Here is a 51210-nt window from a genome sequence, read left to right as displayed (position 1 = left end):
GGCGGCGCGGTCGTCGGCGGCAGCACGGCTGGCGACACCAGCCCCGGTTGCCCTCCGGGCTATGTCGTCCGCGGCGGCGCCCCCGCCTTCGTCTTCGCGGCTGACAACGGGCCCTATTATTACGCGGCGCCCGAATGGTATCGGCCGTGGTTCTTTTACGAGGGTCGCTGGACGTATCGGCCCTATCCGTACCACACCTTTTACTACCGCAATTACGGTTACGGTCGGGGATACGGGCGCGGTCCCGGCTATCGCGGCGGTCGCTACCGGCATTATTGATCTGGTAGGACACGGGGACGTCAGGTCAGCGACGTCCCCGTGATCGTCAGGAACAGCCAGTAGAGCAGCCCGGACAGCAGCATCGCGACGGGCAGCGTCAAGACCCAGGCCGACACGATCCGCGCGATCGTCCCCCCTTGCAGCCCCTGCCCGTTCGCGACCGCCGATCCGGCGATGCCGGACGACAGGATATGCGTCGTCGACACCGGCAGCCCGCCCCATTCCGCCGCGAGGATCGTAGCTGCGGCGGTCAATTCGGCCGAAGCGCCCATCGCATAGGTCAAATGCTTCTTGCCTATGCCTTCGCCCACCGTGACGACGATCCGCTTCCACCCGACCATCGTGCCGAGCCCGAGCGCGATCGCGACCACGATTTTGACCCATAACGGAATGTACCGCGTTCCCTTCTCCAGCTTGCCCGCAAAATCCTTCATCGGTCCGGCCTGTGCGGCCGGAACCTTGCCCTCGTCCTTCGTCGCCATGCGGAGCGCGTCGAGTTCGAGATACATGTCGTTGCGCATGTTCGGCGTCGCCGCCGCCGGCACCGCCGCGATCGACCCGAAGGACGAAACGCGCTTCGACAAATCCTGCGCCACCGACGCCATCGCGCCATATGCCGCCGGCGTTCGCGTGTCGCGCTTCTGCAGCGCATCGCGAAGGACCGTGCGCGCGTCGCCGATCGGCGTGATCGTCCGCGTACCGGCCTGTTGCACCAGCGCGCCATGCGCCGCGTTGGCGCTCTGGACGAAGGCCGGCGTGGCGCTGTCCGCCATCGTGCGATTGAGCGCATAGGCGGTGGGCGCGACGCCGATCAGGATCAGCATGATGAGCCCCATGCCCTTTTGACCGTCATTGCCGCCATGCGCGAAACTGACCGCGGTGCAGGTGAAGATCAGCAGCGCGCGAATGCCCCTGGGCGGCGGCGCGTCGCCTTCGGGTTCCTCGTAGAGCTTCGGGTTGCGGATCAGCGCCTTCATCACGAAGAACAGGAGCAGCGCGCCGAAGAACCCCATCAGCGGGCTGAACAACAGTGCGGACAACACCTTGGTCGCCTGGCTCCAATCGACCCCGGAGGTGCCGCCGCGGCCGCTCGACAGCAACTGGTTGGCGAGGCCGACGCCCAGGATCGACCCGATCAGCGCGTGGCTCGAACTGTTCGGGATGCCGACATACCAGGTCATCAGGTTCCACAGCAGCGCCGCGATCAGCAGTGCGAAGATCATCGCATAGCCAGCGGTCGACCCCACGTTCAGGATCAGCTCGACCGGCAGCAGCGTGACGATCGAATACGCGACCGCGCCCGACGAGACGATGACCCCCGTAAAATTCCAGAAGCCCGACCAGAGGACGGCGACGGGCGGGGTCAGCGAATTGGTATAGATGACGGTGGCAACCGCGTTGGCGGTATCGTGGAAGCCGTTGACGAATTCGAACGCCAGCGCGATCAGCAGCGCAAGCGCAAGGAACGCGAACGCGCCGAGCGCGAGCGGCTCGCCCGCATGCCGCGTCTCCGAGAAGATTTGCCACGCCGCGAAGGCGATACCGCCGGCAAGCACGACCAGGAAGCCGGTCTTCGCACCGGGATGCACGGGGTGATCGAATCGGTCCGTTCCGCGGGCGGCGGACGTTACGGGAATGCTGGCCATCGGATGATCCTCGCCATGAGTCGCGAGCGCTGGAAGCGCCGATCATCCGACAATCGACGGCTATTGTGACGGTGGCATGACTGAGGTGTCGGGCGGCATTTCGGCAGATGATCGGGCATGACGGTCGAACGAAATGATCGCTGCGAGGTCGCCTGACGGCATCGACCGTTCGAGCGCAATAGCCGCACTCGCTGCGAGCAGGTCAAGCTGAAGCCGATCCGAAATGACCTGCCTCAACTCGCCGCGGGGGCGTCAGAACTTGATACGCCCCGTACCGCCGAAGGTACGCGGCGCGCCCAGGAACGCATCGAGCACGCCCGTCGCGTTGCTCGGCACGTTCTGGAAGCCGGAGTCGAACGCCACTTGCTCGTACTTGGTGTTGAACGCGTTCTCGACCCACGCCTCGATGCTCCAGCGATCGTTCGACGGACCGAAGCCGATACGCGCGTTAGTGAGCGTGTACGCCTTCTGGATCTTGCCGGGATCGAGATCCGAACCGGTGTTGTAGTCCGAGCTGTACTTGGCACCGACGTTGAACCGGGCCTTGTAGCTCTCGCCCAGCGGCTGGGTGTAGGTGCCCGACAGCGACGCCGACCAGAGCGGCGCCAGCGACAGACGCGAATTCGCCTGACCCTGGAACTCGGTCTTGGCGACCAGGTCCGCAAGCTGCGCGGTGGTCAGGTCGTAGCGCGTATCGGCATAGGTCACGCCGCCCTGGAAGCTGAGCCGTGGTGCCGCGAACCATACGAAGTCGACGTCGACGCCCTTGCTGATCACATGCGGCACCGAGTCCACCACGAACACCAGCCCGTTGAAGGTGTTGAGCTGGAAACCGGTATAGCGCTCATAGAAGCCGGTGACGTTGAACAGCACCTTGCGGTCGAACAGGGTCGCCTTCTCGCCGATCTCGAACGCGTTGTTCGTTTCCTTGCCGAATTCGGTGTTGGTGATCGGCGTGTTGACCGCCGCGCTGCCGGGGGCGCAGCCGGCGGTGCCGACCGCGCAGGTCACGCGGTCGAGGTTGAACCCGCCCGCCTTGTAGCCACGCGCATAGGACGCATAGACCAGCAGGTTGCGATCGAACTTGTAGGCGAGCTTCGCCGTTCCCGACAGATTATGCTCGGTCTCCGCCTGATGATCGAAGAAATTGTTATAGCCCGGGCTGAGGAAAGGCAGGCAGAGCGTTTCGTTGACTGCCGCCAGCTGCGCCGCCGCCGCCGGCTGAACCGCGTTCAGGATGCCGAACGCCGCATTCGCCGCTCCGCAACCCGCGCCGCCACCGATGTTGCTGCTATAGCTGTTCAGCGACTTCTGGTCGATCGTGTAGCGAAGGCCGATGTTGAAATCGAGCTTGCTGGTCAGATGCACCGTGTCGTTGGTAAACAGCGCATAGGTGTCGTCGTCCTGGCGATAGCGATCGACCGATCCGCTGTTCGCCGCATAGTTGACGCCGCGCGCACCGTTGCTGCTGACGAATGGGAAGGTGAGGCCCGTCTGCAGGAAGGTCGGATCGGCACGCTGCTCGACCAGCGGCGACAGCGCCAGGCTGAGATACGGGGTGAATGCGTTGCCCGTCAGGACGCTCGAATTCTGGTGAAGATTCTCGTAGGAATAGAAGCCGCCGACGAGGTAGTCGATGCTCTTGCTGGTGCCGGCGTAGCGCAGTTCCTGGCTCATCGTGCGGAACAGCGACGAGTTGCTGTTGTCATCCGGCAGGTACAGCAGATCGAGCGTCGAGAAATCGGCGTCGAAGCCGCCGGTCTGCTTCCAGCTGCGGACCGCGGTGACCGAGGTCAGCGTGCCGGGTCCGATCTCGCCATCGATCTGCAGCGAGACGCCGCCGTCGCGCGTCTTCTGCGCATCCGGACGGTTGGCATAGGCATTGCGCGCATAGGGGTTGGTCGGATCGCCGTCATTGCCGCCCAGCGCCGCGACGACGCCGTTGGCGAGGTTCGGGATCGGTGCCTGGCTCGGCCGGATGATGACCGCGATGCAGCAATGCTCGTTGCGGCTCGAATAATCGGCGATCAGGCGCGCGGTAAAGGTGTCGTTCGGCTTGAACAGCAACTGGCCGCGGATGGTGTAGAAATCGCGGTCGGTGTCCCGCGTCGCGGTGTTGGGACCGGCACCGTCGTTGACGCGGAAATAGCCGTCGCGCTGGCGATCGGCGAAGTACAGGCTGGCGGCGAGCTTGTCGCTGACCGGCCCGGTCACCTCGGCGGCACCGCCGATCGCGCCGTAATTGCCCGCGGTGAATTCGGCGTCCGCATGATATTCGAACTGCGGCAGCGCGGTGATGATGTTGATGACGCCCGCGGTCGCCGACTTGCCGAACAGCGTGCCCTGCGGACCCTTCAGCACTTCGATCCGCTCGACATCGCCCAGATCGCCGAAGCCGACGCCGTTGCGCGAGCGGTAGACGCCGTCGATCACGATGCCGACCGAGCTCTCGAGGCCGGGATTGTCGCCGACCGTACCGATGCCGCGGATGCGCGCCGTGGTGGAGCCTTCGCTGCTGGTCGAGGTCACGAGCAGGCCGGGGGCGAGAAGCGCCAGGTCCTTGATGTCCTTGACGCCATTGTCCTGCAGCAACTGGTGGCTGACGGTCGTGACCACGATCGGCACGTCCTGCAGGCTCTGGCTGCGCTTCTGCGCGGTGACGATGATATCGTCGACGCTGGCGGGCGCGGATTGAGTCGCACCGGTCTGCGCGGCGGTGCTCGCGACGGGCTGCGCGGCCTGGGGCACCGCGGCGTTGTCGCTCGGCTGCGGCGTCTGGCTGGCGGCGGATTGGGCGAGCGCCGGCTGGGCGACCAGACCAGCGGCGAGCGCCGCTACGGACACGACGATACGCAAATGGCCACCAATCATAATATATCCTCTCCACAGTCTTAAACGCTGCGGCGGGTTGCTTAGGAGGCAATTTCATTCCGCTCAATGACGATCTAACGACGGCGTGGTTTTATTCGAAGATCGGGTATGGAATTTCGGTGGACTGTTGCCCGAAAGTCGCTCTTTGAGAAAGCGTAGCGGCTTCATGATCCGGCGACCCGGTATATATCCGGTTCAGCTTCGCGGCATTAGCCGGCTCCTGCACCGGATCGACACGGTGCGCTGCATCACTTCCGCACGGGACACGCCCCTTGACAGCGCGGCACGGCGCTGCGTGAAAGCGGTTCCGAGCGGATCACGGGACCATCATGACGCAAAGCGATTTCGGCCCGAACGAGGGATCGACCGGTCTAACCGACCCATATCCAGGCGACGGCTACACGATGCACCGCCGCGGCCGCGTGCTCAGCTGGATATTCGGCATATTGGGCCTGTTGGCGCTGATCGCCGGAGCGGTCGCTCTGTCGCACCATAGCAACAGCGCATCGGGCACCGGGCAAGGCGGCGGCGGGGGGCGCCGTGGCGCAGGCGGCGGCGGACGTGGCGGCGGCGGTGGCCCCGGCAGCGGTGGCCCCGGCGGCCCTGGTGGGGGCGCGAACCAGCCGACGACTGTCGGCACCGCGACCGCGACCGCGGCGGACCTGCCGATCCAGATCGAGGCGCTGGGCACCGTCACGCCCGCGGCCACCGTCACCGTCCGACCGCAGGTATCGGGCACGATCACGCAGCTGCTGTACCGCGAGGGGCAGCTGGTCCACCGCGGCCAGGTGCTGGCGGTGATCGACCCGCGCCCCTACCGCGCCGCACTGCTGCAGGCGCAGGGCGCACTGATGCGCGACCGCGCGCAGCTGGCCAATGCCCGCGTGCTGCTGAACCGGTACAACATGCTGCTGAACGAGGATTCGGTGGCGCGGCAGGACCGCGACACGCAGGCGGCATTGGTCGGTCAGCTGCAGGGCACGATCGCGATCGACCAGGGCGCTGCCGACCAGGCGAAGATCAACCTGGGCTATACGCGCATCGTCGCCCCCGTCGCGGGGCGGATCGGTCTGAAGGTCGTCGATATCGGCAACTATATCGCCGCGGGCGACACCAACGGCATCGCGGTCGTGACCACGCTGCAGCCGATCGACGTGGAATTCGCGGTCCCGCAGCAGCAGGTGGCGGAAGTGCAGCAGCGAGTCGTCGCTGGTGCCGAGATCCCAGCGCTCGCGCTCGACAGCGCACGCGTCAAGACGCTCGACACCGGGCATTTCACGACGCTCAACAATCAGGTCGACACCACGACCGGGACCGTGAAGGGCAAGGCGCGTTACGCCAACGGCCAGTTCCAGCTCTACCCGAGCGAGTTCGTCAACGTGCGGCTTACCATCGACACCATCAAGGACGCGGTGACGGTGCCCCCCGCCGCGGTCCGGTCCGGTCCGGACGGCGGTTTCGTGTGGGTGCTGAAGCCCGACCGCACGGTCACCGAACGCAAGGTGACGACGGGCGTCAATACCGGCGACAAGGTGCAGGTCGTTAAGGGGCTGGCGCTGAACGAGACGATCGTCACCGACGGTGGGGACCGCCTCACGGAGGGGGCGAAGGTCACGCTGCCCGGGGACAAGCCGGCGGCAGGTGCGGGCGGGCATAGCGGCCGCCACAAGCGCGGCTGATCGACATGGGCCCGTCCCGCCTGTTCATCCTCCGCCCGGTCGCGACCGCATTATTCATGGTCGCGATCGTGCTGGCGGGGTTCGTCGGCTTCCGGCTGCTGTCGCTCTCCGCGCTGCCGCAGGTCGATTACCCGACGATCCAGGTGACGACGCTCTACCCCGGCGGCAGCCCGGAGGTGATGAGCCAGACCGTCACCGCGCCGCTGGAACGTCAGTTCGGGCAGATGCCGGGGCTCGCACGGATGGAATCGACCAGCGCGTCGGGTGCCTCGGTCATCACGCTGCAATTCACGCTGGCCGAAGGGCTCGACGTCGCCGAGCAGGAAGTGCAGGCCGCGATCAACGCAGCGCAGGCGCTGCTCCCCGCGGACCTGCCGGCACCGCCGATCTACGCTAAGGTCAACCCGGCCGACGCCCCCATCCTGACGCTGGCGATCACGTCCGAGACAATGCCGCTGACTCAGGTCCAGTCGATCGTCGATACGCGGCTGGCGCAGAAGATCAGCCAGATCACCGGCGTCGGGCTGGTCGGGCTCGCGGGCGGACAGAAGCCCGCGATGCGGATCCGCGCGGACACGCAGAAGCTCGCGTCCTACGGCCTCAGCCTCGCGCAGATCCGCACCGCGATCACGGGCGCGAACGCCAATTCGGCGAAGGGCAGTTTCGACGGCACCAACCGCGCGTACCAGATCAACGCCAACGACCAGCTGGAAACGGTCGACGATTACGACAACCTCATCGTCACCTACGCCAACAACGCTCCCGTCCGCCTGAAGGACGTGGCGCAAGTGATCGAGGGCGCGGAGAATGCGCGGCTCGGTGCGCTCGCGAACGACACCCCGGCGATCATCCTGAACGTCCAGCGCCAGCCGGGTGCGAACGTCATCGCGACGACCGACATGATCAAGGCGCAGCTGCCGGCGCTGCTGAAGAGCCTGCCCGCCGGACTGCACGCATCGGTGCTGGCGGATCGCACCACGGGCATCCGCACATCGGTGAACGATGTCGAGTTCGATCTGCTGCTCGCGATCGTCCTCGTCGTGCTGGTGATCTTCTTCTTCCTCCACTCCGCCCGTGCGACGCTGATCGCGGGGCTGGCGGTGCCGATCTCGCTGACCGGCACGTTCGGGGTCATGTACCTGCTGAACTACAGCCTCGACAACCTCAGCCTCATGGCGCTGACGATCGCGACCGGGTTCGTGGTCGACGACGCGATCGTGATGATCGAGAACATCCAGCGCCATATCGAGGACGGGATGGATCCGTTCCCGGCGGCGCTGAAGGGCGCGGGCGAGATCGGCTTCACGATCATCTCGCTGACCGTCAGCCTCATCGCGGTGCTGATCCCGCTGCTGTTCATGGGCGACATCGTCGGGCGGCTGTTCCGCGAATTCGCGGTGACGCTGGCGGTGACGATCCTCATCTCCGCGGTCGTGTCGCTGACGCTGACGCCGATGCTGGCCGCACGCTGGCTGAAACGGCCCGAGGACGAACGTCACAGCCGCATCGCCGAACGATCCGCCGCGGCCTTCGCACGCGTCGAGCATCATTACGAGCGCGGGCTCGACTTCGTGCTGTCGCGCCGGTTCGCGACGTTGCTGGTCGCGATCGGCACGCTGGTGCTGACGGTGCTGCTGTATCTCGTCATCCCCAAGGGGCTGTTCCCGACGCAGGACACCGGCCAGTTGCAGGCGCGGATCACCGCCGGGAACAGCGTGTCCTACACCCAGATGGCGACGCTGCAGGCGAAGGCCGCGCAGACCATTCTGCAGGACCGCGACGTGGCATCGCTCGCGTCCTTTGTCGGGGTCGACGGATCGAACAATGCCTCGCTCAACAGCGGCACGATGCTGATCAACCTTAAGACGAGCCATGGGAGCCAGGCGGACCTGATGGTGCGGCTGAAGACTGCGGTCGACGGGATCGCCGGGCTGACCTTGTACCTGCAACCCGTCCAGGACCTGACGATCGACGCCGCGACGGGGCCGACCCAGTACCGGCTGTCCGTGCAAGGGTCGAACACCGCGGACGTCGTCGCCGAATCGAAACGGATCGCCGTCGCACTGCAAGGCAGTCGGAAGCTCGCCAACGTCTCGACCGATGCGGGCGCGACCGGATCGTCCGCGCTGGTCAACATCAACCGCGACACCGCCGCGCGGCTGAACATCACCGCGTCCAGCGTCGACGACACGCTCTATTCGGCGTTCGGGCAGCGCATCGTCTCGACGATCTTCACCGAGACCACGCAGTACCGGGTGATCCTGGAGGCGGCCTCCGGAGTGGTGATCGATCCGCAGTCGCTCGGGCTGCTCCACGTCCAGGCGCAGGGCGGCGCGACGCCGCTGAACGCGATCGCGACGATCACCGAAGGTCAGTCGCCGCTCGCCATCACGCATGTCGGGCAATTCCCCGCGGCAACGGTGAATTTCGACGCCGCTCCCGGCGTGTCGCTCGGCACCGCGACCAACGCGATCAGCAAGGCGGTCGGGCATTTGCAGCTGAAGCGCGGGGTGACGATCACGTTCCTGGGTGCGGCAAGCGCCTTCGCCAGTTCGCTCAACAACCAGCTGTGGCTGATCCTGGCGGCGTTGGTCTGCGTCTACATCGTGCTCGGCGTGCTGTACGAAAGCTTCATCCACCCGGTCACGATCCTGTCGACCCTGCCGTCCGCCGCGGTCGGCGCGTTGTTCGCGCTGTGGATCACGGGGCATGACCTCGACATCATCGGGATCATCGGCATCGTCCTGCTGATCGGCATCGTGAAGAAGAACGCGATCATGATGATCGATTTCGCGATCGCCGCGGAACGCGACGAGGGGCTGCCGCCCGTTCAGGCGATCCGCCGGGCCGCGGTCCTTCGCTTCCGGCCGATTCTGATGACGACGCTGGCCGCGCTGTTCGCCGCGGTGCCGCTGATGCTCGGTTTCGGCGAGGGCGCGGAGCTTCGCCGGCCGCTCGGCATCGCGATCTTCGGCGGGCTGATGGTCAGCCAGCTGCTGACGATTTTCACCACCCCGATCGTCTATCTGTATTTCGACCGCGCGCAGCAGCGGCTCGCGAAACATGGCTGGGGTGCCAAGGCCCCGCCCGGCATCGGTCCCGAGGCCGAAGCGTGAACCTGTCGGCACCCTTCATCCGGCGGCCGATCGCGACGATCCTGCTGACGATCGGGATCGCGCTGGCCGGGATCGCCGGGTTCCTGTCGCTGCCGGTGGCGCCGCTGCCGCAGGTGGAGTTTCCCGTCATCAGCGTATCGGGGACACTGGCGGGGGCCAGCCCGGAGGTGATGGCGCAAAGCGTCGCGACGCCGCTCGAACGGCGACTGGCGACGATTTCTGGCGTCAACGAGATGACGTCGTCCAGCTCGCTCGGCTCGACCCGGATCACGCTGCAGTTCGATCTGTCGAAGAATATCGACGGCGCGGCGCGTGAGGTGCAGGCGGCGATCAACGCCGCGCGGGTCGATCTGCCGGCGACGCTGAAGCAGAACCCGACCTATCGCAAGGTCAACCCGGCGAACCAGCCGGTGGTGACGCTGGCGCTGACATCCGACACCAAGACCGCGGGGCAGGTCTACGACGCGGTGTCGAACATCATCCAGCAGCGGATGCTCCAGATCCCGGGCGTCGGCGATGTCGAGCTTGGCGGCGGATCGCTTCCGGCGGTCAGGGTCGACGTCGATCCCTATCGGCTCAGCAGCTACGGCATCGCGATGGAGGACGTCCGCGCCGCGATCCAAGCGGCGAACGCGAACCGGCCCAAGGGATTAGTGCAAGGGCCGAACGGCCATGCGTGGCAGATCTACACCAACGCGCCGGGGCAGGTGGCGGCGGATTACCGGTCGCTCGTCATCGCATGGCGCAGCGGCGCGTCGGTGCGGTTGCAGGATATCGCCACCGTGAGCGACGGCGTCGCCGACACGCGCACGCTCGGCCTCTACAACGGCAAGCGCGCGATCGTCGTCAACATCACGCAGCAACCGGGCGCGAACCTGATCCAGATGGTCGACGCGATCAAGGCGGAGCTGCCCGGCATCCGCGCGCAGATCCCCGCCGACATCCAGCTGCAGGTCGCGATGGACCGCACCAGTTCGATCCGCGCGTCGATCAAGGAGATCGAGATCACCGTCATCATCGCGCTGATCCTGGTGGTGCTGGTCGTCTACGCCTTCCTGCGCGACGTCCGCGCGACGATGATCCCTGCGGTCGCCACCATCGTGTCGCTGATGGGCACGTTCGGGGTCATGTATCTGCTCGGCTTCAGCCTCAACAACCTGTCGCTGATGGCGATCACGGTCGCGACCGGCTTCGTCGTCGACGATGCGATCGTCGTGCTGGAGAATACGACGCGGCATCTGGAGGCGGGGATGAACCGCTTCGAAGCCGCGTTGCAGGGCGCGTCCGAGGTCGGCTTCACCGTGCTGTCGATCTCGCTCAGCCTTGTCGCGGTCTTCATCCCCCTGCTGTTCATGGGCGGCATCGTCGGCCGCCTGTTCCGCGAATTTGCGGTGACGCTGTCGGTCGCTGTCATGATCAGCCTGGTGCTGTCGCTGACCACCACGCCGATGCTGTGCGCCTGGTTCCTGCGGCCCGACACCGTATCGCCGGAGCATCGCCGGGGCGGGCGAGTGTCGCAGGTGCTGGAACGCGGCTGGGTACGCGTCGAGCGGACCTATGCCAGGAGCCTCGACTGGGCGCTGGCGATGAAGCCGCTGGTCCTGCTGCTGCTCGTCGCCGTCATCGGCCTGACCGTCTATCTCTACATCGCGGTGCCCAAAGGGTTCTTCCCGACGCAGGAATCGCCGCTGCTGATGGCGGGCGTCCGTGCCGACGAGAGCGTGTCGTTCCAGTCGATGCAGGAGAAGCTGAAACAGGTCGTCGGGATCATCAAGAAGGACCATGCGGTCCAAAGCGTCGTCGGCTTCACCGGCGGCAGCCGCGCGGGCGGCGCCTTCATCATGATCGCGCTCAAACCCGTCGAACAGCGTCCGGGCAAGCCCAGCAGCGTCGTTGCGACCGATCTGCAACGACGGCTCCAGCCGGTCAAGGGCATCCGCCTGTTCCTGATGCCGGTACAGGACCTGCGCGTCGGCGCGCGGCAGGGCAATGCGACGTATCAATATACGCTGATGGCGGACAGTACCGCGGACCTGAAGACCTGGTCGCAAAAACTGACCAAGGCGCTGGAGGCGAGCCCCGTCCTGAAGAATGTCGACAGCGACCTGGCCGAGAACGGCGTCGAAAGCTTCGTCAATATCGACAAGGACACCGCGTCGCGGATCGGCATCACCGTCACCGCGGTCGACAACGCGCTGTACGACGCGTTCGGGCAACGCAACGTCGCGACCATCTACGAGGATATCAACCAGTATAGCGTCATCCTGGGCTGGGCCCCGTCGTCGCTCGGCGGCCCGCAATTCCTGCCCGGGGTCCGAATCCCGACCGCGTCGCCGGTCGCGGTGTCGACCGCCGCCTCGACGGGCACCGGCACGACGACCGCGACGGGGGCGACGACCAGCACCGGCGCGACCGTTGCGACGCTGAACGGCACTGCGACCGGCACGGATACCACCGCCACCACCGCCTCGGGTACGACGCAGGCCGCCGCGAGCCCCGCGACCGGATCGGCAAGCACCGCGGTCAGCCCCAACCCCGCGCTGCGCGACGCATCGACCGGATCGGCGCTGGCGACCGCGGTGCGGACGATGGTGCCGCTGAACGCGGTCGCGTCGTTCACGCAGGCCGCGACCGCCGCCAGCGTCAATCACCAGGGGACCGAGGTCGCCGCGACCGTCTCGTTCGATCTCGCGCCGGGCAAGGCCTTGTCGGACGCGAAGACGGTCATCGACCAGGCCGAAGCGCAGATCGCGATGCCGTCGACGGTGCACGGCGCGTTCGCGGGCACCGCGCTCCAGGCGCAGCAGAGCCAGGGATCGCAGCCGCTGCTGATCCTCGCCGCACTCGTCACGATCTACATCGTGCTGGGCATCCTGTACGAAAGCCTGATCCATCCGCTGACCGTGTTGTCCACGCTGCCGGCGGCCAGCGTCGGCGCGGTGCTGGGGCTCATGATCATGGGGATGGATTTCTCGATCATCGCGCTGATCGCGGTCTTCCTGCTGCTCGGCATCGTGAAGAAGAACGCGATCCTCATCATCGACTTCGCGATCCACGCGCAGCGCGACCGCGGCCTCACCGCCGTCCAGGCCGCGCGCGAAGCCTCGCTGCTCCGCTTCCGCCCGATCCTCATGACGACACTTGCCGCCGCGCTCGGCGCGCTGCCGCTCGCGATCGGGTTCGGCGAGGGTGCGGAGCTTCGCCAGCCGCTCGGCGTCGCGATCATCGGCGGGCTCATCGCGAGCCAGCTGCTGACCCTCATCACCACGCCCGTCGTCTATGTTTCGCTCGACAATCTCGCGCAGCGCCGCAAGCGCCGGCGCGATCGTCGCCGCGGCCGCATCCAGCGGCGTCCAACCGAGCTTCCCGCATGACCCTGAACCCCCATGTCCTTCGGCGTCTCGCCACCCTTGCATCGACGCTCGCGCTCGCGGGCTGTTCGCTCGCGCCCGCCTATCACCGGCCGAACGTCGGTGCCGCCGGGGCGACGCCGCCGAGCTGGAAGACCGCGCCCGGCTGGGCGATCGCGACCCCGCTCGACGATGCGCCGCGCGCCGACTGGTGGACCGCGTTCGCCGATCCCGCGCTGAACGATCTCGTCGGCCGTGCGGTGGCGCACAACCAGACGCTGGCACAGGCGGCGGCGACCTACCGCCAGGCCCGCGCCACCACGCGGGAGGCGCGCGCGAACCTGTTCCCGACGATCGGGGTGAACGGCGACGTCACCCATACCTATTCGGGCGGCAATACCGCGGTCGTGACCGGCGGCACGGTGTCGGGGGGAACGACGACCGGGACGGGAACGGGTACGGGTACGGGTACGGGTACGGGTACGGGTGGTACGGGTGGTACGGGAACGACCGGCACTGGCACGACCGGTACCGGTACGACCGGCACCGGCACGACGACGGGAACGATCACCAGCGGCGGCCGGGCGACGACCAACTACCGCGTCAACCTGACCGCCGCCTGGACCCCCGACTTCTTCGGCGCGCTGACCAATACCGCGCGCAATGCCCGGCTGACCGAACAGGCGCGGCTCGCCGATCTCGCCAACGCGCGGCTCGCACTCCAGGGCGAGCTCGCGACCGATTACCTGTCCCTGCGCGGCGTCGACGCGCAGATCGCCAGCCTGACCGCGACCGTCGAGGCGTATCAAAGGTCGCTGACCATCGCGACCAATCGCTACAATGCCGGCGTCGTCGCGCGCACCGACCAGTTCCAGGCGCAGTCGCAGCTCGCCTCCGCCCAGTCCGACCTGGTCGGCGAACAGCGTACCCGCGCGCAGTTCGAGGATGCGATCGCGGTGCTGGTCGGCGAGAACCCGGCGGGGTTCACGATTCCCTCGCTCGGCACGACCTGGTCCGCCGCCGTCCCCGCGGTGCCGCTCGTCGTGCCCGCCACGCTGACGCAGCGCCGCCCCGACATCGCATCGGCCGAGCGCGCGGTCGCCGCCGCCAACGCGCAGATCGGGGTACAGCGCGCGGCGTTCTTCCCGACGGTCGACCTGACCGGCGAGGCGGGGTTCAACAACGACTCGCTGTCCGGGCTGTTCTCGTCCGCGGCGTCGCTCTGGTCGCTCGGCGCGTCGGTCGCGGAGACGCTGCTCGACTTCGGTGCGCGCAAGGCCCGGGTCGCACAGGCGCGCGCCGCCTATGACGCCGCGGTCGCCAACTACCGGCAAGTCACGCTGACCGCGTTCCAGGAAGTGCAGGACGACCTGATCGCGGTCCAGGTGCTGGCGCGGCAGGAGCAGTTGCTTCGCACCGCCTCGGTCGCGGCGGACCAGTCCGAGGCGACGCTTCGCAACCAGTACCGCGCGGGACTGGTCGTCTTCACCGATGTCGTGACGTCGCAGGCGACCGCGCTCGCCGCGCGGCGTGCGCTGCTCCAGGCGGAACAGGATCGCCAGACCGCGGCGGTGGCGCTGGTCCAGGCGCTTGGCGGCGGCTGGTCGGAGGCGGACCTGACGAGCGGCGCGGAGGTCGCGCGCGCCGCGGCGGTCGCGCAGAGCAACCGCTAGCGGACGCGACCGCCGGGGAACGGGGTCGACCCGCAGGGGTTGAGAGGGTCCCTCCTCCGAGGCTTCCGCCGACATGCCGATACCCCTTGCGCTGATCCTCGCCGCCGCGTCCGTCGCGCCGGCCGCCCCCGTCTGGCCTGCGGGCGTAACGCTGCCCGCAGGCCGCGCGATCGACGAAGACTATCGCCGGCAGTTCGACCGGTGCGATCGGGAGCGTCGCTTCCGCGGCCGTCGCCCGAAATATGGTTGCAAGGGCGATCCGAACGCGGTCACCGCGCTTCGCAGGCTGCCGGGCGGCGCGGTGGCTTTCGTCTCCAAGCTGGCGGTCGATCTCGACGGATCGGCCTATGCGTGCAGCCCGAACCGCGGCCGCACCGATCAATGTCCGACCTCGCTGATGCTGCCCGACGGCAGAGGCGGGGAAGTGCCGGTGGATGCCGGGACGATCCCCTATGTCGTCATTCCGCAAGCCGGTCCGAAAGCCGTTCGCGGCGAGTTCGAACGGCTGACCGGAGTCGGTATCGGCGATTTCGGCGTCGTGATCGCGAATGGCCGAACGGTCCCGGTCATCGTCGCGGATACCGGTCCCTATGCCAAATTGGGCGAAGGATCGCTGGCGCTGCACCAGGCGCTCGGGCGGCGGCTGTGCACGGCGCGCGGCGGCGGCGGGCAATGTACCGCGGTGGTGTCGCCGATGGAGAGCATGACCGGCGGCGTGACGACGATCCTGTTTCCAGGCAGCGCACGGGGCGACCTGACGTCGGCGAATATTGCCGGCATCGTTCGCGTGGAGGGGATGCAGTTGCTGGCGGCGGCGCGAAAGGGAAGAGACTGACTATTTTCGTCATCCCGGGCCTCGTCCCGGCATGACGGATATGCTGGACAGGGTTCATCCCCCCGCCAGCACCGCCAAAGCCTCTCCAGCCCGTATCTCCTGCCCTTCCACCAGATCGGTGGACCCGACCGCCCCTGCAGGCAGAAACACCAAGATCGTCGAGCCATGCTCGAACCATCCCATTTCCGCCCCCTTCGCCAAGGCGACATCGCAGGCCACCCGCGCGCGCCTCAGGTCGCGCGCCATCGGCTCCGTATCCATGAACGCCAGCCGGATGCTCGCCACCAGGATCGCCGCGACCGGCACCAGCAGCACCGGCGTTCCCCCCGCCAGCCGCGCCTCGATCACGACACGTTCGTTGCGGCAGAACAGGCGTTCGACGCGTTTCAATGCGATCGGGTTCACGTTCCAGCAGTCCCCCGAGAGATAGCGCACCCCCTCGACCGTCATGCGCGCGGGCGCGTGGAAGCGGTGGTACATCGCCGCGGTCAGCCGGAGCGTGACGAACCAGCCATGCTCGAACGTCGCGGCCACCGCCCGATCGGGGATCAGATCCTGCAGCCGGTAGGGGAAGCCCTTCACCTGATAGAGCGCGTCGCCCTCGATCCGGCCATGCGCCCCGACGATCGCGTCGCACGGGCTCGCCAGCACCGACGGGTCGGGATCGAACGACCGCGCACCGGGGCGGAGCCTTCGCGTGAAGCCGTCCTTCAACGACCGGAACCGAAGGGTCGCAGCGTCCGACAGGTCGGGGCCGGCGAAGAACCGCCACGCCGCGAGCGCGGGCACGCGGACCAGCGGATGCTCCACGCGCGCGATCCGTCCCACCAGCTTCGTCGCGAACCGGCGCGGGATGCGATTGGTCAGCAGGAAGTTCAGATCCTCCTGCAGCAACAGCCGGACCAAGGATCGGCGAAGCGCGGACAGACGCGTTGTCATGCCGGCGTCACGATTATTGGGAAGGTGGGCGCATGAAACGCAGCAAGATCACCGGATTGCTCGGTGCCACCGCCGTGACCGCCCTCGCGCTGACGAAGGGGCGCAGTCGTCTCGCGCTGTCGCGCGCGAAACACCCGTCGCTCGGCGGGCACGTCCGGTTGGCGAAGCGGATCGCCGGGCAAATCCCGGCCTTCAGCCATGACGACGACCGGTTCTTCCGTGTGGACGGCGCGTCGGTGCACGTCGCCGCCCGCCGCGCCGAAGCGTTCGACCGGCTGGGCGCGCTCTACAAGACGCGGTTCGCGAAGACGCTCGCCTTGACCGCGGAGGCGCGCACCGGCCTGTCCGACCTGCAATTCACCGGTGCCTACCGCGTTCCCTTCCCGTTCAGCGCGCGCGTCCGCGCCACGCTCGGCACCGGCGCGTTCCTCGAACGGTCCGAGGGACCGGTCGTGGTCGATCTCGACGGCAACCGGCTGATCGACCTGACCGGCTCCTACGGCGTCAAGCTGTTCGGCTATGAATTCTACAAGCAGACGATCGCCGAGGGTGCGAAAGCCGTCGAGACGCTCGGGCCGGTGCTCGGCGCGTACCATCCGCTCGTCGCCGACAATGTCCGTCGCCTGACCGCATTGTCGGGCATGGACGAGGTGTCGTTCCACATGTCGGGCACCGAAGCCGTGATGCAGGCGGTGCGCCTCGCGCGCTATCACACCGGGCGGCGGCGGCTGGTGCGGTTCGCGGGGGCCTATCACGGCTGGTGGGGCGACGTGCAGCCCGGCATCGGCAACCCGGTCGCGGAGGACGACACGCTGACGCTGGCGGAGATGTCCGACGCCACGCTCGCGGTGCTGGCGACGCGCGACGACATCGCCTGCGTCCTCGTCAATCCGCTCCAGGCACTGCACCCCAATGGCAGCGCGCCGTCGGACAACCAGCTGGTCGACAGCGGGCGCAAGGCCGGAACCGACCTGCCCGCCTATCGCGAATGGCTGCACCGGCTGGCGGAGACCTGCCGTGCGAACGCCATCCCGCTGATCTTCGACGAGGTGTTCGTCGGCTTCCGCCTCGCCCCCGGCGGCGCGGCGGAATATTTCGGCGTCAGGCCCGACATGGTGACCTATGGCAAGACGCTGGGCGGCGGCTTGCCTGTGGGCGTGCTGGCCGGGCGCGCCGCGCTGATGAAGCGGTACCGCGACGATCGGCCGCTCGACATCTGTTTCGCCCGCGGGACGTTCAACGCGCACCCCTATGTCATGGGCGCGATGAACGCGTTCCTGCGCCGGATCGACCTGCCCGAATGGCGTGCGCGATACGACGGGCTGGACGAACGCTGGAACGCGCGCGCGGCGCAGTTCGACCGCGCATTGGCGGACGTCGGCGCGCCGGTCGCGGTCGCGCATCTCCAATCGATCTGGACGATCCTCTACACCCGCCCGTCCGCGTATAACTGGATGTTCCAATATTATCTCCGCAGCCAGGGGCTTGCGCTCAGCTGGGTGGGGACGGGGCGGCTGATCTTCAGCCTGGACATCGACGACGGCCTGTTCGCGGATATCGTCCGGCGGTTCGCTGCGGCCGCCGAGGCGATGCGCAGCGATGGTTGGTGGGACGGTGGTGAAGGACTGACCGACAAGGCGTTGCGGCGTGGGGTCCTGCGGCAGGCGTTGAGGGTGCGACTGGGCGGCGGATAGCGACAAACCTGCCCTCACCCTTCCGCCGCTTCGCGCCTCCCCCCTCTCCCGCTGGGAGAGGGAAAAGGCACCGAAGGCGGCGAAGGGTGAGCACAGGTTCTGTTTTGCTTCAGGCGGCGCGACCCGCCGGCCGCACGTTGCGCAGCAACCGCACCGGCGCGCCGCGATACAGCCGGAAATCGCTGAACGGTTCGGTGACGATCTTGACCGCCCACACCAGCCCCGTTTCCACGTCGCGCTGGACGAACAATTGCACCGACCGGAACGCGATCGCGCCGACGCCCAGCATCAGCCAGCCGATCCCGACATGGCGCAGATACCATTCGACGCCATCGGGTTTCTCGATGGTGCCGAACAGGGTCGGTTCGATCAGCAGCACGACCGGGACCGACATCCAGATGCTCATCAGCACCCATTTGCGGAACAGGTTATACCCGACCTTGATCTCTTCCTTATGCTCGTGGCTGACGCCGTTCTCCCGATCGAAGCCCTTGGGTTCGAAGAAGAAATGCCCCGCCTGCCGGCTGGTCATCGCGACCCCCCAGGCCAGCAGGCTCGCCACCGCCGGATCGACGAACAGGATCGCGTAGGCGACCAGGAAGGTGCAGGCACTGACGAAGTGCAGGCTCTGGTTCACCAGGCTGTGGTGGTAGAAGCGGTGATCGTCCCACCGCTGCTCGGCGAGTTGTGCGCGAAAGCCGGTCATGTGTTTCTTCAGGCCCTGTCGTTCGAGGTGGCGAGCTTGGCGAATCGGATGAGCGAGAAATGGCCGAACGGCGGCAGCGGCCGATGTTCGACCAGCCGGATATCCCCGCGCCCCGCCGCCCAGTCGGTATAGCGTTCGAACGGGAATTCGGTGCGGAAGCCGAGCCGGCTGGTGATCGGCATCAGCGCCTTCTCGATTTGTCCGCGCAAGCCCTTGCCCGCGCCCTCGCGCGTCGTGATGACGATCTCGCCGCCCGGCCGGCAGATGCGCGCGAACTCGTCGAGCGCGCGTTCGGGGTTCGGCACCGCGGTCACGACATATTGCGCGACCACGACGTCGAAGGCATTGGCCGCGTAGTTCAGCGCTTCGGCATCGCCGACCGCGATCTGCTCGACATGGGTAAGGCCGAGCCGTCGGACCCGCTTGCGCGCCTTGTCCAGCATCGGGTCGGACAGGTCGACCGCGACGATCCGGTTGCGCTGCGAATATTGCGGCAGCGATATGCCGGTGCCGACACCGACCTCGATGATCCGGCCCCCGATCCGCTCCGCCGCCTCGATCGCGGCGAAGCGTCCGCGGCGGAAGACCGCGCCGAACACCAGATCGTAGATCGGGGCCCAGCGGTCATAGGCGCGGGTGACGCCGATCGTGCTCATCTGCGTTGCCAAGGCGAGTGCCCTTTCGTCGTGCGGTCGCTATGCGATCGGCCGCAGTAGGGGCTATCGCAATTTTAAGTGACAATACGACGACAACGGCGAAAACCGCCGCTACGTTCGTGCAATCGACCAGGGATCGAAGGGGAATTCGACATGCGCCACGCGTTCACCATCTCGGCGGTCGCCGCTCTGTGCGTCGCCACCGCGGCCCCCACACAGCAGACGGCCACCGGGGGCGACATCCCCGCCAAGTTCGTGCCCCCCGTCCCCGCCGCCGATTACGTCAAGCGCGAGGTGATGATCCCGATGCGTGACGGGGTGAAGCTCTACACCGTCATCGTGATCCCCAAGGCCGCGACGAACGCGCCGATCGTCCTGACGCGCACGCCCTACAACGCGAAGGCGCGCGCGAACCGGACGGACAGCCCGAGCATGCTGTCCACATTGCCGCTGTCGGACGAGGATTTCGTGAAGGCGGGCTGGATCCGCGTCTATCAGGACGTCCGCGGCAAATACGGCTCCGAAGGCGATTATGTCGTCACCCGCCCCGTCATCGGCCCGCTGAACCCGACCAAGGTCGATCATACCACCGACGCCTACGACACGATCGACTGGCTGGTGAACAAGGCGAACCTGCCCCAATCGAACGGCCGCGTCGGGATGATCGGTTCGTCGTACGAGGGCTTCACCGTCGTCATGGCGCTGCTCCATCCGCATCCCGCGCTGAAGGTCGCAGCACCCGAAAGCCCGATGGTCGACGGCTGGATGGGCGACGACTGGTTCCATTACGGCGCGTTCCGGCTGACCAATATCGGCTGGCTCGGCGGGCAGACCGGGTACAAGGGCGCGGGCAAGGCCCCGCCCTCGGGCACCGACTATGACGACTACGACAATTTCCGCTCCATCTCGGCCGGCGACTGGGCGAAGAAGTCGGGCTACGACCAGCTGCCGTACTGGCAGCGGATGGTCGCACACCCCGCCTATGACGGCTTCTGGCAGGGTCAGGCGCTCGACAAGCTGATCGCGCAGAACCCGTCCGACATCCCGACGATCTGGGAACAGGGGCTGTGGGATCAGGAGGACATGTACGGATCGATCCATAGCTGGGAAGCGCTGAAGGCGGCGGGGAAGACGGGAAACAACCACCTCGTGATGGGCCCCTGGCGGCACAGCCAGATCAACCGCGTCGGCTATGAACTCGGTGCGTTCAAATGGAACGGCGACACCGCGGCGCAATATCGCGACGACATGGTGATGCCGCTGTTCGCGCAGTATCTGGCGGACGGTCCGGCGGTCAGTCTGCCGTCGGCGACGATCTACAACACCGGCGAGAATCATTGGGACCGGTTCGCCTCCTGGCCGTCCGCCTGCCAGTCCGGTTGCGCGGCACCGCTGACGCCGCTGTACCTCGCGCCCGGGGGCGGGCTCGGGTTCGACAAGGCCGCGGCGGGCAGCGACAGCTATGTCTCCGATCCCGCGAAACCCGTCCCGCATCTGCCGCGGCCGGTTAATTTCGGCGACGGCCGTTGGGGCGACTGGCTGGTCAGCGATCAGCGCGGGGTCGACGGGCGCACCGACGTGCTGACCTACGAAACGCCCGTCCTGACCAAGCCGGTGAAGGTCTCCGGCGTACCGATCGCGGACCTGTTCGCACGCACGACGGGCACCGACGGCGATTTCGTCGTGAAGGTCATCGACGTGCTGCCCGACGAGAACCCCGCCGATCCCAAGATGGGCGGGTACGAGCTCCCTATCAGTCTCGATATCTTCCGCGGCCGGTACCGCGACAGCTTCGCCCACCCGACCGCGATTCCCGCGGGCCGCGTCCAGGAATACAAGTTCCGCCTGCCCGCGGTGAACCACGTCTTCCAGCCCGGCCACCGGATCATGGTGCAGGTCCAGTCGAGCCTGTTCCCGCTGTACGACCGCAACCCGCAGACCTTCGTGCCGAACATCTTCCTGGCGAAGGCGGGCGATTACCGGAAAGCGACCGTGTCGGTGGATACCGGCGGCGCCAATCCGAGCCGGGTGTGGCTGCCCGTGGTGGCGATGCCGTAAGCTTCCCGTCATGCCGGGCTCGTCCCGGCATCCAGGACCGCGCGCTATGTCGTTTGTGGCTCTGGATCCCGGGACGCGCCCGGGATGACGGAAAAGCTAAATTCGGACCTCGGTCCCGATTTCGACCAGCTGGCTCGACGGGATGCAGAACGAGCTGCCCGTCGGCGCGGTGTTGCGCTGCATCGACACGAACAGCGCCTCGCGCCACGGGGCCATGCCGGCGATCCTGCGATCGACGATCACCGTCTCGCGTCCGATATAATAGCTGATCCGTTCCATCTCGTCCGCGCCGAACAGCCCCGCGCCCGCCAGGCCGTCCGGGATCGCCAGGTCCTCCATGAAACCGAAATGCAGGATCACGCGGTCGATCCCGTCCGCCAGATGGCGCACCACCACGCGGTCGTCGTCGCCGACGAACGGCTTTTCCACCGTCTGCACCGATATCAGCACGATCCGCTTCTGCAACGCGCGGTTGTGGCGGACATGATGCGACAGCGACAGCGGCACGCCGTCCACCGACGCGCTGAGAAAGGCGCCGATGCCGTCGGTCCGCAGGCATTTGCCGCCTTCGGTCAGCGCGCCGATGAAGACCCCCTCCTCCTCGCGCAGATGCATTCGCGCGTTCTCGACCAGGCGGACCCCCGTGCGCCATGTCAGCATCACGAACGCGATGACCCCCGCGATCAGCAGCGGGAACCAGCCGCCCTCGAACAGCTTCACCGCGTTCGCCGAGAAGAACAGGAGGTCGAGCGCGAAGAACCCGCCATTGACCGCGGCGACGAGCCACGGATTATAACCCCAGCGAAGCGCGACCAGCGCGGCGAGGAAGGTGGATATCGCCATCAACCCCGACACCGCGATCCCGTACGCGCCCGCGAGCGCGTCCGACGACCGGAAGATCAGCACCGCGGCCAGCGTCGCGGTCGCGAGCAGCCAGTTGGCCAGCGGCAGATAGACCTGCCCCTCCTGGTCCGCCGCGGTGTGCCGGATCGACAGCCGCGGCAGGAACCCGAGCTGGATCGCCTGTTGCGACAGCGAGAACACGCCGGAAATGATCGCCTGGCTGGCGATGACCGTCGCCAGCGTCGCGAACAGCACGAGCGGATAATGCAGCCAGCCGGGGGTGAGCCCGTAAAAGGGGTTGGAGAGCGCACCCGGATCGACCGCGACCAGAGCCGCCTGCCCCAGATAATTCAGGATGAGCGCCGGCAACGCGACCGCGAACCAGGCCAGCCGGATCGGGAAGCGTCCGAAATGCCCCATGTCCGCGTACATCGCCTCGCCCCCCGTCACCGCGAGGAACACCGCGCCCAGGACTGCGAAGGTGACGCCGAGCGGCGCGTGCAGGACGAACCCCAGCGCGCGTAGCGGATCGAGTGCACCGAACACCGCGGGATGCCGCGCGATCGCCGCCACGCCCAACGCCGCGATCGCCGCGAACCACACCAGCATGACCGGGCCGAAGATCCGGCCGATGAACCCGGTGCCCCGCGCCTGTACGAAGAACAGCCCGATCAGGATCGCGACGGTGATCGGCAGGACGACCGGACCCAGAGCGGGGGCGTCGACCTTCAAACCCTCCACCGCGCTCAGGACCGAGATCGCGGGCGTGATCGCACCGTCGCCGTACAGCAATGCCGCACCGATCAGCCCGAGCACCAGCAACGCCGCCTGCCGTGTCCGCGGTTTCGCATCGCGCGCGCCGAGCATCGCCAGCATCGCGACGACCCCGCCTTCGCCGTGATTGTCCGCGCGCAGGATCAATACCGCGTATTTCAGCGAGACGACGAAGATCAGCGACCATATGATGAGCGATGCGACCCCGATCGCCGCGGTTCCCGGCGTACCGCCCGCGGCCTGCACTGCGACCTTGAACGCGTAGAGCGGACTGGTCCCGATATCGCCGTAAACGACACCGAGCGCGGCCAGCCCCGCCCCCGCGGCGGAACGCTCGAACATCCGGCGCTTGCTGCCCTTGGGCCGTTTAGCCGCCACCACCATCCCCTTCGGCCATCCAACGCCGGATTCGGGCGGCCGATCCGGGGCGCGGGTATTTTTACTCAGAAGACGGGCGGGACCGTCGCGTCCGGCAGCGCGACGCCCAGCACATGCGCGACGGACGGTGCGATCGCGCGCATGTCGACCAGCCCGAGATCACCATGACGCGCGAGGCCCGGCCCCGCGACGATCAGCGTGGAACGCATCGCAGCGATATCGGGCAGGGAGCCGTGCATGCCCTTGTAGGTCGACGGCTGCGCGATCGGTGCGGCGGGATCGCGCCCGGTCTCGTAGCCCGGCACCATCGCGATCGTGAACGCCGCTTCGCGCGGGCCGCCAAGACGACGTCGGCATGCGCCTTTTTCGCCCAGCAGCGTGACCGTTGCGCGTCAGAACCGCGATACTTGTCGGAAACCCGCAGCGGCGATGGCGGGACCCGCCGCGCAGCCCCATTGGAAACCATCGCTTTTCGTGACGCTCCGCCGCGCCTATAGCCGCGGGCACATCATGACGATCGCCGCCCCCCTCCTGCCGCCCGCCGACTGGCGCGATTTCCTCGCATTGACCAAGCCGCGCGTGATGTCGCTCGTCGTCTTCACCGGGCTGTGCGGCATGCTGGCGACACCGGTGCATATCCATCCGGTGATCGGCTTCACCGCCATTTTGTGCATCGCGCTCGGTGCGGGGGCGGCGGGGGCGCTCAACCAATGGTATGAGGCGGATATCGACAGGGTCATGCGCCGGACGATGAAGCGGCCCTTGCCGGCGGGCCGGATGGACCGGCAATCCGCACTGCATTTCGGGGTCGGGCTCGGCGCGTTTTCGGTCATCCTGATGGGGCTGGCGGTCAATATCGTCGCGGCCGCGATCCTGGCGGTGTCGATCCTGTTCTACGTGCTGGTCTACACGGTCTGGCTGAAGCCGCGCACCCCGCAGAACATCGTGATCGGCGGTGCGGCCGGCGCGTTCCCGCCGCTGATCGGCTGGGCGGCGGCGACGGGCGACGTGACGTTACTGCCGATCCTGTTGTTCGCCATCGTGTTCCTGTGGACGCCCCCGCACTTCTGGGCGCTCGCGCTGTTCGTCGAGACCGACTACGCTAATGCCGGCGTTCCGATGCTGCCGGTCGTCGCGGGGGAGCGGGTGACGCGGCACCAGATCGGGCTCTACACCATCGCGATGGCGGCGGCGGTGGTCGCGCCTTGGCCGCTGGGGCTGGCGGGACCGGTCTATGGCGGCATCGCGCTGGCGACCACCGCATGGTTCGGCTGGCTCGCGCGCATCGTCGCCACGCGGACGACGCAGCCCGACGACTCGATGCGACCGGAGAAGCGCTTGTTCAAATATTCGATCCTGTATCTCTTCATCGTCTTCGCCGCGCTGGTCGTCGACCGGTGGATCGCATGATCCCCGACGACCACGATCTGATCCGCCGTCGGCAACGCAGCCGGTCGCTGGTGCTGGCCGTACTGCTCGGCGCGCTCGTCGTCCTCATCTTCGCGGTCTCGATCGTGAAGATCCAGCAGGGCATGAAATGAATCGCGCGATCGCCCGCATGGACGGCAAGACGCGGACCGCGATGTTCGCCGTGCTGGCCTTGTGCTTCATGACCGGCCTCGCCTGGGCCAGCATCCCGCTCTACCGGTTGTTCTGCCAGGCGACCGGGCTGAACGGTACGACGGGCCGCGGGCTTGCCGCCCCCGGCGCGGTCGGCCATCAGGTGACGGTCGCGTTCGACACCAATGTCGCGCCAAGCCTGAAATGGCATTTCCGCCCGGAGGCGCGGTCGGATACGGTCGATGTCGGGGCGCGCGACATGGCGTTCTTCCTGGCGACCAACAACGCCGCGACCCCCGTCACCGGGACCGCGACCTTCAACGTCCAGCCCGATGCGGTCGGCAAATATTTCAAGAAGATCCAGTGTTTCTGCTTCACCCAGCAGACGCTCCAGCCCGGCGAGACCGCGCGGATGCCGGTGATCTTCTACGTCGACCCCGCGATCCTCAAGGACCCGGACGCCGCGGACGTGCAGACGATCACGCTGAGCTACACATTTTACCCGGTGGATTCCAGCAAGACCGCGAGCTAGAACAGCCACAAAGCGTATCAACGGGGACCCGATCATGGCCGGTGCCAAGAACCACGACTATCACATCCTCCCGCCCAGCATCTGGCCGCTCTTCGGGTCGATGTCCGCGCTCTGCATGGCGGCCGGCGGGATCGCCTGGATGCATACCGGGCATGTCGGCCACCCGAACGGCACCGGCTGGGTGTTCTTCATCGGCTTGGCCGGCGTGCTGTTCACGATGTATTCCTGGTGGGCGCAGGTCATCGCCGAGGCGCATCACGGCGACCATACCCCCGTCGTGCAACTCCATTTCCGCTACGGGATGATCCTGTTCATCGCGTCGGAGGTCATGTTCTTCGTCGGCTGGTTCTGGGCCTTCTTCGACTTCTCGCTGTTCCCGACCGCGATGACCTTCGCCGACGGCCAGGTGACGCGCGCGACCGAGGGGGCGGCGGCGATCGTCGCGCAGTGGCCGCCCAAGGGGCTGGAGGTCATCAACCCCTTCGCCTTCCCGCTGCTCAACACGCTGATCCTGCTGACCAGCGGCACGACGATCACCTGGGCGCACCATGCGCTGATCCACGGTCAGCGCGGCGGCGAGAAGACCGGTGCCTGGGGCCTGATCGGCGTCGGCAACCGCGACAGCGTGCTCAAGGGGCTGTGGCTGACGATCCTGCTCGGTTTGACGTTCAGCTCGATCCAGGCGTTCGAATACGCGCACGCACCGTTCCCGTTCAAGGGGATCAACTATGGCGCGTCGTTCTTCATGGCGACCGGGTTCCACGGGTTCCACGTGCTGATCGGCACGATCTTCCTGATCGTCTGCCTCATCCGCGCCTATAAGGGCGAATTCACGCCCAAGCAGCATTTCGGGTTCGAGGCGGCGGCGTGGTATTGGCATTTCGTCGACGTCGTCTGGCTGTTCCTGTTTGTCACCGTCTATGTCTGGGGCGGCTGGGGCGCGCCGGTCGCGGCCGGTTGATGCCGATCGGGCGGGACGGCCGGTGAGCGATCCGGCCCCCGCCCCGGCGACGCTGCCCGCCATCCTCGACGTCGCGCTGAAGGGGCTTTGTCCCCGGTGCGGCGCGCCGACGCTGTTTCGCGGCTGGCTGAAATTCGCGGACCGCTGCACCGCCTGCGGGCTGGATTTTTCCCGATTCAACGTCGGCGACGGCCCGGCGGCATTTCTGACGCTGATCCTCGGGACGATCGTCGTCGCGGCTGCGGTCGTGCTGGAAGTGACCGTGCATCCGCCCTGGTGGGTGCATGTCCTGCTGTGGATCCCGATAACCACCGCCGGGGTCATCGGGTCGTTGCGGATCGCCAAGGGTGCGCTGATGGCGATCGAATATCGCAACGCGCGGCGCGACGGACTGGTCGATTGAGGCGACTGCCCGTTGTACCCACGACCGCCGTGGCCCTGTGCGTCGCGCTGATGATCGCGCTCGGGCTGTGGCAACTGGTCGACCGGTTGCCGCAAAAGGAGGCGTTCATCGCCGAACTGCGCGCCAATCCCGCCAGGCCGGTCATCGCGTTCCCGACCGCGCCCGACGATAGGCTGCTGTTCCGCCGCGCCGTCGCGGATTGCCGCGCGCCGGTATCGATCGAACCGCGCGGTGCCGGCGCATCCGGATTCCGCCTGATCGCACGGTGCCGGGGCGGCCTGACGGTGCAGTTGGGCACCATGCGCGACCCGAACGGACACGTCGCCTGGCCGGGCGGTATCGTCGCCGGCTATGTCGGCCATGCCCCCGATGGCCGGTCGCTGATCGGCACGCTGTTCGATCGTCGGCCGCAGGCGATGATGCTGGTCGCCGGCGCTCCGCCGCCGGGCCTCACCGCGAATGCGCCACCCGATCCGGCGTCGGTGCCCAACAATCATCTGTCCTACGGCGTGCAGTGGTTCTTCTTCGCAGCTGTCGCGAGCGTGATCTATGTGATCGCGGTTCGCCGGCGGTTTGCAGGGGCGGCGTAGCTGTTTGGGATACCACCCCGGCGAAGGCCGGGGCCCAGATGCGCAATTTTATGTGAGGAAGGACGCCGCGCCTCACGAGCGTCTCGCAACTGGGCCCCGGCCTTCGCCGGGGTGGGGATGGCAACCAAGGGTCGAAGTCTCGCCCCCGCTTGTCGCACCCCCACCGCCCCGCTAAGCCGCGCGCCCATGCGCTATATCAGTACCCGCGGCACCGCCCCCGTCCTGGGGTTCAGGGAGGCGACGCTTGCCGGCCTCGCGAGCGACGGCGGGCTGTACGTCCCCGAAGCCTGGCCGACGCTCGACCGCGACGCCATCGCCGGTCTGGCGGGCCTGTCCTATGCCGAGACCGCGGCGATCGTCATGCAGCCGTTCGTCGGCGACGCGCTGGACCCCGGCGAGCTTCGCGCGCTGTGCGACGCCGCCTATGGCCGCTTCAGCCATGCCGCGGTGACGCCGCTGGTGCAGCTCGATCACGACCGCTGGCTGCTCGAACTGTTCCACGGGCCCACGCTGGCGTTCAAGGACGTCGCGCTGCAATTGCTCGGGCTGCTCTTCGAACGGTTCCTGACCGGCACCGACGACCATCTGACGATCATCGGCGCGACCAGCGGCGATACCGGGTCCGCGGCGATCGACGCGGTGGCAGGGCGCGAGGGGATCGACGTCTTCATGCTCCACCCCGCCGGCCGCGTGTCCGACGTGCAGCGGCGGCAGATGACGACGGTCCTGTCACCCAACGTCCACAACATCGCGATTCGTGGCGATTTCGACACCGCGCAAGCCATCGTGAAGGCGCTGTTCAACGATGCCGCCTTCGCCGGACGGTTCCGATTATCGGCGGTGAATTCGATCAACTGGGCGCGGCTGATGGCGCAGGTAGTCTATTATTTCTATGCCGGCGTTCGCCTCGGCGCGCCCGACCGCGCGGTGGCCTATGCGGTGCCGACGGGGAATTTCGGCGACGTGTTCGCCGGCTATGTCGCGGCGAAGATGGGACTGCCGGTCGCCAGGCTGATCGTCGCGACCAACGTCAACGACATCGTCGCGCGTGCGCTCGCCGGCGGCGATTATTCGCGTGGGCTCACCGTCCCCACCGCGACGCCGTCGATGGACATCCAGGTCTCGTCCAATTTCGAGCGGCTGCTGTTCGACTTGGGCAGCCGCGACGGCGCGGCGACCGCGGCGCAGATGGGGACGTTCGAATCGACCCGCGCGATGCGGCTGACCAACGTGCAACTTGCGGGCGCGGCACCGCTGTTCGCCGCCGAGCGGATCGACGCGGACGATATGACCATGGCGATGCGCTGGGCCTGCGATGCTGCCGGGCAGGTGGTCGATCCGCATACCGGCGTCGCGCTGGCGGCGGCGCGGCGGATGGCACCCGGCACGCCGGTGGTGACGCTGGCCACCGCGCACCCGGCGAAGTTCGGCGATGCGGTGGAGCGCGCAACGGGCATTCGTCCCACGTTGCCGGCCCGCGTCGGCGACCTGTTCGACCGCGAGGAGCGGTTCGCGTCGCTGCCCGGCACGGTCGAGGCGGTCGGCGCGTATGTCGCCGAACGGGCGGTGGCGCGCGCGTGACGACCGGCCACCCCCCGTTCGCCCTGAGCTTGTCGAAGGGCATCAGTCCCAGGTGCTTCGACAAGCTCGGGACGAACGGAATGGGGAAATGATTTCATCGTTGTACACCCTCATCGGCGATCCGTGGGCGGACTACGGCCTCATCGACTCCGGCAACGGCCGCAAGCTCGAACGCTATGGCCGCTTCCGCTTCATCCGCCCCGAGACGCAGGCCTTGTGGGCGCCCGCCAGGCCCGATTGGCGCGCGGCGGGCGAGTTCATTCCGGCTGCGGACGAGGACGGCGGCGGGCGCTGGCACTATGCCGAACCCGTCCCCGCGGACGGCTGGACGCTGAAATGGGACGATGTCACGTTCAACGCGCAGACGACGCCGTTCCGGCATCTGGCGTTCTTCCCCGACATGGCCCCCGTCTGGACCTGGATGCGCGAGCGGCTGGCGGGGATCAACACGCCGGAATGCCTCAACCTGTTCGGCTATACCGGCGTCGGGACGCTCGCGCTGGCGGTGCAGGGCGCAAAGATGGTGCATGTCGATGCGTCGAAGAAATCGGTCGCCGCGGCGCGCGCCAATGCCACGCTGTCGGGCATGGCGGACGCACCAATACGCTGGCTGGTCGACGACGCGGTGAAGTTCGCCGCGCGCGAGGTGCGGCGCAGTCGGCGGTACGACGGCATCCTGCTCGATCCGCCCAAATATGGCCGCGGGCCGGACGGCGAATTGTGGCAGCTGGAACAGGATTTGCCCCGCCTGATCGCCGATTGCCGCCGGCTGCTGGACGATCGGTCGCGCTACCTGTTCCTGACGGTGTATGCGGTGCGGATGTCCGCGCTCGCGATCGGCGAACTGGTCGCGCAGGCCTTCGCCGATCTGCCGGGCAAGGTCGAATGCGGCGAGCTCGGCGTCCGCGAGGAAGCGCGCGGGCTGGTCCTCCCGACCGCGATCTGGGCACGGTGGTCCGCCCCGTAAGTCCTCCCCGTGAAACGGGGAGGACTTTATTCCATTCCCGCCCGCATCGCCGCGCCCGCCGCGAACGGTGCCCCCGCCAGCAGCACCAGGCTGACCGCGGCCAGCAGCTTCAGCGCGCCCGCGCCGCCCCCGACGATATCGGCACTCGCGCCAGCCCCGAAGATCAGCAGCGGTACCGCAAGCGGCAGCATGACCAGCCCAGCGACCGCGCTACCGCCGCGAAGCCCCGCTACTAACGCCCCCGTCGCGACGGCCAGCGCGGCGAGGCCCGGGGTGCCGATCGCCAGCCCCGCCTCGACCAGACCCAGCGTCCGCAGCGGCACGCCGAGCAATCCACCCGCGACCACCGCCGCCAGCATCAGCGGCGGCGCGAAGGCGAGCCAGTGCGCGACGATCTTCGCCGCCGCCACTGCCGCCATCGATATCCCGCGCACCGCATACTGGTCGAGCACGCCGCCCTCCAGGTCGGGGGCGACCAGCCGCTCGACCGGGATCAGCGCGGCGAGCAGCGCCGCCGCCCAGATCACCCCGCCGCCAATGCGCGCCAGCAGCGCGGTGTCGGGCCCGATCGCGAACGGGAACAGGATCGCGACCAGCAGGAAGAACGCGACGACCAGCGTCGTGCCGCCACCAGCGTATGCGCGGCGGACGTCGCGCAGGACGATCGCGATCATGCTACGCCGCCCAACGCCAATGCCGCGGCGTCCGGTACCGAGATGGGCAGATGCGTCGCGACGACGACCACGCCGCCGCCCTCCCGGTGACGCGCGATCAGCGCCTCGAGCCGCGCCGCCGCCGCCGCGTCGAGCCCGTTGGCGGGCTCGTCCAGCAGCCACAGCGGCGCGGCGCTGGCCACCACGCGCGCCATCGCCACCCGGCGGCGCTGGCCGGTCGACAACATCCGCACCGGCACATCGCCGAGCGCGGTCAACCCCAGTTCGTCGAGCGCCGCGGCAACGTGATGCGAGCGACCGTCGAGCCGCGCCCAGAAGGCCAACGCCTCCGCAACGCTGCGCTCCGCGTCCAGTGCCGCGGTCTCGGCGAGCAGCGCGGTGCGCCCCCGCCGGACGATGCGCCCCGCGCCCGGCCTGAGCAGTCCCGCCGCGATCCGGATCAGCGTGGACTTTCCTGCACCATTGGGACCGGTGACGAGCAGCGCCTTGCCGCGCGACAGCGCGAAGGACAGGTCCTCGAACAGCGTCTCGCCGCGCCGGATGGCTGCGACCTGGTCGAACGACAGCAGCGCGGTCACGCCTTCGCCTCGCCGATCGCCCCTTGCCCGCTCATGTGCTCCGCCATAGGCCGGTCGCGACCGTACCGGCAAGGAAGCACGCGCCATGACCACGCCCGCCCCCGCTCCCGACCTCCAACCGCTGAGCGACGCAGAACGCGCGGATGCGCTCGATGGCCTGCCCGAATGGGATTATGACGAGGCGCGCGACGCGATCACGCGGTCGATCGTATTTTCCGATTTCGTCGAGGCGTTCGGGTTCATGACCCAAGTCGCGCTGATCGCGGAGAAGGCCGATCATCATCCCGAATGGACCAACGTCTATAACCGGGTCGCGGTGCTGCTGACGACCCACGATGCCGGCGGGCTGTCCGGCCGCGATATCGAGATGGCCGAGGCGATCGACGCCATATTGGGGGAGGATTGAGGTTAATTGGGTTGCGGCCGACGTCAACCTGATGGCCGTCATCCCGGCCTCGTCCCGGGATCCAGGGTTACAGGCGATCGGTTGCGTGGCTCTGGATCCCGGGACGAGCCCGGGATGACGGTTGTCGCGCGGGAACGGCGGTCGATACAATCAACCCAACGACGCCATCAAGCCGCCTTGCGCAGTTCCAGCCGGCCCCAGATCTCGACCAGCGCGCCGGTAAGCTCGCGCATCATCGCGGGCGTATGCGTCGGGCCCGGCGTGAAGCGCAGCCGCTCGGTCCCGCGCGGCACGGTGGGGTAATTGATCGGCTGCACGTACACGCCGTATTCGGCGAGCAGGATGTCGCTGATCTTCTTCGCCTTCACCGGATCGCCGACCATCACCGGCACGATATGCGTCTCGCCGAGCATCACCGGCAGGCCGGCCTCGGACAGCATCGCCTTCAGCACCGTCGCGGACGCCTGCTGTTCCTCGCGCTCGACGCTCGACTGCTTCAGGTGCCGCACGCTCGCCAGCACGCCCGCGACCAGCACCGGCGACAGCGAGGTCGTGAAGATGAAGCCCGGCGCATAGCTGCGGATGACGTCGATGATCGTCCGGCTGGCGGCGATGTAACCGCCCATGACGCCGAATGCCTTGCCGAGCGTCCCCTCGATGATCGTCAGCCGCCCGGCGACGTCGTCGCGTTCGGAAATGCCGCCGCCGCGCCCGCCGTACATGCCGACCGCATGGACCTCGTCGAGATAGGTCAGCGCATTGTACCGGTCCGCCAGATCGCAGATCGCGGCGATCGGCGCGACATCGGCCTCCATCGAATAGACGCTTTCGAACGCGATCAGCTTCGGCGCGGCGGGATCGGCCTCCGCCAGCAGCGATTCGAGATGCGTCAGGTCGTTGTGGCGGAACACCCGCTTCTCGCAGCCCGAATGACGGATGCCGGCGATCATCGACGCGTGGTTCAGCTCGTCGGAAAAGATGATGCAGCCGGGCAGGATCTTCGCAATCGTCGCCAGCGTCGCCTCGTTCGAGACATAGCCGCTGGTGAACAGCAACGCCGCTTCCTTGTCGTGCAGGTCGGCCAGTTCGGCCTCCAGATCGACATGGTAATGCGTGTTGCCGCCGATGTTGCGCGTGCCGCCCGAGCCTGCGCCGACATCGTGCAGCGCCTCCTCCATCGCCGCGATCACCTTGGGATGCTGGCCCATCGAGAGATAGTCGTTCGAACACCACACCGTGATCGGCTTCGGCCCGTTATGCCCGGCGAAACAGCGTGCATTGGGGAACGAACCCTTGTTGCGCAGGATGTCGATGAAGACGCGGTAGCGCCCCTCGGCGTGCAGCCGGTCGATCGCCTGGGTGAAGACGCGGGAATAGTCCACGCGCACGTCCGTGGATTGGTGCAGGGGCGTGCCGTCGCTCATGGAGCATGCGCTTACCCGGCGGTCCGGTATTTTTCCAGTGCATTTGTACCCATGATCCTGATCGGATGCATCGATCACAGCGCCTCGATCCGCGCAAACCCCCTCGCGGCGAACGCGGGCGCCAGCGCCGCCTCGGCACGACCGAGCCGGGTGAAGACCGCGACGCCCGGCTCCGGCTCGGACCAATCCTGTCCGGCGGTCAGTGCAGCGATCCGCCGCGCGATCCCCGCCGATCCGTCGACGAAGCGGACGCCCGCCGGCGCGGCGGCCGCAAGCGCGGCTTCGACCAGCGGGAAATGCGTGCAGGCGTTGACGATCACGTCGATCCGCTCGCCCCCCGGCTGATCGAACAATCCCGCCAATACCGCGGCATAGGCGGCGGGGTCGACGGCGTGTCCGTGCAGCGCGGCCTCCGCCATCCCGACCAGCGCGGCGGAGCCGTGGCGCAGCACCGTGCAATCCGCGGCGAACCGCGCGGCGAGATCGTCGACATAGGCCTGCCGCACCGTCGCATCGGTGCCCAGCACGCCGATGACCCGCGTGACGGACAAAGCGGCGGCGGGCCTGATCGCGGGCACCGTGCCCACGACGGGCACGTCGAGCGCCGCGCGGACCGCGGGCAGCGCGATCGTCGACGCGGTGTTGCACGCGACCACGACCAGCCGTGATCGGTATCGCTCGACCAGCCGCCCGAGCAAGGCCGGCACGCGCGCCGCGATCTCGGCTTCGCTTCGCGTGCCGTAGGGAAACCCCGCCGAGTCGGCCGCATAGACGAACCGCGCCGCGGGCAGCAGCGCACGCGTCGGCGCGACGACCGACAGCCCGCCGACGCCGGAGTCGAAGAACAGGATCGGGCGGTCGTCCGTCATACGGCCCGCATAGCCCGATCGCCCGGCGCGGCAAGGCACCGATTCGAGGTTGTTGGGTTTGCGCAACGGAACGGCTAAGGAGGAGAACCGGGGGGCAAAGCGTGCATACCGAAATCCTGTGGACCGCACCGGCGATGGCGCTCGCGCTCGGCTATCTGCTCGGCGCGATCCCGTTCGGCGTGATCCTGACGCGGCTGGCAGGCGCAGGCGATCTTCGGACGATCGGATCGGGCAATATCGGCGCGACCAACGTGCTTCGTACCGGTCGCAAGGGGCTGGCCGTGGCGACGTTGCTGCTCGACATGCTGAAGGGGCTGGTCGCGGTGTTGCTGGTCGCGCGGCTGTTCGCGGGCGACGAGATGCTTGGCGCGGCGGGCGCGTTTCTCGGGCATTGCTATCCGATCTGGCTTCGCTTTCGCGGCGGCAAGGGGGTGGCGACACTGCTGGGAATCGCGCTCGCGCTCTATTGGCCGATCGGGCTCGTCTATGCGCTGATGTGGCTGGCGCTGCTGGCGGCGCTCCGGATCTCGTCGCTGGCGGGGATGGTCGCGGCGGCGAGCACGCCGGTCAGCGCCGCGTTGCTCGGGCGGTTCGATCTGGTGCTGCTCCTCATCGCGCTGGCGCTGCTGGTGGTATGGAAGCACGGGCCCAATCTCGAACGCCTGCTGGCGGGCACGGAACCCCGTATCGGGCGCAAGCGTGGCTGACGCCGCGGTCGCGCGGCTCCGCCTGATCCGGACGACGGGGGTCGGGCCGGTCACCTATCGGCAATTGCTCGCCCGGTTCGGCAGCGCGGACGCGGCGATCGACGCGTTGCCGATGCTGGCGGCGCGCGGCGGCGGTGGACGGTCGCCGGTCGTGCCGGACGAACGGACGATCGCGCGCGAGATGGCGGCGACCGCGCGCGCCGGTGCGCGATATCTGTTCCTGGACGACGCCGATTATCCGGTGCTGCTCGCCGAGATCGAGAACGCACCGCCCGCGCTGATCGTCCGCGGCGACGTCGCGCTGGCGAACGGCCGCCCCTGCATCGCGCTGGTCGGCGCGCGCAACGCGTCGGCCGCCGCATGCCGCTTCGCGCGCGAGATCGCGCATGATCTGGTGGCGGGCGGCGCGAGCGTGGTGTCGGGACTGGCGCGTGGGATCGATACCGCGGCGCACCACGGGTCGGTCGGCACCCCCGAACGCCCCGGTGCGACGATCGGCGTGATCGCCGGCGGGATCGACATCGCCTACCCGCCCGACAATGCCGATCTGCAGGACATGGTGGCGACGCGGGGATTGCTGGTCGCCGAACAACCGCCCGGCATCGAACCGCGTGCGCGGCATTTTCCGTACCGCAACCGGATCATCGCCGGTCTGTCGCTCGGCACCGTGGTCGTGGAGGCGGTGCAGAAATCCGGCTCGCTCATCACCGCGCGGCTGGCGGGCGAGATGGGGCGCGAGGTGATGGCGGTCCCCGGCAGCCCGCTCGACCCGCGCGCGCAGGGCGGCAACATGCTGATCCGCGAGGGCGCGACGCTGGTGCAGTCGGCGGCGGACATACTGGAGCAGGTCCGCCCGATCGATGCGCGCGCGGTGCGATCGCCGGGCGCCCGCTTCGACGGGCCCCCGCCCGAGGATGCGAGCGACGCCGACCGGCGGCGTGTCGTGGCGCTGCTCGGCCCCGTGCCCTGCGGCGTCGACGAGCTGATCCGGCAGTCGGGGCTATCGTCCCCGATCGTGCAGATCATATTGCTGGAACTGGAACTCGCAGGCCGTATCGAACGCCATGCGGGCGGGCGGGTCAGCCTGGGATAGCGGGATGATGGAAAGCGGACATGGCGGACACGCGAGCTTAAAATAGTTTAGCGATCAACCAACGCGCCCGCGCGAAAAATGCTGAACGGCGGTGGGAATCTCGACCCACGCGTGACGCCTGTCTTCCCAGACCGACCGGACGGGCTGCATCGCATGTTGGTCGTCAATAAGGCCGATGGGAATACCTGTCATATCGGGGTTCTTTTTTCCCCTCATGAACACCGTCGTGCCGCAATCGGGGCAGAAGAAATGATCGAAGCGTTCGCCCAACTCTGTCGGTCGACTGAATTGCTTTGAGATACCGTTTACCTCGACCTGCACATGAGGATAGTAGGCTGCTACGCCAAACGGCGAACCGGACCGCTTCTGACAAGCCAAACAGTGGCACGCGACGACAGCAACCGTTGGGCCCGGCACGTCCACGTGCAATTGACCGCATTGGCAAGACGCTTTCATATGCCCTCCTGAAGCGGGTTTACCGTCAACGGTCGACAAGCTCAATGGACGGCTCGTTCAAGCGGGCCGGTTAGACCCGCGACGAGTCTTAAAATCGAGGCGAAACCCGCCACTCCCCGCTGTCCTACAAACCATTTGCCATGCCATGCCCGCATGATGCGAACCCATGTGATCCTCTGTCCTGGATGTTCTCCCGCGAACGCGGGAACGATGGGGTCGCGTGACGGCGTAAGTCCTTCTTTTCGCACGAAGTGGAAAGCGCATTGGCACGCCTCCACTTCCTCCACTTCCGACCGGGTTGGCCCCGCTCGACCCGCCGACCACCCCGGCGAAGGCCGGGGCCAGTTGCCGAGCGAAGGTGGCGGCGCGATGCACATCGTTACATCGACCTTTGCACCTGGGCCCCGGCCTTCGCCGGGGTGGCAAACCATGCTCGGCTCGCCTTGGGTCTCGACGTTTCGATTTCAGCAGGCCGGATTCGAACGGGGGCGGGGCGTCCACTTCGTCCACTTCCGAACCATCGGTATGGCGAACGCCCGCCGTCGCCGCCCCGCCCGCTTGACGCCCCCGCAACCCCACCCCACCCTCGCGCGTACACGTAAGGACGCTTCGAACCCCATGCAGCTTGTCATCGTCGAATCGCCCGCCAAGGCGAAGACCATCGAGAAATACCTCGGCAGCGATTACCGCGTGCTCGCCTCCTACGGCCATGTCCGCGATCTGCCCGCGAAGGACGGGTCGGTGAAGCCCGACGACGGCTTCGCGATGGATTGGGAGAATTACGCCGACAAGTCCAAGCAGCTGAAAGCGATCACCGATCTGGCGAAGACCGCCGACCGCCTGATCCTCGCAACCGATCCGGACCGCGAGGGCGAAGCGATCAGCTGGCACGTGCAGGAGGTGCTGCGGCTGCGCAAGGCACTTCCCAAGGCGGTCGAGCGGGTCACCTTCAACGCGATCACCAAGGCGACGGTGACCGAGGCGATGAAGCATCCGCGCGAGCTCGATACCGACCTGATCGATGCGTACCGCGCGCGCCGGGCGCTCGACTATCTCGTCGGTTTCACGCTGTCGCCGGTGCTGTGGCGCAAGCTGCCCGGCGCGAAGTCCGCCGGCCGCGTCCAGTCGGTCGCGCTGCGCCTCGTCGTCCAGCGCGAGCGCGAGATCGAGGCGTTCCGCGCGCAGGAATATTGGTCGGTGATCGCGGCGATGGAGCAGGACGGCACGCCGTTCACCGCTAGGCTGGTCCAGTGGGACGGCAAGAAGCTCGACCGGCTGTCGATCGCGGTCGAGGGCGATGCGATGGCCGCGAAGCGGGCGGTCGAGAACGGACGCTTCTCGGTCCAGAGCGTCGAGACCAAGCCCGCGGGCCGCAACCCGCCGCCACCCTTCACCACCTCGACGCTGCAGCAGGAGGCGGCACGCAAGCTCGGCTTCTCGGCCAGCCACACCATGCGGATCGCGCAAGGGCTCTACGAGGACGGCTCGATCACCTATATGCGAACCGACGGCGTGCAGATAGATTCGTCCGCCATCTCCGCCGCGCGCCTCGCCGTCGCGAACCGCTACGACGCAAGCTATGTCCCCGACAAGCCACGGCAATATCAGACCAAGGCGAAGAACGCGCAGGAAGCGCACGAGGCGATCCGGCCGACCGATTTCGGCCGCGACAAGGCGGGCGGCGGCGATCATGCGCGGCTGTACGACCTGATCTTCAAGCGCGCACTCGCCAGCCAGATGGCATCGGCGCGGATGGAGCGCACCGTCGCCGAACTGGCGGACGGCACCGGCCGGAACGTGCTGCGTGCGACCGGGCAGGTCGTGCTCTTCCCCGGCTATCTCGCGCTCTACGAGGAGGGCAGCGACGACTCCGCAGACGAGGACTCGCGCCGTCTGCCCCGGATGCGCGAAGGCGATGCGCCCGCTAAGAAAGCGGTCGAGGCCGAACAGCATTTCACGCAGCCGCCGCCGCGCTTCTCCGACGCCAGCCTCATCAAGCGGCTGGAGGAACTGGGGATCGGGCGACCCTCGACCTATGCCTCCACGATCGACGTGCTGAAGGACCGCGGCTATGTCCGGCTGGAGAAGAACCGCTTCTTCGCTGAAGAAAGCGGCCGACTGCTGACCGCGTTCCTCGAACGGTTCTTCGAGAAATACGTCTCTTACGACTTCACCGCCGGGCTGGAGGACGAACTCGACGACGTGTCGGGCGGTCGCGCGCAGTGGCAGGCGGTGCTGGAGGCGTTCTGGCGCGACTTCAAGCCGCGCACCACCGAAGTGATGGAGCAGCAGCCGTCGGCGATCACCGCCGAACTGGACGTGTTTCTCGAAAGCTATCTGTTTCCCGCCAAGGCGGACGGTGGCGATCCGCGGCTTTGCCCGAATTGCGGCGAGGGAAGGCTCGCGCTGCGTGGCGGCAAGTTCGGCGCGTTCGTGGCGTGTTCGAACTATCCGGACTGCAAATTCACCCGACGCTTCGCGCAAGGCGGCAGCGCGGACGAGGATAGCGGACCGGAAACGCTCGGCAACGATCCCGAGACCGGGCTGCCGGTCGAGCGCAAGGCGGGGCGGTTCGGGCCCTATATCCAGCTGGGCGAGGGCAAGGAGGCGAAGCGTGCGTCGATCCCGAAGGACGTCGAACTCGACCTGGAGATCGCGCTGAAGCTGCTCGCGCTGCCGCGGACGATCGGCAACCACCCCGAAAGCGGCAACCCGATCAATGCGGCGATCGGCCGCTACGGCCCCTATCTGGTCCATGACGGCAAATATGCGCGACTGACCTCCACCGCCGAAGTGTTCGAGACGGGGATGAACGCCGCGGTCGTGAAGCTGGCGGAAGCAGCGGCGAATGGCGGGCGACCGGCACGCGGCGCGCCGCGCGCACCCTTGCGCGAACTCGGCAAGCATCCGCGGACCGAGGCGGAGATCAAGCTGATGGAGGGGCGTTACGGCGCATACGTCACCGATGGCGAGACGAATGCGACGCTGCCCAAGTCGATCGAGCCGGACCAGTTGACGCTGGAAGAAGCCGCCTCGCTGATCGACGTGCGCGCGGCGACGGCACCGGTGAAGAAAGGGAAGAAGGCGGCGGTGCCCAAGAAGGCGGCGGTGAAGAAGGCACCGGCCAGGAAGGTCGCTGCGAAGAAGCCCGCCGTTAAGAAGGCCGCGGAATAGGGTGTCAGGCGGCGCGCGCGCGGGTCATGCCGAGCCAGGCGCGAGCGGCGGCCTGCGCGGTGGCGATCTCGCGCGCGGTCATGTCTTCGGCCACGTCGGCGCGCGCATCCTGCGCCGCGTCGATCCCGCCGACCGCGGCCAAGTTGAACCATTTATGCGCCTCGATCAGGTCGATCGCGACGCCGCGCGTGCCTGTCGAATAACAGACCCCCAGATCGTACAGCGCATCGCTGTTGCCGCACGCCGCATCGGCGATCCGGCTGTCGATCAGGAACTGCGCGCTCTTCATTGCATTGCCCATCGTGAAAGCCCCCTTTTGGCCATGAAGGAAGCTTGCACCGATTCGCGTCACCAAAGGGTTAACGCGTGCTAACCCTGTTCGGGTGGGTCGATCGCGATGTTGTCGATGAGGCGTGTGGTGCCGATCCGGGCGGCAACGAGCAGCCGGCGCGGCCGATCGGCGGCCGGTTCCGCGGCCAGCGTTTCGGCATCCGCAAGCGCCAGATAGTCGACCGCAAACCCGGCGGCGATCAACGCAGCATGCGCCACAGCGACGGCATCGGCGGGATCGTCGCCGCGAGCGATACCGCGCGCCGCCACGCCGAGTGCACGCGGCAGAGCCACGGCTTTCGTCCGCTCGTCCTCGTCGAGATAGATGTTGCGCGACGACAGCGCGAGGCCGTCATCGTCGCGCTGCGTCGGCACGCCGACGATCTCGACCGCGAAGTCGAGGTCCAGCGCCATGCGCCGCACGACCGCCAGCTGCTGGAAATCTTTCTCGCCGAAATAGGCGCAGTCGGGGGCGACCTGGTTGAACAGCTTGGCGACCACCGTCGCGACGCCGTCGAAATGGCCCGGCCGCGCGGCACCGTCGAAGCCGTCGCTGACCCCCGTCACGCCGATATTGGTCGCGAAGCCCTGCGGATACATCGCCTCGACCGGGGGCAGCCAGACGAGGTCGCAACCAGCCTCGGTCAGCATCTTCAGGTCCGCCATCTCGCGCCGGGGATAGCGCGACAGATCCTCGTTCGCACCGAACTGCCTAGGGTTTACGAAGATCGATGCCACGACTTTGGTGCCGGGTCGCTTCGCTGCCTCGACCAGCGCAATATGACCGGCGTGCAGCGCACCCATCGTGGGAACCAGCGCGACGCTCGCGCCGTCGCTGCGCAGCGCTGCAACCGCGATGCGCAAGGCGGCCAGTTCCCGAACGATATCCATGACGCGATTTTACCCCTCGTTACCCGAGGCGTCGGCTTCTATGATCGACGCTTCCGCCGATCAACAAGGGATGCGAGGCTTTGCCCCAGGGGCCAGAGAATACCCACGTCATCGTATTCGCCAACGAAAAGGGCGGAACGGGCAAATCGACCACCGCGGTCCATGTCGCGATCGCGCTGGCCGCGAAGGGCGCGCGCGTCGCGGTGCTCGATCTCGACCATCGCCAACGCACCGTCGGGCGCTATCTCGACAACCGGGCGGCGACCATCAAGCGCACCGGTGCCGGCCTGCCGATGCCGGTCCATGCGACGCTCGACGCCCAGACCGAAGCGCAGTTCGAGGAACTGTGGAGCATGCTGCTGGCCGATGCCGACTATCTGGTCGTCGATACGCCGGGCCGCGACGATCCCTTCGCCCGCACCGCCGCGACGCTGTCGGACACGCTGGTTACGCCGATGAACGACAGCTTCGTCGACTTCGACCTGATCGGGCAGGTTGATCCCGATACATTCCAGGTGACCCGCCCCAGCTTCTATTCCGAACTGATCTGGGATGCGCGCAAGCAGCGCGCGCGGCATGACGGGACGACGATCGACTGGGTCGTGCTTCGCAACCGCCTGCAATATGTCGAGGCGCGCAACATGCGACGGGTATCGGATGCGCTGGCGCAGCTGTCGAAGCGGGTCGGATTCCGTATCATTCCGGGACTCGGCGAGCGCGTGATCTATCGCGAGCTATTTCCAAGCGGACTGACGATGATCGATTCCAAGGCGTTCGGCTCGATGGGCTTGTCGCATGTCGCCGCGCGGCAGGAGCTGCGCGAGATGATGGCGGCATTGCAACTGCCCGAACGTACCAACCAGCCCGAGCTACCGGGGGTAGCAGCTTGAAATACATCGTCGCGCTCGTCCTCATCTGGGCGGCGTGGACGTGGTTCAAGCGTCCCGCCGCCAAGCCGGGTGTCGCGGTACCGAACGAGGCCGAGGCGCGCGCAGTCCTTGGCGTCGGACCCGACGCGGATGAGGAGGCTATCCGCGCAGCGCATCGCCGGCTGGTGGCGGGCGTTCATCCCGATCGCGGGGGTTCGGCGGAGCTGGCGCGCCGGGTGAATGCTGCGCGCGACGTCCTGCTGACGCGCCCGCGTTAGGTGGCCCACGTCTTTCACCCCGGCATCCTGCGCGAATATGATATCCGCGGCGTGGTCGGTCGGACCCTCGGCGAGACGGATGCCCACGCACTCGGCCGCGGTTTCGCGACGCGGGTCCGGCGCGTAGGCGGCATGCGGGTCGCGGTCGGCTATGACGGGCGGCTGTCCTCGCCGATGCTGGAGGCGGCTCTGGTGGCGGGATTGCGGGCGGGCGGCGTCGACGTCGTCCGGATCGGTCTGGGCCCAAGCCCAATGCTGTATTTCGCCGAGGCCACGCTAGAGGTGGATGGCGCGGTACAAGTAACCGGCAGTCATAATCCCGGCGACCACAACGGCTTCAAGATGGTGCTTCAGCACCGCGCGTTCTTCGGAGACGATATCCAGGACATTGCGGCACTGGCCGTTACGGGCGACTGGACCGAGGGTGCCGGCAGCGTTGCGAACGTCGATGTCCTCGACACCTATGTCGAGCGCCTCGCGGAGGGAGCGATCGGCGCGTATCGGATCGGCTGGGACTGCGGCAACGGCGCGGCTGGCCCGGTCATCGAGCAGCTGGTAAAGCTGTTGCCGGGTGAGCATCACCTGCTCTTCACCCAGGTCGACGGCAATTTTCCCAATCATCATCCCGATCCCGGCGTGGAAGCGAACCTTAGCGACCTGAAACACTTGGTCGCGGCAAAACGGCTCGATTTCGGACTGGCCTTCGACGGCGACGGCGACCGGATCGGCGCGGTAGACGCGTTGGGCCGCGTCGTATGGGGCGACCAGATCCTGGCGGTGCTGGCCGAACCGGTACTTCGCGCGCATCCCGGTGCCACCGTGATCGCCGATGTGAAGGCTAGCCGGCATCTGTTCGAACGGATCGCGGAACTCGGCGGCAAGCCGGTCATGACCCGCACCGGGCACAGCGTCATCAAATCCGAAATGGCGCAAACGGGCGCACAATTGGCGGGCGAGATGTCGGGGCACATCTTCTTTGCGGACGATTATTATGGCTATGACGACGCGGCCTATGCTGCCGTGCGGCTCATCCGGGCTATCCACGAATCGGGGCGGTCGCTGACCCAACTGAAGGCTGCGATGCCAGCGGTCGTCGATCTGCCCGAGCGGCGGCTGCCGGTGGACGAGACGCGCAAGACCGCGATCGTCGGCGAGGTGCTTGAGCGGCTGACCGCAGCGGGCGCGGATTTCAACCCGACCGACGGCGCGCGGGTGACGACTCCCGATGGCTGGTGGCTGCTGCGCGCGTCGAATACGGAGGCGGCGCTGACGATCCGGGCCGAGGCGGGCGACGATGCGGGGTTGGCGCGACTGATCGCGGCGATCGACGCGCACCTGATCGCGAGCGGAGTCCTGCCGATCGGCTCGCTTTTCACCTGACGATGCCCACATAACCCCCATGCCACCGCCGCAACCCCAGATCGTCCGCGTCATCGACCTCGAAACCACGGGAAGCGCGCCCCCGGCACACGGCGTGTGCGAAATCGGCTGGCAGGACGTCGCTCTCGGCGCGAATGGGCGCTGGGAACTGTACGGCGAGGGCGGCAACATCCTCGTCAATCCCGGTCGGCGGATTCCGCCGGTGACCATGGCGATCCATCATATCCGCGACGAGGATGTGGCGGATGCGCGCTGGTGGCACGACGTCGCGCGGCCGGTGCTCGATCCCTACCCGCGCCGCATCGCGCTGGCGGCGCATCGTGCGGAATTCGAGCAGCAATTCTGCAGTCCGACGCTCACTCACGGTGCGGAATGGATCTGCACCTGGAAATGCGCGCTTCGGCTCTGGCCCGATTCGCCGAGCTTTTCGAACCAAGTGCTTCGCTATTGGCGCAGCCCGGCGGGCATAGACCATGAACGCGGCCTGCCCGCGCACCGGGCGTTTCCGGACGCCTATGTCACGGCGTTCCACCTGCGCGATATGCTGAACGAGGCGAGTGTCGCGCAGCTGATCGAATGGTCGCGTACGCCCGGACTGCTGCCCCGCGTCCGCTACGGTCCCGATCGCGGCAAGGACTGGCGCGAGATCGGGCATGAGTCGCTGATGGGGTTCCTGACCGATCGCGACCCCGATGTCCGCTTTACCGCACAGGCGGAGATGGACCGCCGCCGCGACGGCGGTCCGGTCGGCCGCGCGACCGCGCAGGAATTGCTGCTCTGACGGCCTATGGTTTGCGGAATTTATAGATGAACTGGTCGGTGTGTCCGCGGATCGATGGATCGAACACCGATTTGGCGTGATCGTCTGCCGGGTTGCGCAGCGCGGGCGATGCGCCGACGAAGCGGAAGCCGACCGACTGGATCTGGCGCTTCACGAAGTCGGGATCGATCCGGTGCTTGTCCTGCGTGCCTGCCAGCGCGGTGCCGGGCACATCTGCATGATCGACGACCAGATAGGTCCCGCCCGATTTCAGCATCCTGAATACCGCACCGTCGAACGCGCGCAGCGCGGGTTCGCCAGCACCGTTGCGCGGAATGTCGTGATAATTCTCGACCGTCCAGAACAGGTCGACTGGCACCGACGCGCTTGGCAGGTTGGTCGGATTGGCGACATAGCCGACATTCGCGAGTTTCCATTTCAGCAGCGTATCGGGTAGCGCCTTCGCCGAACGATCGGCCAGCGCAGCGGGCCACATCGCCAGCACCTTCCCCGATGGCCCGACCATATCGGTAAGGATGCGTGTCCAATAATAGCGGCCGGGAAGATAATCGACGACGGTATCGCCCGGCTTCACCCCCGAAAACGCCAGCACCTGCGCGGCCATGCGGCGATCGTCGTCGGTCGCCTGATCGGCCCGCGCCGGATCGGCGAGCGCGGCCGCGATCGTGGCACCGGCATCGGTCCGATGGATCTGCGCGGCAAGCCCGCCCGCAGTCACGATCGCAAGCGTGGCGAACAGGGCGTGGCGGATCATCGATCGTCTCCCGTTAGGTCTATCGGCAAACCATCGCACGCCGGTAGACGGATCGCCAGCATTGGCGGTTGCGATCAGTCGGTCCGGCGCTTGACGCGGTAGACATGGCCGTCGGCAACCCGGATCAGCGCATCGACGTCGATCGACCCGTCCACCGTCGAGGCGACGCCGACGCTCGCGCTGATCGTCAGCGTCAACCCGGCGACGACGAACGGTCGCGCCATCGCGCGTTCGATCCGGCGCCGGATCAGCGCGATCGCGGCGTCATCGGCGCGTTCCGCGATCAGCGCGAATTCGTCGCCGCCCAGCCGGACGACGCGGCCCTTGCCCAGACCTTTCAGCCGGCGCACCACCTCGACCAGCACGGCGTCGCCGACCGCATGGCCATGACGATCGTTGATCGCCTTGAACCCGTCGAGGTCGATCACCGCGACGCCCAGCAACGCATGGCTGCCGGGTGCGAACCGCCGCGGCAACCCGCGCCGGTTCAATGCACCCGTCAGCGGATCGGTGATGGCGTTCGCTTCCGCACGGGCCAGCCGCTCGCGCTGATCGGTCACATCGACGACGACACCGACGATCTCGCGCAGCTCCCCTGCCGGCCCATACACGACGGTACGGTCGCTTCGGACCCAGCGAAGGCCCCGTGCGGTCCTGATCCGGTATTCCCCCGACGATCGTTCGCTACCCGGCAGCAACAGTGTCGACAGGTCGGTTTCGGTGCGATCCTCGGGCAGGACGCGTTCGATATAATCGGCGAGCGATGCGTCCGGCGACACACCGACATATTCGGCGAGCTGCGTCGAAAGAGCGAAGCAGCCCGTGCCGGTATCGATCCGCCAATAGCCGCCGCTGATGGCGTCCATCGCCCGCGACAATGTGGCGTTACGATCGCGAAGGGCGCGTTCGGCACGGTGGCGATCGCTGATATCGTCCACCTGCGTCAGGCAATGCAGCGGCCGGCCATCGGCATCGCGGACGATCGATACCGCCAGCCTGACATGTACGGTGCCGCCGTCGGCGTGACGATAGCGTTTGTCCAGTCGATACCCGCCGGTCCGGTCGATCATCGCCGAATCGAACCGCGCCCGGCTGACCGCGACATCATCGGGATGCGTCAGATCGGCGAAGTGACGGCCGATCAGATCCGCCTCGTCGCGTCCCAGCATCGTCGCCATCGCCAGGTTCAGCCGCTGGAAGCGACCTTGTGGCGTGATCAGCGTCATGCCGATCGGTGCCGTGCCGAACGCGGTATCGAACAGCGCCTGGCTTTCGTTGAGCCGGGCGCGCAGATCCTTTCGAATGCTGGGCAGCGACACCATGCCGACGACGCCGCGAACTTGCCCGTCGCCGCCGCGATCGGGAATGTAGCTGCCCTGCACCATCGTCTGGCCGGTGCCGACATCCACCGTTTCCTCGAAATCAATTCGCTCGCCTGCCAGAGCCCGGGCGAGCCGGACCTCGATCATCGGCCATGCCTTCGCTGCGATGAGCGTGGACAATGGCCGCCCGACGATATCCGCCGCGGACCGCCCGAACCATTCGCGGTGACGCGCATTGGCATACCGGCACACGAGGTCAGGCGTAACATAGGACACGAGACCGGGTAGCAGATCGAGCATCCGGAACGCGCAAACGTCGTGCCGTCCGGCGTCCGCCGCCCGAATGAGGCTCTCCATTCCCATTCGGTCCGTCTAGCCGAGGTTCGTAAACGACGCGTTGCCGGCATGATGCCGTCAGCTGTTCGCCACCCGGCAGTTTCACGCATGGCCAGCATAGATCAATTAAACTGATGATACGCGAAACTGACCTGCAGCAACGAAGGGATATTGCCCGAGAACCAGCGACATCAGACGTCGAGGTTCGCCACGTTCAGCGCGTTTTCCTGGATAAATTCTCGCCTCGGTTCGACGACTTCGCCCATCAGGCGGGAGAATACGTCGTCCGCCGCCGCGGTCTCCTCCGCGGTCACGCGCAGCATCGTGCGGACAGCGGGGTCGAGCGTGGTTTCCCACAGCTGTTCCGCGTTCATCTCGCCCAGGCCCTTGTAGCGCTGGATCGACAGGCCCTTGCGGCCGGCGACCAGGATCGCGTCGAGCAGCTGGCTCGGCCGCGCGACGCGGGTCTGGCCACGTGCCAGCGTCGTGGCCGCGCCCTGTTCGTCGGTCATCGGCGCGTCGTTCGCATCCGCAGGCGTCTCCTCCTGCGCAGCCGCGCCGCGCATCGGCACCAGCTTGGCCGCCTGTTCGAAGCTCGCCGCCTGTTCCGCCGCCAGCGTGTGCAGCTTGCGCGCCTCCGCCGACGCCAGGAACGTCGCCTCGACGATGTGGTGATCGGTCACGCCGCGCCACAGCCGTTCGAAATGTACGCCGCCATCCTCGGTCAGCCGCGCCGACCAGCGCGCATCGCCCGCTTCGCCGACATCGCCGGCGTCGAGCCGGCGCGTGACCTCCGACACCGTCGCCGCGCGCTGGTCGCGGGTCAGGACCGGATCGAGCGCGCCGCCCAGCGCCAGCACCTCGATGATCGACGCGTCGTAACGCCGCGGCACGTAGCGCATCACCGAACGCATCCGCCGGGCATGGTCGATCAGGCTGCGCAGATCGGGACCGGACCGCGCCCCGCCGCTCGTCTCCAACACCATCGCCCCGACCCCCGCATCGACCAGATATTCGTCGAGCGCGGCATCGTCCTTCAGATAAACCTCGGACCGGCCCTTGGTGGCCTTGTACAGCGGCGGCTGCGCGATGAAGAGATGCCCGCGCGTGATGAGTTCGGGCATCTGCCGGTAGAAGAACGTCAGCAGCAATGTCCGGATATGCGCGCCGTCGACGTCCGCATCGGTCATGATGACGATCTTGTGATAGCGCAGTTTGTCCGCGTTGAAATCGTCGCGGCCGATGCCGGTACCCATCGCCTGGATCAGCGTCCCGATCTCGCGCGACGAGATCATCCGGTCGAACCGCGCGCGTTCGGTGTTCAGGATCTTGCCGCGCAAGGGGAGGATCGCCTGGAAATGCCGGTCGCGACCCTGCTTGGCGGAACCGCCGGCGGAATCGCCTTCGACCAGGAACAGTTCGGACTTGGCGGGGTCCTTTTCCTGGCAATCGGCGAGCTTGCCGGGCAGCGAGGCGATGTCCAGCGCACCCTTGCGCCGGGTCAGCTCGCGCGCCTTCTTCGCGGCCTCGCGCGCCGCAGCGGCGTCGATGACCTTGCCGACGATCGAGCGGCCATGCACGGGGTTTTCCTCGAGCCATTCGGCCAGCTTGTCCGCCATCAGGCTTTCGAGCGGCTGGCGCACCTCGGACGACACCAGCTTGTCCTTGGTCTGCGACGAGAATTTGGGATCGGGCAATTTCACCGACACGATCGCGGTCAGCCCCTCGCGCATGTCGTCGCCGGTGAGCGTCACCTTCTCCTTCTTCAGCATCCCCGACTTTTCCGCATAGTTGTTCAGCGTTCGAGTCAGCGCTGCGCGGAACGCCGCCAGATGCGTGCCGCCGTCGCGCTGCGGGATGTTGTTGGTGAAGGCGAGGACGTTCTCGTAATAGCTGTCGTTCCATTCCAGCGCGACGTCGATCCCGACATCGTCGCGCTGGCCATGGATCGCGATCGGATCGGGGAACAAGGGCGACTTGGTCCGGTCGAGATAGCGGACGAACGCGGCGATCCCGCCCTCGTAATAGAGCTCCACCGTCTTCGCGTCCTCGTGCCGCGCATCGGTCAAGAACAGCCGCACCCCCGAATTCAGGAACGCCAGTTCGCGGTAGCGATGCTCCAGCTTGTCGAAATCGAACTCGGTGATCTTGAAGGTGGCGGGCGACGGGAAGAACGTGACCTTCGTCCCCTTGCGGCCGTTCGACGGGCCGACGACCTTCAAGGGCGCGACCGCATCGCCGAACGCGAAGCGCATGGTATTCTCTTCGCCGTCACGCCAGATCGTCAGGTCGAGCCATTCGCTGAGCGCGTTGACCACCGACACGCCGACGCCGTGCAGCCCGCCCGAGACCTTGTAGGCATTGTCGTCGGACGTGTTCTCGAACTTCCCGCCCGCGTGGAGCTGGGTCATGATGACCTCGGCCGCGGACACGCCCTCTTCGGGATGGATGCCGGTCGGGATGCCGCGGCCATTGTCGGTCACGCTGACCGATCCGTCCGCGTTCAGCTGGATGTCGATCCGGTCGCAATGCCCCGCCAGCGCCTCGTCGATCGCGTTGTCGCTGACCTCGAACACCATGTGATGCAGACCCGATCCGTCGTCGGTATCGCCGATATACATGCCCGGCCGCTTGCGCACCGCGTCCAGCCCCTTCAACACCTTGATCGAGGAGGCACCGTAATCGTTCTTGTTGGGGTTTTCGGCGGAGTCGGGCGCGGTGTGCCGGCCGGCGTCTTCGGGTGTTTCGTTCATGAACAGCATATAGGCACGACGGACCCGAAACGGAAGCGAAATGGCCGCGCGACGGCCCTCCGCCACCTCCGGAAGTGGAGGAAGTGGAGGACTGCCATCACGCCTCCACTTGCCCGAGTCGCGGGATCGGAAGTGGACGAACCACACGCTACGTCGGCGTCGGAATCGCTCCCGGGCGGAGTGATCGTGAAGCGGTTGGACCAAGACGGGGCGAGGGATCGGGACATGGCACAAGGCTACGCCGAAACGCGCCTTGTAGGACAGCCTGTCCGCCGTCACCCCGGCCTCGTGCCGGGGTCCAGGGCCGCAAGCCGATCGCTCGCGGCCCTGGATGCCGGGACAAGGCCGGCATGACGAAGATCCGAACCGGTCCGTCCGCTGCCCCACCAAGGTCATCTCGACGCGCCAGTCAGCGCCGGGGTAGGGCTCCCGTTCTCCTGCGAAAGCAGGAACGCCGTTATCTGTCGACGATGAACGGCAATTGCCCGTTGCCCGACATATAGGTCGGCAGCTTGCCGTCCCATTTCTCGATCGCGCGCTGGCGCAGGATCTCGGGGTTCGCGCGCAACGCGTCGCCTTCGAGGTGCGATGCCTGCGCCTTGCCCTGCGCATCCGCGATCCGCGCATCGGCATTGGCGCGTACGGTTGCGACATTGGCCTGCGCGGCGAGTGCCGCCTGTTCGTTCGCGAGCTTGGTGTTGATCTGCGTCAGCACCTGTTGCGGCACGCGGACGTTCGACGCCCAGTAGAGCTGTTCGACATGCAGCCCCACCGGCTCGAAATATTTCGACACGTCGCGCAGCACCGCGTTGATCAGCGCGGCCTTTTTGGGTCCGTAGATCTCCTCGACGCCCAGCATCGCCGATTCCTCGTTCAGCGCCGACCGCACCGCGTTGCGCAAGGGACCCGCGACGATCCCGCTCATTTCGGTACGGTATTTCTGGAACAGGATCGGTGCCTTCACCGGGTCGACACGGTAGGCGACGGAGATATCGGCGGACAGGTTCAGGCCGTTCTTGTCCTGGAAGGTGAAAGCCTCGTCCGCCGCGGTCTGTTCGCTGCTGCCCGCGGTCCAGGCATAGGTCGATGTGTAGATCGGATATTCGTAGATGTTCGATCCGACCGGCGTGAAATACCAGCCGACGCCCAGCGCATGGTCCGACACCCCGGCGGCGCTGCCGAAGTTGTTGACCTTGATCCCGACATGCCCGGGTTCGACCCGGCTGCACGACGTGATCGGCACGATCGCGATGAGCGGGAGCAGCAGCAGCGGACTCCAGCGGATGATACGGGGATTCATTGGTCCTTGTCCCTGATGAGGGCGGTCGCCTCACGCGTCAGCCCGACGATGCCGACGAACCCGCCGACGAGCGCGGCGATCGCCAGGATCGCGGCGGCGGCATCGGCCAGATCGCTGTGCAAATCGAACAATGTCGGCACGACGAACAGGAAACAGCCGAGTTCGAGGCACAACAGGGCCAGCGAACGCAGGCCGAACCCCACGAGCCACGCGTCGAGCGGTTGCATGAAGAGGACGCCCCAAGCTCCCAAGCGAGCGGGGAGCCGCAGCGGGTCGGAAGACTCGCTGGTCGAGGGTATAGCGGTGTGCCTATATGGTTTCAATGCCGCCTGTAGAGGAGCCTATCTGCTCCGTCAGGCGAAGCCGGGCGGCGTCGTTCGGCAACCCCGCGAACAGCGCGTCCTCGGTGCCCGTCATCCAGACCTGGCCCCTGCCAGCTAGCCGATCGAACAGCGCCGCGCGCCGCGCGGGGTCGAGATGCGCGGCGACTTCGTCGAGCAGCAGGATCGGCACGCGGCCGACCCGGTCCGCGACCAGTTCGGCATGAGCGAGGACGATGCCGAGCAGCAGCGCCTTCTGCTCGCCCGTCGAGCAGAGCGACGCCAACTGGTTCTTGTCGCGGTGCGTCACGATCAGGTCGCTGCGATGCGGTCCGCCCAGCGTCCGCCCCGCCGCGGCATCGCGCGCGCGGCCGGCGCGCAGTTCGGCGCGAAGCCGGTCGGCATCGCCCTGCCACCCCTCCAG

At 67.2% G+C, this 51210-nt stretch carries 42 protein-coding genes and 2 pseudogenes; 24 read left to right on the top strand and 20 right to left on the bottom strand.

Annotated features, from left to right (window positions below):
• Positions 1–279: pseudogene (locus HUU99_RS12320) on the top strand (hypothetical protein); the annotation flags it as partial.
• 20 nt (positions 280–299) lie between these two features.
• Here the strand turns inward: HUU99_RS12320 and HUU99_RS12315 are convergent.
• A complete protein-coding gene (locus HUU99_RS12315; protein ID WP_174286875.1) occupies positions 300–1925 on the bottom strand; it encodes an inorganic phosphate transporter in 1626 nt (541 codons plus the stop codon).
• A 252-nt stretch (positions 1926–2177) separates the two neighbouring features.
• Positions 2178–4796 (bottom strand): TonB-dependent receptor, encoded by a 2619-nt coding sequence (locus tag HUU99_RS12310; protein WP_174286874.1) that lies wholly within the window; start codon positions 4794–4796, stop codon positions 2178–2180.
• A 329-nt stretch (positions 4797–5125) separates the two neighbouring features.
• On the opposite strand from HUU99_RS12310, the gene HUU99_RS12305 reads away from it, so the two are divergent.
• The 5 genes from HUU99_RS12305 to HUU99_RS12285 all read left to right on the top strand — a co-directional run bounded on the left by HUU99_RS12305 (position 5126) and on the right by HUU99_RS12285 (position 15449).
• Positions 5126–6475, top strand: coding sequence for an efflux RND transporter periplasmic adaptor subunit (locus HUU99_RS12305; protein WP_174286873.1), 1350 nt, complete (start codon positions 5126–5128; stop codon positions 6473–6475).
• Between the two features lie 5 nt (positions 6476–6480).
• Positions 6481–9591 (top strand): efflux RND transporter permease subunit, encoded by a 3111-nt coding sequence (locus HUU99_RS12300; protein WP_174286872.1) that lies wholly within the window; start codon positions 6481–6483, stop codon positions 9589–9591.
• Entirely contained in the window at positions 9588–12965 is a 3378-nt protein-coding gene (locus tag HUU99_RS12295) for an efflux RND transporter permease subunit (RefSeq protein WP_174286871.1), read from the top strand. Before HUU99_RS12300 ends, HUU99_RS12295 begins: the two co-directional genes overlap by 4 nt.
• Positions 12962–14614 carry an efflux transporter outer membrane subunit gene (locus HUU99_RS12290; protein ID WP_174286870.1) on the top strand — a complete coding sequence of 551 codons (1653 nt, stop codon included), beginning with the start codon at positions 12962–12964 and terminating at the stop codon, positions 14612–14614. The genes HUU99_RS12295 and HUU99_RS12290 overlap by 4 nt, the downstream gene beginning before the upstream one ends.
• 73 nt (positions 14615–14687) lie before the next feature.
• Positions 14688–15449, top strand: coding sequence for a glycoside hydrolase family 75 protein (locus tag HUU99_RS12285; protein WP_174286869.1), 762 nt, complete (start codon positions 14688–14690; stop codon positions 15447–15449).
• Positions 15450–15503: 54 nt separating this feature from the next.
• Here the strand turns inward: HUU99_RS12285 and asd are convergent, their stop codons facing one another.
• Positions 15504–16388, bottom strand: a complete 885-nt coding sequence (gene asd / locus HUU99_RS12280; RefSeq protein WP_174286868.1) for an archaetidylserine decarboxylase — start codon at positions 16386–16388, stop codon at positions 15504–15506.
• Positions 16389–16420: 32 nt separating this feature from the next.
• Here asd and HUU99_RS12275 point away from each other — a divergent pair, with 32 nt between their 5' ends.
• Complete coding sequence (locus tag HUU99_RS12275; RefSeq protein WP_174286867.1) at positions 16421–18082, top strand: aminotransferase class III-fold pyridoxal phosphate-dependent enzyme; 1662 nt, start codon at positions 16421–16423, stop codon at positions 18080–18082.
• A gap of 109 nt (positions 18083–18191) precedes the next feature.
• Here the strand turns inward: HUU99_RS12275 and HUU99_RS12270 are convergent, their stop codons facing one another.
• Positions 18192–18788, bottom strand: a complete 597-nt coding sequence (locus HUU99_RS12270; RefSeq protein ID WP_174286866.1) for a hypothetical protein — start codon at positions 18786–18788, stop codon at positions 18192–18194.
• Positions 18789–18796: 8 nt separating this feature from the next.
• Positions 18797–19456, bottom strand: coding sequence for a class I SAM-dependent methyltransferase (locus tag HUU99_RS12265; RefSeq protein ID WP_217430825.1), 660 nt, complete (start codon positions 19454–19456; stop codon positions 18797–18799).
• 141 nt (positions 19457–19597) lie between these two features.
• Here HUU99_RS12265 and HUU99_RS12260 point away from each other — a divergent pair, with 141 nt between their 5' ends.
• A complete protein-coding gene (locus tag HUU99_RS12260; protein ID WP_174286865.1) occupies positions 19598–21502 on the top strand; it encodes a CocE/NonD family hydrolase in 1905 nt (634 codons plus the stop codon).
• A 96-nt stretch (positions 21503–21598) separates the two neighbouring features.
• Here the strand turns inward: HUU99_RS12260 and HUU99_RS12255 are convergent, their stop codons facing one another.
• Positions 21599–23497: a potassium transporter Kup gene (locus tag HUU99_RS12255; protein ID WP_254603164.1), complete on the bottom strand. Its 1899-nt coding sequence runs from the start codon at positions 23495–23497 to the stop codon at positions 21599–21601.
• A 65-nt stretch (positions 23498–23562) separates the two neighbouring features.
• The gene (locus HUU99_RS12250; protein ID WP_174286864.1) at positions 23563–23802 is read right to left on the bottom strand and encodes a hypothetical protein; all 240 of its coding nucleotides are present in this window, start codon (positions 23800–23802) and stop codon (positions 23563–23565) included.
• A 205-nt stretch (positions 23803–24007) separates the two neighbouring features.
• On the opposite strand from HUU99_RS12250, the gene HUU99_RS12245 reads away from it, so the two are divergent.
• The 8 genes from HUU99_RS12245 (at position 24008) to HUU99_RS12215 (ending at position 30091) form a co-directional block, all read left to right on the top strand.
• Positions 24008–24907, top strand: a complete 900-nt coding sequence (locus HUU99_RS12245; RefSeq protein ID WP_174286879.1) for a heme o synthase — start codon at positions 24008–24010, stop codon at positions 24905–24907.
• Positions 24904–25038, top strand: coding sequence for a hypothetical protein (locus HUU99_RS15710; RefSeq protein WP_302479988.1), 135 nt, complete (start codon positions 24904–24906; stop codon positions 25036–25038). The genes HUU99_RS12245 and HUU99_RS15710 overlap by 4 nt, the downstream gene beginning before the upstream one ends.
• Complete coding sequence (locus HUU99_RS12240) at positions 25035–25589, top strand: cytochrome c oxidase assembly protein (RefSeq protein WP_174286863.1); 555 nt, start codon at positions 25035–25037, stop codon at positions 25587–25589. Before HUU99_RS15710 ends, HUU99_RS12240 begins: the two co-directional genes overlap by 4 nt.
• Positions 25590–25623: 34 nt before the next feature.
• On the top strand, positions 25624–26550 hold the full coding sequence (locus HUU99_RS12235) for a cytochrome c oxidase subunit 3 (RefSeq protein ID WP_174286862.1): 927 nt from the start codon (positions 25624–25626) through the stop codon (positions 26548–26550).
• A 22-nt stretch (positions 26551–26572) separates the two neighbouring features.
• The gene (locus HUU99_RS12230; RefSeq protein WP_254603162.1) at positions 26573–26953 is read left to right on the top strand and encodes a DUF983 domain-containing protein; all 381 of its coding nucleotides are present in this window, start codon (positions 26573–26575) and stop codon (positions 26951–26953) included.
• On the top strand, positions 26950–27543 hold the full coding sequence (locus tag HUU99_RS12225) for an SURF1 family cytochrome oxidase biogenesis protein (protein WP_174286860.1): 594 nt from the start codon (positions 26950–26952) through the stop codon (positions 27541–27543). Before HUU99_RS12230 ends, HUU99_RS12225 begins: the two co-directional genes overlap by 4 nt.
• A gap of 186 nt (positions 27544–27729) precedes the next feature.
• Positions 27730–29124 carry a threonine synthase gene (gene thrC / locus HUU99_RS12220; protein WP_174286859.1) on the top strand — a complete coding sequence of 465 codons (1395 nt, stop codon included), beginning with the start codon at positions 27730–27732 and terminating at the stop codon, positions 29122–29124.
• A gap of 88 nt (positions 29125–29212) precedes the next feature.
• Positions 29213–30091, top strand: coding sequence for a class I SAM-dependent methyltransferase (locus tag HUU99_RS12215; RefSeq protein WP_174286858.1), 879 nt, complete (start codon positions 29213–29215; stop codon positions 30089–30091).
• 26 nt (positions 30092–30117) lie between these two features.
• Here HUU99_RS12215 and HUU99_RS12210 read toward each other — a convergent pair whose 3' ends face one another.
• Both HUU99_RS12210 and ccmA read right to left on the bottom strand, forming a co-directional pair.
• Entirely contained in the window at positions 30118–30765 is a 648-nt protein-coding gene (locus HUU99_RS12210; protein WP_174286857.1) for a heme exporter protein CcmB, read from the bottom strand.
• Positions 30762–31343, bottom strand: a complete 582-nt coding sequence (gene ccmA, locus HUU99_RS12205; protein ID WP_174286856.1) for a heme ABC exporter ATP-binding protein CcmA — start codon at positions 31341–31343, stop codon at positions 30762–30764. The genes HUU99_RS12210 and ccmA overlap by 4 nt, the downstream gene beginning before the upstream one ends.
• Positions 31344–31428: 85 nt before the next feature.
• On the opposite strand from ccmA, the gene HUU99_RS12200 reads away from it, so the two are divergent.
• Entirely contained in the window at positions 31429–31749 is a 321-nt protein-coding gene (locus HUU99_RS12200; RefSeq protein ID WP_174286855.1) for a 4a-hydroxytetrahydrobiopterin dehydratase, read from the top strand.
• A 167-nt stretch (positions 31750–31916) separates the two neighbouring features.
• Here HUU99_RS12200 and hemA read toward each other — a convergent pair whose 3' ends face one another.
• Positions 31917–33173: a 5-aminolevulinate synthase gene (gene hemA / locus HUU99_RS12195; RefSeq protein ID WP_174286854.1), complete on the bottom strand. Its 1257-nt coding sequence runs from the start codon at positions 33171–33173 to the stop codon at positions 31917–31919.
• A 74-nt stretch (positions 33174–33247) separates the two neighbouring features.
• Positions 33248–34042: a glutamate racemase gene (murI, locus tag HUU99_RS12190; RefSeq protein WP_174286853.1), complete on the bottom strand. Its 795-nt coding sequence runs from the start codon at positions 34040–34042 to the stop codon at positions 33248–33250.
• A 101-nt stretch (positions 34043–34143) separates the two neighbouring features.
• On the opposite strand from murI, the gene plsY reads away from it, so the two are divergent.
• Together plsY and dprA are read left to right on the top strand one after the other, a co-directional pair.
• Positions 34144–34749 (top strand): glycerol-3-phosphate 1-O-acyltransferase PlsY, encoded by a 606-nt coding sequence (plsY, locus tag HUU99_RS12185; RefSeq protein ID WP_254603160.1) that lies wholly within the window; start codon positions 34144–34146, stop codon positions 34747–34749.
• Positions 34742–35842, top strand: coding sequence for a DNA-processing protein DprA (gene dprA, locus HUU99_RS12180; protein WP_174286852.1), 1101 nt, complete (start codon positions 34742–34744; stop codon positions 35840–35842). The genes plsY and dprA overlap by 8 nt, the downstream gene beginning before the upstream one ends.
• Before the next feature lie 54 nt (positions 35843–35896).
• Here the strand turns inward: dprA and HUU99_RS12175 are convergent, their stop codons facing one another.
• On the bottom strand, positions 35897–36343 hold the full coding sequence (locus HUU99_RS12175) for a GFA family protein (protein ID WP_217430823.1): 447 nt from the start codon (positions 36341–36343) through the stop codon (positions 35897–35899).
• 573 nt (positions 36344–36916) lie between these two features.
• Between HUU99_RS12175 and topA the strand changes: the two genes are divergently transcribed.
• A complete protein-coding gene (topA, locus tag HUU99_RS12170) occupies positions 36917–39472 on the top strand; it encodes a type I DNA topoisomerase (RefSeq protein WP_174286851.1) in 2556 nt (851 codons plus the stop codon).
• Between the two features lie 4 nt (positions 39473–39476).
• On the opposite strand, the gene HUU99_RS12165 is transcribed toward topA, so the two are convergent.
• Complete coding sequence (locus HUU99_RS12165; RefSeq protein WP_174286850.1) at positions 39477–39773, bottom strand: SEL1-like repeat protein; 297 nt, start codon at positions 39771–39773, stop codon at positions 39477–39479.
• A gap of 68 nt (positions 39774–39841) precedes the next feature.
• Positions 39842–40693, bottom strand: coding sequence for a pantoate--beta-alanine ligase (panC, locus tag HUU99_RS12160; RefSeq protein ID WP_174286849.1), 852 nt, complete (start codon positions 40691–40693; stop codon positions 39842–39844).
• An 80-nt stretch (positions 40694–40773) separates the two neighbouring features.
• On the opposite strand from panC, the gene HUU99_RS12155 reads away from it, so the two are divergent.
• The 4 genes from HUU99_RS12155 to HUU99_RS12140 are packed head-to-tail and all read left to right on the top strand — an operon-like array spanning position 40774 to position 44001.
• Positions 40774–41583 carry a division plane positioning ATPase MipZ gene (locus HUU99_RS12155; protein WP_174286848.1) on the top strand — a complete coding sequence of 270 codons (810 nt, stop codon included), beginning with the start codon at positions 40774–40776 and terminating at the stop codon, positions 41581–41583.
• Entirely contained in the window at positions 41580–41840 is a 261-nt protein-coding gene (locus tag HUU99_RS12150) for a J domain-containing protein (protein ID WP_174286847.1), read from the top strand. Before HUU99_RS12155 ends, HUU99_RS12150 begins: the two co-directional genes overlap by 4 nt.
• Positions 41841–43220 (top strand): phosphoglucomutase/phosphomannomutase PgmG, encoded by a 1380-nt coding sequence (gene pgmG / locus HUU99_RS12145; RefSeq protein ID WP_174286846.1) that lies wholly within the window; start codon positions 41841–41843, stop codon positions 43218–43220.
• Between the two features lie 19 nt (positions 43221–43239).
• On the top strand, positions 43240–44001 hold the full coding sequence (locus tag HUU99_RS12140; protein WP_174286845.1) for a 3'-5' exonuclease: 762 nt from the start codon (positions 43240–43242) through the stop codon (positions 43999–44001).
• Between the two features lie 4 nt (positions 44002–44005).
• Here HUU99_RS12140 and HUU99_RS12135 read toward each other — a convergent pair whose 3' ends face one another.
• From HUU99_RS12135 to HUU99_RS12110, 6 genes and pseudogenes are all read right to left on the bottom strand, one after another.
• The gene (locus HUU99_RS12135; protein ID WP_174286844.1) at positions 44006–44755 is read right to left on the bottom strand and encodes a class I SAM-dependent methyltransferase; all 750 of its coding nucleotides are present in this window, start codon (positions 44753–44755) and stop codon (positions 44006–44008) included.
• Positions 44756–44829: 74 nt separating this feature from the next.
• On the bottom strand, positions 44830–46434 hold the full coding sequence (locus HUU99_RS12130; protein WP_174286843.1) for a sensor domain-containing protein: 1605 nt from the start codon (positions 46432–46434) through the stop codon (positions 44830–44832).
• A gap of 170 nt (positions 46435–46604) precedes the next feature.
• Positions 46605–49166, bottom strand: coding sequence for a DNA topoisomerase (ATP-hydrolyzing) subunit B (gyrB, locus tag HUU99_RS12125; protein ID WP_174286842.1), 2562 nt, complete (start codon positions 49164–49166; stop codon positions 46605–46607).
• Positions 49167–49623: 457 nt separating this feature from the next.
• Entirely contained in the window at positions 49624–50466 is an 843-nt protein-coding gene (locus HUU99_RS12120) for an SPFH domain-containing protein (RefSeq protein ID WP_254603158.1), read from the bottom strand.
• Complete coding sequence (locus HUU99_RS12115; protein WP_174286841.1) at positions 50463–50693, bottom strand: hypothetical protein; 231 nt, start codon at positions 50691–50693, stop codon at positions 50463–50465. Before HUU99_RS12115 ends, HUU99_RS12120 begins: the two co-directional genes overlap by 4 nt.
• Before the next feature lie 82 nt (positions 50694–50775).
• Positions 50776–51210: pseudogene (locus HUU99_RS12110) on the bottom strand (DNA replication/repair protein RecF); the annotation flags it as partial.

This window comes from Sphingomonas bacterium, assembly GCF_903642285.1.
GTDB lineage: Bacteria > Pseudomonadota > Alphaproteobacteria > Sphingomonadales > Sphingomonadaceae > Sphingomonas.
This window is presented reverse-complemented; position numbering and strand designations above follow the sequence as displayed.

Bases quoted from the DNA above. Each gene is read 5' to 3' on its own strand.
- thrC (WP_174286859.1), top strand. From the start codon at position 27,730: ATGCGCTATATCAGTACCCGCGGCACCGCCCCCGTCCTGGGGTTCAGG.
- HUU99_RS12140 (WP_174286845.1), top strand. From the start codon at position 43,240: ATGCCACCGCCGCAACCCCAGATCGTCCGCGTCATCGACCTCGAAACC.
- HUU99_RS12240 (WP_174286863.1), top strand. From the start codon at position 25,035: ATGAATCGCGCGATCGCCCGCATGGACGGCAAGACGCGGACCGCGATG.
- panC (WP_174286849.1), bottom strand. From the start codon at position 40,693: ATGGATATCGTTCGGGAACTGGCCGCCTTGCGCATCGCGGTTGCAGCG.
- HUU99_RS12130 (WP_174286843.1), bottom strand. From the start codon at position 46,434: ATGGAGAGCCTCATTCGGGCGGCGGACGCCGGACGGCACGACGTTTGC.
- HUU99_RS12115 (WP_174286841.1), bottom strand. From the start codon at position 50,693: ATGCAACCGCTCGACGCGTGGCTCGTGGGGTTCGGCCTGCGTTCGCTG.
- HUU99_RS12315 (WP_174286875.1), bottom strand. From the start codon at position 1,925: ATGGCCAGCATTCCCGTAACGTCCGCCGCCCGCGGAACGGACCGATTC.
- HUU99_RS12270 (WP_174286866.1), bottom strand. From the start codon at position 18,788: ATGACCGGCTTTCGCGCACAACTCGCCGAGCAGCGGTGGGACGATCAC.
- HUU99_RS12235 (WP_174286862.1), top strand. From the start codon at position 25,624: ATGGCCGGTGCCAAGAACCACGACTATCACATCCTCCCGCCCAGCATC.
- topA (WP_174286851.1), top strand. From the start codon at position 36,917: ATGCAGCTTGTCATCGTCGAATCGCCCGCCAAGGCGAAGACCATCGAG.
- HUU99_RS12200 (WP_174286855.1), top strand. From the start codon at position 31,429: ATGACCACGCCCGCCCCCGCTCCCGACCTCCAACCGCTGAGCGACGCA.
- HUU99_RS12275 (WP_174286867.1), top strand. From the start codon at position 16,421: ATGAAACGCAGCAAGATCACCGGATTGCTCGGTGCCACCGCCGTGACC.
- HUU99_RS15710 (WP_302479988.1), top strand. From the start codon at position 24,904: ATGATCCCCGACGACCACGATCTGATCCGCCGTCGGCAACGCAGCCGG.
- HUU99_RS12210 (WP_174286857.1), bottom strand. From the start codon at position 30,765: ATGATCGCGATCGTCCTGCGCGACGTCCGCCGCGCATACGCTGGTGGC.
- HUU99_RS12245 (WP_174286879.1), top strand. From the start codon at position 24,008: ATGACGATCGCCGCCCCCCTCCTGCCGCCCGCCGACTGGCGCGATTTC.
- murI (WP_174286853.1), bottom strand. From the start codon at position 34,042: ATGACGGACGACCGCCCGATCCTGTTCTTCGACTCCGGCGTCGGCGGG.
- HUU99_RS12285 (WP_174286869.1), top strand. From the start codon at position 14,688: ATGCCGATACCCCTTGCGCTGATCCTCGCCGCCGCGTCCGTCGCGCCG.
- HUU99_RS12165 (WP_174286850.1), bottom strand. From the start codon at position 39,773: ATGGGCAATGCAATGAAGAGCGCGCAGTTCCTGATCGACAGCCGGATC.
- asd (WP_174286868.1), bottom strand. From the start codon at position 16,388: ATGACAACGCGTCTGTCCGCGCTTCGCCGATCCTTGGTCCGGCTGTTG.
- gyrB (WP_174286842.1), bottom strand. From the start codon at position 49,166: ATGAACGAAACACCCGAAGACGCCGGCCGGCACACCGCGCCCGACTCC.
- HUU99_RS12290 (WP_174286870.1), top strand. From the start codon at position 12,962: ATGACCCTGAACCCCCATGTCCTTCGGCGTCTCGCCACCCTTGCATCG.
- HUU99_RS12260 (WP_174286865.1), top strand. From the start codon at position 19,598: ATGCGCCACGCGTTCACCATCTCGGCGGTCGCCGCTCTGTGCGTCGCC.
- HUU99_RS12300 (WP_174286872.1), top strand. From the start codon at position 6,481: ATGGGCCCGTCCCGCCTGTTCATCCTCCGCCCGGTCGCGACCGCATTA.
- HUU99_RS12120 (WP_254603158.1), bottom strand. From the start codon at position 50,466: ATGAATCCCCGTATCATCCGCTGGAGTCCGCTGCTGCTGCTCCCGCTC.
- HUU99_RS12310 (WP_174286874.1), bottom strand. From the start codon at position 4,796: ATGATTGGTGGCCATTTGCGTATCGTCGTGTCCGTAGCGGCGCTCGCC.
- hemA (WP_174286854.1), bottom strand. From the start codon at position 33,173: ATGAGCGACGGCACGCCCCTGCACCAATCCACGGACGTGCGCGTGGAC.
- HUU99_RS12305 (WP_174286873.1), top strand. From the start codon at position 5,126: ATGACGCAAAGCGATTTCGGCCCGAACGAGGGATCGACCGGTCTAACC.
- HUU99_RS12215 (WP_174286858.1), top strand. From the start codon at position 29,213: ATGATTTCATCGTTGTACACCCTCATCGGCGATCCGTGGGCGGACTAC.
- HUU99_RS12135 (WP_174286844.1), bottom strand. From the start codon at position 44,755: ATGATCCGCCACGCCCTGTTCGCCACGCTTGCGATCGTGACTGCGGGC.